Genomic DNA, 47690 nt, shown 5'->3' on the forward strand with positions numbered 1-47690 from the left:
AAGCCAAATTAAAAGGCCTGACTCCGGTTGAATATCGAAATCAGGCCTTACAAGCCGCTTAATAAAAGTGTCCAACTTTATGGGGGCACTTCATTAAACTGAAGGTTTTTTATTTTAGTTAAGCAAAGTTAATCTTTTAAACTTCTTAACGCCATTTCTTATATTGATTAATTAGATTATTAGTTGAATCATCATGAGAAGTAACAGGTTTATCATCTGCCAATTCAGGTAAAATGCGACCAGCTAATTGTTTACCAAGCTCTACACCCCATTGATCGAAACTAAAGATATTAAGAATAATACCTTGTGTAAAGATCTTATGTTCATACATAGCAACTAATGCTCCAAGAGTATAAGGTGTTATTTTTTTCACGAGAATTGAATTTGTTGGTTTATTACCCTCAAAAACTTTAAACGGTACAATTGATTTAACTTCATCAAGTGTTTTACCTGCTGCAATGAATTCTTGTTCAACTTGCTCAGCGGTTTTACCAAACGCTAAAGCTTCGGTCTGCGCAAAAAAGTTAGACAGTAATTTCGGATGGTGATCACCCACTGGATTATGGCTGATTGCTGGTGCAATAAAATCACATGGGATTAATTTAGTACCTTGATGAATTAATTGATAAAATGCGTGTTGACCATTAGTCCCTGGTTCTCCCCAAATAATTGGGCCTGTAGTATAAGACGTTTTATGTCCATTACGATCAACACTCTTACCGTTTGATTCCATATTTCCTTGTTGGAAATAAGCTGCAAAGCGATGCATATACTGATCATACGGTAAAATTGCTTCGGTTTCTGCTCCACAGAAATTATTGTACCAAATACCAATTAACGCGAGTAATGCTGGAATATTTTTCTCGATTGGCGCGCTTTGGAAGTGTTTATCCATAGCATGACCTCCAGCTAAAAACTCTTTGAAGTTGTCAAAACCAATTGATAAGACAATTGACAAGCCAATTGCAGACCAAGAAGAATAACGACCACCAACCCAATCCCAAAACTCAAACATATTGGTAGTATCAATACCAAATTTCTCGACCTCTTTAGCATTGGTTGAAAGTGCAACAAAATGCAAAGCAACGGCTTTTTCATCTTTAGCTGCATCAAGTAACCATTTACGAGCAGTCTGAGCATTTGTCATGGTTTCTTGTGTGGTAAACGTTTTAGATGCCACTAAGAATAAAGTGGTTTCAGGATTTAAACCTTTAAGCGCTTCAACAATATGAGTACCATCGACATTCGAAACAAAATGCATTGTTAAATGATTTTTATAAGGGCGTAATGCTTCGGTAATCATATGAGGACCAAGATCTGAACCGCCAATACCAATATTAACTACATCGGTTATTGCTTTACCTGTATAACCTTTCCATTCTCCGCTAATGATCTTTTTACTAAACGATTCCATCTTAGCCAATACTGTGTTGACATCATCCATCACATTCTTACCATCGACAAAAATCGGCGTATTTGAAACATTACGGAGCGCAACATGTAATACAGCGCGGTTTTCGGTACGATTTATTTTCTCACCGCTATACATGGCATTAATAGCGCCATTTAAATCACATTCATCAGCAAGTTTATAAAGAACCTCTAAAGTTTCTTGTGTCACTCTATTTTTTGACAAATCAACCAAAAACTCATCTTCAAAAGGAATACTCAGTTTTTCAACACGCTTAGGCTCGTCATTTAAGATTTGCGCAATTGTCTTTTCATGATGCTTTTCATAACTCGCTTGAAGAGATTTCCAAGAAGAAGTGGTAGTTGGATCAATTGACTTTAACATATTTAATTCCTTAATTAATATAGCACTGCTATCCATAATATAACTATGCCTAACATGATGCAAGATAAGGATTTTATCTTTTGTTTTTTACAATTACTAAGATTTTATCCTTAGCTTTTTAAATTGATTGATTTCATATTTTTTCGTTTACTGAATACATGTTTAAAATACTAATAAGCGGAAAAAAGTCAAAATAAGACGACCAAATCGGTAATTTCTTATTGCCTATAAATATACAGTCAGAAAAACTACTTATTTTCGGCAAAATAAATATCAAAAAGAATACTCTAAATTCAAATTTGCTGGATATAAGAACTGGATATTTTTATAACTTATTTTTTTAAATAAAATAAAAGCATTATCACCAAATTTGTTGCGGGTAGACGTGCCCATTTATGCTCATGAAGTTCCCATTTAAGAGCGCCTTGATAATTATTAATCAGCAAATAGTTTTAATTTATTAATTATTTCTACTGATTCGTTTTCAAACCGAAATGAAACAAATGAAGGAATATTTGAACAGTTTTTTTCTAATTGATTATTTACTCTTATCTCTGGATATTGTTACCTATAATGCCTACATTCAAGAGCTAATCTCTTCTATTATGTTGAGTAGATTTCTTTCTGGATTAAGTATTTTATATATAGACATTTTATTTACTCTTTTAAAAAACATATAATTTATCGGAAATTATAACTCATTAGGATTGATTGCTTTAATATGTTTTTCCTAGTCCTCTTTTGATATTGGTTGCAATAATAAATAAGGGGCATGGATGTATTTACTATCAGTGTAAACTTGGTAAATAACTTTTTGAGTTCCGCTATGAAATAATGTAGAGGGTTTATTCGGTAAGTTTTCTAAGTTAAATTCTTTCTAGTTCTTTTCATCAATAAAAAACAGTTCTTGTTCACGTATTTCAGTTGATGTTAATTTGTGTAGGATTTTATTTTCTAATTATATTACCAAGTTTATTTCATAAGTTAATTCCACTAAATCAAATAATAGCGCTCTATCGGTAGTGAGCGCTTCTTTTAAAGCTTGGATAACTTTGGCATTATCATGACGATAGTGACTATAGCCATAATAAAAATATAGTTTATATAGCATTCCATAGATCTGTTAACTTGATTTGGATAATTAATGCCATATTTAATTACTCCATCTTAAGCAGAACTATAATCAAAACGAGCTTTTTCAAAACTAGATTCTTGTAATTGCGTTCTGGATAAATCAATAAAGTTATATCTAGCTAAATGATTTTCGGAAACGGGTTGCTGCCAATATTGCCATTTTTTTGAGTACTGAGTCTATAATATTTCATTGATCTTATTTTTATTTCCTATACTACAAAATCAATAATAGATCGAAGAATATCTATATTTTAGAATTTTATTTATCTATTAAATGGTTTTCTTTTTTATTTTACGTTCACCAGTGAACAGCATGTTTTTTTACACATTTTTAATTATTTTCCATAATCGATATTCTCCACATCTATATACAAACAAGCTTTGTAAATTAACTTCCTTTTAATCATCAACCGTCATATTACGTGTTGTTAAATCATATGGTGTTAATTGATAGACGTAATAGTTAAGCCAATTACTAAATAGTAAATAGGCATGACTGCGCCAAGTGGCTTTAGGGGTCAGATTTGGATTATTATCAGGAAAATAATTTTCTGGAATATTGGGGTCTATACCGGCTTTAATATCACGAAAATATTCGTTGGCTAAGGTGAAAGAGTCGTATTCCGGATGCCCTGTTACAAATGCCATGCGTTTATCTGCCGTGGTCATTAGATAAGGTCCTGTAATATCGGACTCGGCTAAGATTGTTAAATCGGTGTAATTTATAATTTTATCTTTGGGGAAATCAGCATTACGTGAATGCGGTGCTAAAAAGGTATCGTCAAATCCTCGAGATAAAATCGCATTCGGCTGAATAATGTGATGTTGATAAACGCCTGATAATTTCTGGCTGCGAGTAAATTTTGGCAAATCATACAAAACGTTTAAAGCAGCCTGCACAGCCCAACAAACAAACATTGTTGAAGTTACATGTTCTTTTGCCCAAGTAATAATTTCAGCTAATTTAGGCCAATAAACCACATCAGAGAAAGGTACTTTTCCTAATGGTGCTCCCGTTATAATAAGTCCATCAAAATTCTGATGTCGAATATCATCAAAATCACAATAAAAGCTATTTAAATGTTCCATTGGTGTATTTTTTGATTCGCGCTGATCAATACGTAATAATTGAACATTCACTTGTAAAGGTGAATTCGATAAAAGCCGAAAAAATTGATTTTCAGTCTCGATTTTTTTAGGCATTAAATTGAGAAAGAGAAGCTTAAGAGGTCTAATTTCTTGGGTTTTGGCACGCGATGAAGTCATAATAAATACATTTTCATTGCGTAATACATCAACAGCGGGCAATGAGTCTGGAATACAAATAGGCATAACAACAGCTCCTAAAATAATCAGTTATTTTTGAACAGTTAAAATAGACGTCTAGATATCTGTATAGCTAAATATAGTGGGTTTTATAATATTTGTCGAGATTTTTATTGAACAATAATAGAAATAAGATTTAAAAAATCAGTATAGTAGCGAATTCAATAGGAGATAATACTTGAATGGTTGTCACAGTAAAATGGCTGTTAGAGACATGAAATCTTAGAAAGCACGAGTGTCAGTACGCCAAGTATCAGCGGTTAATGCTTCGCCAAAATAGCTATTAATTAATTTTTGGGTAATATCACTTAACGGTGAAGCTAACACTTCAGCCGTATTACCATATTCAACTAGCTCGCCATTATGCATCACTAAAATTTCATCGCTGATATGTTTCATCATCCCTATATCTTGAGTAACGTATACATAAGAAATATTTTGCTCCGCTTGCAGGGATAACATTAAATTCACAATTTGCGAACGCATTGAAATATCTAGAGCAGCTAAAGCTTCATCTAAAATTATCACTTTAGGTTTCAGAATTAATGCTCGAGCTAATGCCACTCGTTGTTTTTGTCCCGTCGCCATTACCGAAGGATAATAAGAAGCATGTTCAGGTAACAATCCAACTTGCTTTAAGACTTCACTAATTAACTTTTCACGTTCTTGAGCATTATATTTAGTATTATGTTTTAATGGGATTTCTAACAATTGACCAATACGTAATCTTGGATCAAAAGAGCTTTCGACATGTTGAAATATCATGCGAATAAGTTGGCAACGGTAACTATAATCACCATATTCAACTTTATTACCATCAATCCAGATATCGCCACTGTCAGGTTTTAACATACCAACTAACATTTTCGCTAAGGTTGACTTTCCGGAGCCATTTTGTCCAATAATGGCCAATGTTTTACCTTCACTTAGAGAAAACGACAATGGCTTAACCGCATCAATCCGTAAATGCCCTAAGAGACCTTTAGGAACTTTAAATTGTTTAGATAAGTTACGCACTTTTAATATTGGACTCATGATATATTCCTATTATTTACTACTCATCTGTATTTAACGGAAAATGGCAAGCTACCGAGTGATCCTTTATCGGTATTAACTCAGGGGCTTGAATACACTTTTTTTGAGCATAAGGACAACGCGGTCCTAACCGGCAACCTATCGGCAAATGTTCAAGAGATGGAATCACTCCCGGTAAAGTATTGAGGGGACTTTTATGGGGCATCGCTTTACCAAAATCAGGAATAGCATAAATTAAAGCTTGGGTATAAGGATGATAAGGTGATTTAATTAAATCCTCACTATCAGCAACTTCTACCGTTTGCCCACAATACAATACACTAATACGATCGGTCCATCGTGTCACCATTTGTAAATCATGACTGATAAGAAGAATGGTGGTACCAATATTTTGGTTCATACTTGCAAGAAGTCTAAATATTTGTGCTTCAGTTGTTGCTTCCATTGAATTAGTGGGTTCATCAGCAATTAATAATTTAGGTCGATTAGCCAGAGCAATAGCGATCATTACTTTCTGGCACTCTCCTTCAGTTAATTCAAATGGATAAGATTTCAATATCTCTTTATGGTCTTTAATTCCTACCCGATGCAACAATTCAATGGCACGATTTTTACGCCAGAAGAATCTTTGCCACCAATGCCCTTTAAATGTTCTTCTTGGAATGGCATTTATGAGTTGTTGACCAATTTTCATTGAGGGATCTAAACATGATTGTGGTTCTTGAAATATCATAGAAACATTATCACTAATCACTTTTCGACGTTGTTTAGGAGTCAGTTTTAATAGATCAATATCATTAAAATGAAAACGATCAGCCGAAATTTTCCAGTTGTGATTAGTCACCCCTAAAATGGCTTTAGCAATAAGGCTTTTTCCTGAACCAGACTCCCCAACTAAACCACGAATTTCACCTTCAGATAATTTTAAGCTTACACGATCGATTGCACGCAACAAACCATCAGGTGTAATAAATTCTATGGTTAAATTTCGAATATCTAACAAAGCCATAATTAATGCCCTGCTCGTCGGCCATATAATCCAAAATTGAATAAATAGACCAAAGTAATGGTAACGACCACAGCCAATCCTGGAGCAAGAAAGGCTAAATAATTAGTACCGATAATATCTTTCATTTTAAACATCATCATACCCAAATCGGGACGAGAAATATCATTGGCAAAACCTAAAAAAGTTATGGTAGTAATGGCCAAAATAATCGAACCAAATAAAGAGACAATTTCGGTCAAATATACAGGTAAAATATTAGGTAAGATATAGTGATTAAAAATTGAAAATGGTGACAACCCATCCAATCGATAAGCGGTAATGTAAGTTTTGTGCCATTCATTAATCGCTCGTTGATGAATATTATAGATAAAGCGTGGTGTATAAGATAATCCTACCACTAATAACATATTGGTAATATCATCTTCAAATACCATGCTAATGGCAATGACACCGAGTAGCGGTGGTACAACCATACAAAACTTAAAAATAAATAAAACTAACGGTCGCAAAAAAGAGATAAAAAACATTAAGTAATTAATTAGCCCACCAATAACAATGACATAAAATACGGCTTTTAATGTCATGGATATGGTCGAACGATACCCAATCAATAAATAATCAAAAATATCTTGTCCTTTAGCATTAGTACCTAAAATATGATTCAAATCACCATTCGCCCACCAAGCTGGTGGTAGTAAGGCGGGATAAATAGGGTTTAAATGAGCATGGAAAAACCATTTAGTCGATAATGCTACAAATGCAATTGCTAATATGCCGTAAAAGCTAATAATTAAATATACATTACTATGTAGCTTATTAAAACAAGATACAATAGCATTAACTAATTTAGTTACCCTAGACATAATTTACCTTATGGCGTAATGGATAAATAGCAACTGCGGAAACCTCACCTAATAATGTTAATAGACTGATAACCGTACCACATGCCAAAATAGCAATAGCAATAATCGAATAATTATGATGGCGATAAGCAATCATCACCCATTGCCCTAGACCAACACGATTAAATAAAATTTCAATTACCATTGTCGAAAACAGCAACGTTGTCGTATTGTATGTTAACTGTGGAATCGTTGCAGGAATAGAATTAGGTAACAAATGACGACGTAAAACTTTAAATGGAGATCGTTCACGAATAATCGCCATTCTAATATAGTTTTGACGTGAGGTACTTTTTACTGATTGACTCACTAATTGTATTGTCATGATACTTGGTTGAATGGCTAAAATAATAATAGGCAAAAGCAAATGATGAAGTTGATCAAATAGCGCTTGTAATTTAAATGTTTTTGATGCAATTAAAATATCAAGTAACGATGTCCCTGCTACTGACGGCGACACGTCAAAATTCATTGATATCGTCCAAGTAGGCGATAACCAATGCATAACAATAACAACAAGCATAACTATAGGGCAAGAATATAGAAATAACGAGCCTAAGCGAATTGTACTATTTAGCCAATTAATATTACTCAGACCAAGAAATATTCCTAACGGTAATCCAATTACTAAAGCAACCACTAAAGCGAGTATACAAAGCTCAAAAGTCGCTAATAAAGTATGAAAAAATGGAACGGTTTCACCTGATAATAATCTGAATTGACCTTGCAGTAATTGCTTAAAAAAAGCACTATATGCATCAACAAAACTGAGATTATTAAAGTTAAGCATTGAATGTGGAGCAAAATAGACTAAGCAGAAACAAATCTGAGTCAATACGCAGATAATAAATAAAAACGTTACTATTTTTTTGAAAATATAGATAATCATATTTATCTTTATCGCTATTATAAGTAAATAAAACACGGTAACAACTCTCTATTACCGTGTTTTAAGCTATTTAAAGAATTAATCTTCTGATATTACTGGTTTACTAGCAGCTGCATAAGCATGATCTTGTGCACTTAAACCACCAGCATTACCTTTACCATCAAAATGATAGTCTGACTCTTCACGCGACTTTATACTTTCATTCGATACTTCGTATTCTGGTGCTGACGCTTTGGTCATTACAGCCGAAGAATGACCCGTTGTTTGTTCAGTTCCATTAACTGACTTCTCACTGTCATTACTTTGTTTAACCTCTTCAAAATCAGGTTGCATATCAACGTTTACTTGATTTGCTGAGGTATCACTTAACGTCATATCGGTATTATCTTTAATGTCATTGGTCGCTACAACTTCATTATCTTTAATAATAACTGGTACTAGTAACGACGGAATCACCTGTGTTGTCATTTTTGGTTCTTCCTGCTTCAATTGACTATAATCAATAGATACTCGACCTAAGGCCAGTTCGAGTGATGCAGCAGCAAATGGCAATGGCATTGGTGACTGTTTTTGTTCAGTATTTCTTACGCGTCGCTTGTTGCGCTGACCATTCATACGCAAATGTCTAGATGTACGACGTTGACGTTTTGGTTGAATATCAGCAACATTGTTACTCATTGGTTGATCAACAATAATTGGTAATAATAAAGTTGGAATAATAACTTTTTCATCGACAACTTGATCGATCATTTCACTATTTTTAACTCGGACACTTTTAGTTAAAGTACGTTGTTGACGTCGTGGTTTAGGCTCTTTTGGCTTAATAGCTGTGGCTTCATTAACCGTTTTATCTGCCTTAGCAGTAGCATTTATCGTATTTGATGCATTTGCATTATTGTTTTGCCTTGTACGACGTCCACTGCTTCTATTTGGCGTCTCTTTCGTATTGGTTTCTGTTGCCGGCGTCACCATAGCAATAATATTATTAACAGCATTGTTGTTACGATTATTACGCTGGCGTCGATTATTAGAACGTTGATTATCACGTCGTTTTTGTGATGGTTGTTTAACTTCTGGCTCAGGTTTAGGTTTTTCAGCAGCAAATAGTTTATTTACTTTACCTAAAATAGTATTACATAAGTTAAATAATTTCTTAATTTTTGGCTCAGCTTTAACTTTTGGTGTTGCATAAGCTTCGACTTTAGGCCCTGATAATATAGCTTGTTCTACAATAACATCTGTCGTTTGCTCTTCTTCCTCTTCTTCAAGTTCACGAATCAGTTTAGGAAGATTATAACTGAGTATATCTGTCTCTTCACCGGTACGTTTACGAATAACTTTATAAAGAGGGGTTTCCATCTCTTCGTCACCAGCAATTACAATTTTGACATCAGGATGCATTTTTTCAATATTTGTGATCGCTCGACGTTTTTCATTAAGTAAATAACTGGCAATTGGTACAGGGACAATCACATCAATTTGAACGGTATTATCTTTCATTGCTTCTTCTTGAATCAAACGAAGAATAGAAAGAGACAATGAATTGTTATCACGTACAGTACCCGTACCTTGACAACGAGGACAAATATGATGGGTTGCTTCACGTAATGAAGGACTTAAACGTTGACGAGACATCTCAAGCAAACCAAAGCGCGATATTCGCGTAGTTTGAATACGGGCACGGTCAGTTTTCATCGCCTCTTTTAAGCGGTTTTCAACTTCACGTTGGTTACGAATTGGTGTCATATCAATAAAATCAATAACGATCAAACCACCTAAATCGCGTAAACGTAATTGACGAGCGATCTCCTCTGCTGCCTCAAGATTGGTGTTAAACGCTGTTTCTTCAATATCACTACCACGAATTGACTTAGCAGAGTTAATATCAATGGCAGTTAATGCTTCGGTTGTATCAATAACGATTGAACCACCAGATGGTAAGCGAACTTCACGTTGGAATGCTGACTCAATTTGCCCTTCAATCTGGAAATGATTAAATAATGGAACATCACCTTCATAAAGTTTTAAACGGTTAACATATTCAACGCGACCTAAATCAACCAATCGCTTTTTAGCCACTTCCATTACTTTAGGGTTATCAATTAAAATATCGCCCACGTCATCACGCAAATAGTCACGAAATGCACGGGTAATAATATCACTTTCTTTATGAATTAAGCTTGGAGCTGGGTAGTTTTTGGCTTCGTTTTGAATAGCTGTCCAATAGTTGACTAAGGCATCTAAATCTTGTTGTAATTCTTCCTGACTTTTGCCTACACCGGCGGTTCGAGCAATAACCCCCATTCCTCTTGGTTTTTCAATCGCATCAATAATGCGTCTTAAATCCGCTCGATCTTCACCTTCAATACGGCGTGAAACACCACCCGCTCGGGGATCATTAGGCATCAATACCAAATAGCTACCCGCTAGGCTAATATAAGTCGTTAATGCTGCACCTTTTTTACCACGGATCTCTTTTTCAATTTGGATTAGAACTTCTTGCCCTTCTTGTAGATGTTTAATACTACGACGACCCGAAATATTAGCGGGGAAATAACTTTCAGCAATCTCTTTTAATGGTAAAAATCCATCTCGTTCACCACCATAAGAGACAAAAGCGGCTTCTAAACTTGGGTTTATTTTAGTGATCTTGCCTTTATAAATATTGGCTTTTTTTTGCTCATGCCCAAGACTTTCAATATCTAAATCATACAAACGTTGTCCATCAACGAGCGCAACGCGCAACTCCTCTTGCTGAGTTGCGTTGATTAGCATTCTTTTCATTATTCTACACTCTTTATTAATCTTAATTAATTATAGGTAGAATATTATTATCAATAATAAACGTTTATTTTAACAATGATAAATAATGGTTGTTAACTAAATATTCAAATATGGTATTCATTATTTTATTTGTGTTATTTTTGTTATTATATTATGTGAAACCGATATTATTTGTACAATATCTTTTTAAAATTTAAGGCATTATCAATGTTCAAAAGTTTCACTCTCTTTATGAACCATCCCTAAACATATAACTCATCGATATTATTTCTATGGTTAACTTATAAACTAAAGTTTTTTTGACTTTGGCTACCAAATTAAATCGTTACATGATTGTTCAAAATAAACATATTATTTAATTATAATAATCCTACTTACGCTATTTTACTTTTAAAAAAAATTGTAATGTCTAACGCCATTGCTGCATTACAAGGATAAAAAAATCCTTTCTTATTTTAACGTTTCAGCAAAGGATAGCAAGCAAATTAAAATTGTTATTTTATAAATGGTTATCAAGGTATTTTGTATTTATCATAATTCTTGTTCAACTAAAAAAGAAAATCTCACTTTCTGATATGAGTACTTTATACTAAAACATCATGTTAACCTGAAACTTCTTTACAAATTTTTGTCCTGACGCTTATCTCACATAATTAAAAATAAGCAATGAATTACATGGTGCAAGGCTAATCTTAATCAGTATAATAATTATTAAGGAAAACTGTTAACAAGAGACAAAAACAATTTATGGACATACCTGAAAAAACAGCACTCATTGAATTTACCACTCGTTGGTTAAATCAATTTGATTACGCCCCACAAAGTGAAGAATTGCATGCCATCCCTTCTCCTTGTATTTTAAAAACCGAACAACTTACCGTATTTTGGCAACCGTTTGCCTTACAACCACCAAGAGATTTATCCATAGTTGAAGAAGTTGTAGGTATTACTTTACATCCCTCTTCACATATTTTTTATGGCACACAATATGCTGGCAATATGACAGCTAAATTTGCCGACATCAAATTAACTTTAATCCAAGCTTGGAATGATGATGATTTTTCTAACTTAGAACAAAATTTAATTGCCCATTTATCCCAACAAAAAAAATTAAAACGTGTTCCAACCATTTTTATAGCAGCTACAGATGAAAGTACTGAAATAATTTCTTTGAACAATTTAACTGGTGAAATTGTAAAAGAAGATTTGATTACAGGAGAGTTAACTACACTTACTCAAGATTTAACATCTTTTTTAAATAAACTAATTGTTATTAATTAAATAACAATTAGTAAGCTATAACTCAAGCGATAACTCAAGCGATAACTCAATACTGAGGTCGATCCATAAAAGTAAATATTTTCTAAATTGTAACTTATAAAATAATGTGTATATAATGCGTTAAAAGTCATTAGATTAGATAGGTGAATTATGTTTGAATATTTAACAGCAGCGCCAGCCGATCCCATTTTAGGGCTAGCAGATCTTTATAATAAAGATGAACGCACCAATAAGATTAATTTAAGTGTTGGTGTTTACAAGGATGAAACCACCAAAACACCTATTTTAGAAAGTGTAAAAAAGGCGGAACAATTTTTATTAACCGACGAAACCACTAAAAGTTATTTACCGATTGATGGTTCCAGTACATTTAATGAAGCGACACAAACGTTGCTTTTTGGTAATAAAAATGAACGCGCAAGAACAGCCCAAGCACCAGGAGGAACAGGCGCACTGCGCATAATGGCTGATTTCTTATCTCGCCGAACCAAAGTCAAACGTATTTGGATAAGTAATCCATCTTGGCCTAATCACCGTAGTGTATTTCAAACCGCTGGTCTTGAAGTACGAGACTACAACTATTATAACCCGCAGACACATAGTCTTGATTTTGATGCTATGATGAGCAGTTTAAGTCAAGTCGCAGCTGGCGAAGCAGTACTATTCCATGGTTGCTGTCATAACCCAACAGGTATCGATCCAACACCAGAACAATGGCAAGCTATTTCTGATTTAGCGTTAAAAAATGGTTGGTTGCCTCTGTTTGATTTAGCTTATCAAGGCTTTGGGCAAGGTATTGAAGAGGACGTTTATGGATTAAGATTATTTGCAAATCATCAACCTGAATTGCTTATTGCAAGCTCCTATTCAAAAAACTTTGGGTTATATAACGAGCGTGTGGGCGCATTTACATTAATTGCTGCAAATGCCGAAATAGCCGATCGTGCTTTTAGTCAAGTTAAAACCATTATTCGCGCGAATTATTCTAATCCTCCAGCTCATGGAGCTAAAATTGTCTCTTATATTCTAAATAATGAAGAGTTAAAAGAAGAGTGGATTGATGAATTAACCAACATGCGTCAACGCATTCATCGTATGCGACAATTATTTGTTAAAACGTTACAAGATAAAGGTGCAAATCAAGACTTTAGCTTTATTGCTAAACAAAATGGGATGTTCTCATTTAGTGGCTTAAGTGAAGAGCAAGTTCTAAAGTTACGCAGTGATTATGGCATCTACATTGTTAATTCAGGACGAATCAATATTGCAGGAATGACTATTGATAATATGTCCAGACTCTGTGAATCAATTGTTGAAGTATTATAAAACTCATTAACAAATTGAATAATAATTCAAAATATCGAATAAAACTAAGGGAATGATTAAATTTCCTTAGTTATTGCGAGTAACAATAAAAATCCTAATCCACTCAAATCACAATATCCCATTAAATAAAAATAATTTCATTTTTAACTGATGTTGGATAATCCTCTATTTCTTTAATTCTCTATTTTAATTTCCTATTTTTATTCCTTTTAGTTATATCAATATACAAACTGATTATTAGACGCTAATCCATTAATTATTAATAATTGAACAATGAAATATAGAAAATAATTGAGGGCTGTTGTGGCATCACATGTTTTAGATTTTTTAATTTTAGGGAATAACTTTAGCACCAGTGAAATGCGAGCCATTTGGTCAGAACAAAATCGTTTAGAAAAGCAAGTCGATGTGGAAGTCGCCTTGGCAAAAGCCGAAGGTGAATTAGGTGTGATCCCAACGGATGTAGCTGATGAAATTGTAAAAAAAGCAGATGCATCGAAATTATCTTTACAACAAATTGCTGACGAAGCCGCGAAAGCGAAACACTCGTTAATGTCGACGATTAATGCACTACAAAAACAGGTGGGCGAAGCTGGACAATTTATCCATTACGGCGCAACCACTCAAGACATTGTTGATACGGCAACGGTTTTACAATTAAAACAATCTTTCGCTATTGTTGAACGTGATACCAAACTTATTGCTATTGAACTTAAACGATTAGCAAAACAATATCAATATCTGCCTATGGTTGGGCGCACTCACGGTATGCAAGCCCTACCGACTACATTTGGTTTTAAATTAGCGGTTTGGTTAGATGAGTTTGTACGCCATTTACAACGTTTAACTGAAATAAAACAGCGTGTTTTAGTTGGAAATATTAGTGGTGCTGTTTGCACTTATGCATCAATGGGGCATTTTGGTCCTATGATTGAAGCACGTGCATTATCGAACCTTGGCCTTAATACCCCAAATATCGGTTGGCAATCAGCTCGCGACCGTTTTTCGGAATATAGCTCTGTCATCGCCTTAATTAGTGGCACACTAGGCAAAATTGGCAACGAGTTTTATAACTTAATGCGCACTGAAATTAATGAAGTCGAAGAGCCGTTTTCGGAAGGAAAAATCGGTTCAACGACTATGCCTCACAAACGTAATCCAGCAGCTTTAGAAGGTTTGGCAAGCTTAACTGCCCCCCTATTAAAAAGTGTTGCGTTAATCCACGAATCGATGAAAGTTGAACATGAACGCGATGCCATGAGTTGGCGGGCAGAATGGATTGCCTTACCCGAAATTAATTTATACATCTCTGCTCAATTACAGACCGCACTCACTATTCTTAGAGGTTTGAAAGTCAATAGTGATCGCATGTTAGCAAATTTAGTAATGCAAAATGGGCTGTTGCTATCTGAAAAAGTCATGTTTGAAATTGGTAAGCGTTTAGGCAAACAAACTGCTCATCATCTGGTGTATAACTGTGCTATGCAAGCTTTTGAACAAAACAGAGATTTTAAAGATGTACTGTTAGATGATCCATTATTGAATAAAGAGTTTTCTGTAGCAGAACTTGATAGCTGGCTTGAACCAATCAACTATCTTGGCTCAGCACCAGAAAAAGTGCAGCAAGTGATCAATTATGCTGAGCAAAGTGGAGTACTAGCATGAGCTTTCGCTTAATTACAAAGTCCGATATTCCTGCGTATCAGGCTTTATTACACAATGCTTATCAAATGACAACGAATTTGGGAATTCATTTTGCCGCTGCCACAGTAAATGATGAGCAAATTAATCATCACATACAATCCAATGCAGTTTATCTATTTGAAAAAGAAAGTAAATTTGTTTCCACCTTAAGCATTCGTTTTCCATGGGGAAATAATCCAGGACCTTATGGATTACCGCATTTAGGTTGGTTTGCAACCGATCCCAAATATAAAGGACAAGGTTATGGCAATCAGTTGTGGGATTGGGTAGAACAACAGATCCTGATTAATCAATTAAAACTACCAGCCGTCACTTTAGGTACAGCACAAAATCACCCTTGGTTGGCACAAATGTATATCAAAAAAGGTTTTAGTCCAATTGGACAAGCAGATTTAACCGAAGACCATACTACTGTTTATTTTGAAAAAATTTTTAATCAAAAAAGCTATACCGAATGGAAAAATAGGAGCCATAGACAATGAATAAAATAATAACATTATTATCTGCTGCAATATTAACCGGTTTAGCATTGGTCGGTTGTGATAACCAATCCAGTAATCAAGCAACCGAGCAAAATATTCTAAAAGTAGGTTCCACAGGGCAAAGTTATCCTAATGGTTATAAACAAAACGATAAATTAGTAGGATTTGATGTTGAGATAACTGAAGCTATCGCCAAAGAGCTCGGTTATAAAGTTGAGTGGGTGATTGCTGAATTTGGCGGTTTAATGGGGCAATTTGATTCAGGACGTTTAGATACCATTGCCAATGCAGTTGCAATTACCCCTGCACGTGAAGCCAAATATGATTTTTCCAATACTTACAGCTTTTATGGCAGTCAAATTGTTACACATAAAGACAATGAAAACATCACCCAACTTTCTGATTTTAAGGGTAAGATCATTGCTGGTGTGCTTGGTTCAAATCATATTAATAATTTAAAAAACGCTTTTCCAAATAATGATATTACAATCAAAACCTATGAAACACGAGATGGTGCTATGTATGATACTGAGTATCAACGTGTTGATGGTTATATCAATTCAAAACCTATCTTACTTGCCGAAATTAAACGCAAAAGCTTACCGTTTAAATTGGTCGGTGATCCTATTACTATTGAACAAGTAGCGTTCCCATTTAGTAAAGATGAAAAAGGCCAAGCACTGCGTGAAAAGTTCAATCAGGCTTTAGAAAAACTTCGCACCAATGGCACATTGAAAAACATTGCAATTAAATATTTTGGTGAAGATATTACCTCATGAATTTTAATGTAACTTATTTTTTTAGTGTGTTCCCGCAGATTTTACCTTATCTGCCAGTCACACTCTTTATTGCTATCGTTTCGATCCTATTTGCTATTGTTTTTGGGTTAGCTATTGCATTATTACGTAATCATAAGATTATCGTGATTGATGCTATGTTCGCGCTATTTATTTCATTATTTCGTGGTATTCCTTCCGTTGTGTTATTGTTTATTATTTACTATGGATTACCGCAAATTTTCCCGATATTGAAGCAGATGGGCGCAACGACAGCGGCGATTATTTGCTTTAGTTTAAAATATTCGGCTTATTTAGCTGAAATCTTTCGTGCTGGTTTAGCATCGGTCGATCACGGGCAAAAAGAAGCAGGCTTAACCTCAGGTCTTAGTACTTTTCAAGTTTATCGTGGCATTATTCTGCCACAAGCAGTGGTTAATGCCCTTCCCAATACAGGCAATATGTTTATTTCATTGCTTAAAGATTCATCAGTGGCTTTTTTTGTTGGCGTGCAAGAATTATTAGCAGCAGGGAAAATGTTAACGGCCAATTCGTTCCTCTATTTTGAAACTTATTTGGCTGTCGGTATTGTTTATTGGTTTACTGTTGTTATCTATTCTTGGATACAAAAGAAGCTTGAGAACAAGCTCAGTAAACCCTATCACCGTTAAGGAGAAAGGTGATGATTTCTATTTCACATTTGTCTAAACGCTTTGCTGATAATGAAGTGTTAAAGGACATTAATTTAAATATTAAACAAGGCGAAGTGGTAGCCATTATCGGTCCATCGGGTTCAGGTAAATCAACCTTGTTGCGTTGTTTAAATTTACTGGAAAAACCAAATACAGGGACAATCAAAATAGGATCGGTTACCTTAAATAGTGAACAATATCGCTGTAAAGACGAAATAAATTTACGTAAACAATCAGCAATGGTTTTTCAACACTATAATTTATTTAAAAATAAAACTGCATTAGAAAATATTACCTACCCACTAATAGTTGGACAAAAAATAGGTAAAGACAAAGCCAAACAGCAAGGGCTATCTTTACTGGAGCGCGTTGGTATGTTGCCGTACGCAAATCAATATCCAATCACCTTATCAGGTGGTCAGCAACAACGTGTCGCCATAGCTAGAGCACTGGCAGTTAGACCTAAAGTACTATTATTTGATGAACCGACATCAGCACTCGATCCCGAACGAGTCCATGAAGTGCTGCAAGTGATGTTACAGCTAGCTAAAGAGCATATTACGATGATCATTGTCACGCACGAAATGGAGTTTGCTAAATACGTTGCCGATCGTATCATCTTTATGGCAAATGGCGTCATTGTTGAAGAAGGGCCAGCAAAATCAATTATCGATAATCCACAACATGAACTGACACAACGCTTTTTACGCCAAATTACTGATGAAATAGATTTTGAAATTTAGTTAGCACAAGTAAACCCATTGAACTCATTTAGCATGTATCATTTTACAATGTTAAATAATGTCGTGCTAGAAATTGATTAACGGTTAAACCTGAGGCTAATTCTTTAATATCAGTTAATAAATTCATCGCTTTTTGTTGTTCTTTAATTGCATCCGTTAGTTTTAATAACATCTCTGTTTGGTTGTAAGGATTTTTAGGCGATCCTTTGGGTACATCAATACGTTGTCTAATTTTTTTCCCTGTATCTAACTCAATTTCTATCACAACATAACGACTGTTATAGGCGTCAGCATGGGGCGCAAGATTAATTTGATAACTACGCTGCATTTTTTGCATCAGTGCTTGAATCTGTTCTGGAATAGGATTTGGACTGAATTGCTCAAAATTAAGAGGAATACCTAATAGAGTTAACGCTAAAATATATTCGGCTGAAAACCGCCCCTGCTCGGCCAATAAAGGATTATTATAGATTAATGCGGCATCGCTGTTTGCTGGCGAAAAAAATAGGGTAATACGGCTAATATGGTGAACATTCAATTGTTGATGTTGATAAAGTAGCTTTCCTGCATCAGCAATATACGCAGCAGCAGAACAAAAACAGTAAGTTTTAAACCATAGTCCAGGCTCAACAATTTTCCAAACAACTCCCCACTTACTTAAATCGAAATTATTACCCTGTCCAAAAACAGCTAAAAATCCTAATTTATCATCTAAAAAGTCTCTCTCAGCAGTTATTCCAACGCGTAACCATTCAACCGATTGTATCGCATGCTGAGCGGCTAATCCTGCATGTAAAAACTTAATAGGGGTACCCATAACCAAACGCAGACCAGATGCCTGAGTCGCCGCCAATGTCAAAGCTTGCGACAAAAAAGGTTCATTATAAAGGTAACAAATGGCGGCTGTGGCAGCAATACCGCCTAAGGTAAGGGTTGTATGCCATCCCTTCTCATAATGTTTAGGATTAACGCTTTTGCCCAATCGCGCCATAACTTCAATACCAATAATATAAGCGGTTAAAAAACGCTTACCATCAATATGAAATTGAACTTTATCTAATTGAACACTGGCAAATAGTGCTGATAAAATAACGGCGGATGGATGTCCACGCACATCAGAATGGACATCATCATAATCTAAGCAATGTGCTTGAAAACCATTAAATAGTGCCGCTTGCCGAGCTGTCACTAATTTTTTTTGTCCCACTAACCAAGCTTTAGCGTTACCCCCTTCGTTGTCAATCCAATTGAGCAATCGATGGACATCGGCTTCATGACGAGCTTGTAAACTACTCGCAAAATAATCAATCACACCATTGACTGCACATTCAATCGTCTTAGGATCATTAATGATGGGGGTATTTGCTATTAAAAAACTCAATTGCTGACCTAAATTCATTTTCCATCTCAAAAAATATATCGTTTTATAAGAAACTGATCTTAATTACCATAACGTATAAAAAGTAATAAGTTAAAGACTATATGGTTATATTTTAATAACTTTTAGTCATAACTTTTAGACTTTGGATATCTCTTTTTTTACTTTTAATTTATATGTTAAAATATGAGCATAACATTACATCTAACACCACAAAAATTAAATCCATTATGTCAATTTGTTATATCGCTTTAGGTAGCAATTTGGATGATCCATTTGCACAAGCCAATCAGGCTATTACCGCATTAAAACAATTACCAGATACTCATATTTTAGCTGTTTCACCATTTTACCGTAGCAAACCATTAGGTCCTAAAGACCAAAATGACTATCTCAATGCGGTTATTAAACTGTCCACAAATTTGCCACCAATCGCTTTACTTGACGAACTGCAAGCAATCGAGAAATCGCAAGGGCGCGTTCGTAAAGACAACCGCTGGGGAGCAAGAACCTTAGATTTGGATATTTTATTGTATGATGATTTAATAATGGATAGTGATCGATTAACCATTCCTCATTACCATATGAAAAATAGAGAATTTGTTCTTTATCCACTGTTTGATATCGCACCGGATTTAATTTTACCTGATAACGATAAACTGCACGAGTTAGTGGTTAAATGCCCCCTCAATGGTTTAATAAAGTGGAATAATTAATTATCTTGTTTAATAACATGGAGTTGTTTTATTTTACCCCTATTTAACGCAAAAAATAATTAAAAAAAATTTGCCAAAGGCTAAATTATTGCTATAGTTTACCGCCTGCAAATAATCTGTACATAAGGGGATTGTTTTGAAAAAGGAACAAAAAGTAAATACCTCTTCGCTTAGCCTGCTTTCAATTGCAGGACTTGAGCCTTATAAAGAGGCAAAAGGTGAGGAGTATATGAATCCTAACCAATTGAAACATTTTAAACTTATCTTAGAAGCATGGCTTTCACAATTACAAGGTGAAATGGGTAAAACTGTTTCTCACATGCAAGATGAGGCTGCAAATTTTCCAGATCCAGCTGACCGAGCAACTCAAGAAGAGGAGTTCAGTCTTGAGTTACGTGCTCGCGATAGAGAACGTCGACTCATTAAGAAAATTGAAAAAACATTGAAGAAAATCGAAATAGATGATTTTGGTTTTTGTGAATCTTGTGGCGTTGAAATTGGTATTCGCCGTTTAGAAGCACGCCCAACGGCTGATTTATGCATCGATTGTAAAACATTAGCTGAACTTCGTGAAAAACAAATGGGTATATAATTCCATTTAATCAACTTGTTTACTTAATACGTCCATGCAATATATTGGTCGTTTTGCCCCCTCACCTTCGGGACCATTACATTTTGGTTCGTTGGTGACGGCTTTGGGTAGCTACTTACAGGCCAAATCCTGTTTTGGTAAGTGGCTTGTTCGTATTGAAGATATCGACCCACCTAGAGAAGTTAAAGGGGCATCATCTCTCATTCTAAAAACGCTTGAAGCTCTTCATTTATATTGGGATGATGAGATTTTATATCAATCAAACTGTAATGAGCGTTATCAAGCTGTCCTGCAATCGCTACTCAATAAACAACAAGCATATTATTGTAATTGCACAAGGCAACGAATTCACAATTTAGCAAATAAAATTTATGACGGTTTTTGCCGTAATCGACGATTGTCAGTTAAAGATAAAGATCAATTGGCTATTCGTATAAAACAAAAGCATCCAGTTTTAACTTTTACTGACAAAATCCGAGGCGAACAAACTGCCCAACTAGCAGATGCCTTAGAAGATTTTATTATTCATCGCAAAGATGGTTTATTTGCTTATAATCTAGTGGTAGTACTTGATGATCATGAGCAAGGCATTACAGAAATAGTACGGGGTGCGGATCTTTTACCCGTCACAACCAAACAAATTTCACTTTATCAGCTATTTGGTTTTAGTGTACCGACGTACTGCCATTTACCATTAGCTTTAGATAAGAATGGTAATAAGCTTTCAAAACAAAATCATGCCCGCCCTATCGATTTAAACAACCTTAAAGCGTTAACAGTTCAAGCTTTGCAATTTTTAGGGCAAAAAGTGCCAAAAGATTGGCAAGATGCAACCCAACAACAACTTTTAGATTGGGCAATACAACATTGGCAGATCACAAATGTCCCTAAACAAAATACCCAATTAACCACCGATATAGGATAAATTTGGCGTGATGCCAACCTGATGATCATGTAGCAAATGCTTTTCTGGTTTGATCATTAATGAAGCAAAAATTCTGGTTTTTAATTGTGTTTTTTGCTCGGGACTTACCAACAAATCACGTAAATCAACGGCTGCATCACCAAACAGACAATAGTGTAATTTACCAACCGATGAAACTCGCAATCGATTACAACTTTTACAAAAATCTTTGGAATACGGCATAATTAACCCAATTTTACCTTGGTAATCATTATGTACATATACTTTGGCAGGTCCTGACAATGGCATTTTGGGCTGTAACTGCCAACCTTGAGCAATGAGCTGTGATTCAATTATACTACCTGTGGTATGATATCGTTTAAACACATCATCACTATCGCCTATTTCCATCAACTCAATAAACCGTAATTCTACAGGGCGATGTTTAATCCATAACAAATAATCATCAAGATTATCATTCATATTTTTCATCAGAACGGTATTAATTTTGACCTTTTTTATACCAACTTCCAATGATTTTTCAACACATTGCATTAGCTCTTTGAGTTTATCTTGGCCGGTAATTAATTTGAATAAATGTGGAGATAGACTATCAATACTGATGTTAATCGCATTCAGTCCAGCTTGTTGCCAATGTGCAATATTTTTTAATAAACGCGATCCGTTGGTGGTAATTGCCAGCTCTTTAATACGAGAATAAGAGGAAATAATTGACAAAATATCAATAAAATCGCGTCGTAATGTGGGTTCTCCACCAGTTAAACGAATTTTATGCACACCAAGTTCAGTGAACGTAGATACAACATTATCAATTTCATTAAGCGAAAGAAACGTATGGTTTTTATTAGGTCGATAACCATTTGGTAAACAATACTGACACTGAAAATTACACAGTTCAGTAATCGATAAACGCAAATATTGAAATCGCCGTTGATAGTTATCAACTAATTGCATATATAATTTAAACACCTTATCCAAATCGGGAAGCATAGCCATTTCTGCGCTATACCGCGGCTAATTGACCATATGAGTAACATTATCACTTAGGTAAAATAGCTTCAGAGTTTGGTTAAGTCTAGCACAGTCTTAATTTATTGACTATGAGCAATTATTTAATATCATCATAATAAAAATCAATTTGTTTTTTACCTAAGATTCGACTTTGTCATTATTATCCTCGGTATGAATAACCGTTATGTAGCTAGGAATAACAGTTGCTGTTCGATAAATATAAACCCACTGTGTACCTTGTGGCTCGTCACTTAAAAATCGTTTTAGTAAAATATCATCCTCAGTATCATTATCCGATTGTTGACTTCTATAATAATCGGTAAACTCTTCATACAATTCTTCTTCATCTGTTAATGAACCACTATAGTTAGCTTTATATTGTTTATATAAAAAATTTAATTTATCAATAAAAAAATCATATTCTTTTTTGATTGCAAAATTTTTAGGATTAACATAGCCTAAAGTTGCAAAAAATCTTATCAGCTACTGGCGATCCTGATTCCAATTGTTTAAATGAAGAATAATAAAAATCCTTTCTTAGCTGACTGACCATCCACTTAAATAATCAAAAATCAGTTTTCATTGATAACATCATTACTTAATAACTAAAATTGAAATAATTTTATACTGCGTTTACCTTTAAGTTATTGTTAAATATCATATTGAAAAAATTGGATAAAAGAAGAACAATTGTATTTTTTCATTTGGTATTAATTAAGTTATTTATAAATTAAGCTATTATCAGCTTTACTTATTCTTTATTCTGTTTGAATATATAATGATTTTTTGCCGATAAAACCGTCAAATGGAGGTTGTAATGATTACCCATATTAGCCCATTAGGATCAATGGACTTACTTGCTCAAGCTGAAGTCGATATTTTAAAAAAATCAGCCAATAGTGATCTTTATCAGTTGTTTAGAAACTGTTCTTTAGCAACACTCAATGCAGGCAGTAAAACCGATAATACTAAAGATCTGTTAGATAGATTCCAATCTTTTGAAATTAATGTTATTAGTAAAGAACGTGGGGTTAAGTTAGAGCTTATTAATGCCCCCGAAAGTGCATTTGTAGATAAACGAATCATTCGCTCAATTCAAGCTAATCTATTTGCGGTTTTACGTGATATTCTTTTTTTAAATAGCCAAATAATGGCAATAAAACATTTGGTTCCTAATGACAAACTTGAAAAAGAACATTCCTATTACATCACCAATCTTGTTTTTTCTATTTTACGTAATGCTAATGCACTCCATGTTGGTGAGGAACCGAATCTCATTGTTTGTTGGGGTGGACATTCAATTAATGAAAACGAATATTATTATGCTCGTCAAGTTGGTATGCAACTTGGGTTACGTGAACTCAATATTTGTACGGGATGTGGTCCAGGTATTATGGAAGCACCAATGAAAGGTGCGGCTGTTGGTCATGCACAACAGCGTTATAAAGATAGTCGATTTATTGGTATGACCGAACCATCTATTATCGCCGCTGAGCCACCAAATGCTTTAGTCAATGAACTGATTATTATGCCGGATATTGAAAAACGTCTTGAAGCTTTTGTACGAATGGCGCACGGTATTATTATATTTCCAGGAGGACCGGGAACGGCTGAAGAGTTACTTTATATTCTTGGTATCATGTTGAACCCAGCCAATAAAAACCAAACTCTTCCACTGATTTTAACTGGTCCTAAAGAGTGTGAAAGCTATTTTGCTGCCATTGATGATTTTATACGTAATACATTAGGTGAAGAAGCAACCAAGCTTTATCAAATAGTGATCGACTCACCTGAACAAGTTGCTCGTATAATGAAAGATGGTGTAAAACACGTAAAATCTTCGCGCTTAAAAACGGGTGATGCCTATGGTTTTAACTGGCTATTGAAAATTGATGAATCCCTACAACGTCCTTTTGAACCACTGCATGAAAACATGGCTGCATTAAATCTGCATAGAAATCAACCTGTCGAATTACTCGCAGCGGATTTACGCCGAGCGTTTTCGGGCATTGTTGCTGGCAATGTAAAAGAATTTGGAATGAAACAAATTGCCGAACATGGGCGATATAAATTACAAGGTGATTCTGAAATTATGAAACAACTCGATAATTTATTAAGAAGCTTTGTAAAACAAGATCGTATGAAACTGCCGGGAGGAACCGCTTACCAACCATGTTATGAGATTTGTTATTAACAGAAAGTCAAAACACATCTTTTATAATATTCCGCCGAAAATAGAATCGGCGGAAAAATCTTTATTAAACGTAACGTTAAAAGTCACTCAAAATATCTAAAGCTTCTGACACTTTCTTCACTGCAAAAATCTGCATATTGTCAGGTTTCTTTTTCGGCATATTGGCAATCGGCACAATCGCTTTTTTAAAGCCATGTTTAGCGGCCTCAGAAATTCTCTCTTGCCCACTTGGTACTGGGCGAATTTCACCACCTAAGCCAATTTCACCAAAAATCACGACATCTTGCGGTAAAGGACGATTACGAAAACTTGATACTAATGCAGCAATCAAGGCTAAATCAGCACTAGTTTCGGTAACTTTTACACCCCCGACAACATTAACAAAGATATCTTGATCGGCCATTTGTAACCCACCATGACGATGCAAGACAGCCAATAATAACGCTAATCTATTTTGGTCAAGTCCAACGGTAACACGTCTAGGATTACCATATATAGAGTGATCAACTAAAGCTTGAATCTCAACCAACAGTGGGCGCGTGCCTTCCCAAAGTACCATAACAGAACTGCCAGGCAACATCTCATCACCGCGACTTAAGAATATCGCCGATGGATTACTGACCTCTTTTAAACCTTGTTCTGTCATGGCAAATACACCCAGTTCATTTACTGCACCAAAACGGTTTTTATGGCTACGTAGTGTTCTAAAACGAGAATCGGCATCGCCATCTAATAAAATAGAACAGTCAATACAGTGCTCAAGAACTTTTGGACCTGCTAGTGAGCCATCTTTAGTCACATGTCCAACCATAATAATGGCAATCCCTTTCGTTTTGGCAAAGCGTGTTAAATAGGCTGCCGTTTCTCGCACTTGCGCAACACTACCTGGTGAAGATTGAATATCAGCAAGGTGCATCACTTGAATAGAGTCGATGACCATAAGTTTAGGTTGTGACTGTTCAGCCAGCAGACAAATTTGTTCAATACTGGTTTCAGATAACATATTAATATTATCGGTTGGTAAACCTAAACGATGTGCACGCATAGCGACTTGTTGCAGTGATTCTTCACCTGTTACATACAAAGTGTTCATTTGGGCTGATAGTTTACTCATGGTTTGTAGCAATAAAGTACTTTTACCAGCACCAGGGTTACCACCAATTAATATGGCACTACCCGGTACAACTCCACCACCTAATACGCGATCGAATTCAGAAAATCCAGTTGAAAATCTTGGTAAGGCTTCTAAACTTATTTCTGATAGCTTTTGAATTTTAGCTTGACCTGCCCCACCCGCATAACCTGTTAATCTGTCATTACGTGATGAAGTACTTGCTAACCTAACTTCATTAATCGTGTTCCAAGCGTGACACGCACTACATTGCCCCTGCCAACGCGGATAATCTGCGCCACAATCATTGCACACATAAGCACGTTTAACGGATTTTGCCAAATTATTCTCCTAACCTTCACTTAATAAACTGGTGGATAAAATACACCATAGACCAGTCAAATCTGCATAATTAATACTAATTCTCGCCTTTTCAACAACTTTGGGTTTACCATGATAAGCCACCCCAAGACCTGCAATGCGGATCATCATTAAATCATTTGCCCCATCGCCAATTGCTACGGTTTGCTCGATTGGAATATCAAGCGAGGCCGCTAATTGCTGCAATGTTCTTGCTTTGTATTTAGCATCAACAATATCACCAATTACTTTGCCGGTTAATTTTTCATTTTTAATTTCTAATTGATTTGCATAAACATCAACTAATTTTAGTTTTTGTTTGAGATGATCTGCAAAATAGGTAAAGCCCCCAGAGGCAATGGCAACATGCCAATTTTTTTTGTATAACTCACGAACTAAATAAGTTAGGCCTGGCGTAAGTGGTAGTTTATCTTTCACTTCTTGTAAGATGTTTTGATGAGCACCTTTTAATGTTGCAACTCTTTTACGTAAACTCGTTGAAAAATCTAGCTCTCCGCGCATAGCTTGTTCAGTAACGGCAGCAACTTGCTCCCCAACCCCATGCAGTTTGGCTAATTCATCAATGCATTCAATACTGATTGCAGTTGAATCCATATCCATGACAAGTAAACCAGGAGAATGCAACGTTGGTAAATTATCAATGGGTGCAACATCAATACCTAAAGTAAGTGAAATAGATTTAGCTTTTTTAGGCATCACCCCAGCGATTCGAACAATTTGATAGGTTTTAATTTTCCAAGATGACACAATCACCATTGGCATAGCCAGTTTATTTTGGAATGTTGATAATATTGTTTTATTTAATTTCTTTCCATAAATAATCCAACCGGTTTTACCTGCATTGTAATCAAGTGGAACAACCTCACAACCATTTAAAGAAAGCGGTAATCCTTGCCAATTTTGAATATTCTCAGGTAAATCATTATAGGTGAGTGTATAAGCCATATTAGAAAATCATTATAACGTAAAACGATGACAAAATTTAACATATCTATAAAAGATTGTCCAAATTGGGATTTAGCTTATCTTGCATTTAACGTTTAAATTCAAATATCAATATACACAAAATTTGAAATGACATAGACTCCTGAATATTTTTTACAAAAAGTAATTTTATATTCAAATATCTATTCTCTAAAAAACTTTTAACATATACTGATATAATCATTTAACACTATACAGTTAATCCCCACAAACAAAGTTGTTCTAATGCAGGACCAATTCGTTCACCAAGTGACGTTAATTTATATAATACTTTTAACGGGGGCTTATCGCCAAAAACTGTGCGAGTAATTAAACCATCATCTTCAAGTTTTTTTAGTTGAATACTTAATGTCATATCGGTAATTTCAGGGATCACTATTTTTAGTTCGCTAAATCTTTTTTCTCCAGAAAGTAAATAGTAAAGTATTACACCTTTCCATTTTCCACCAACTAAATCCATCGCTAGACTGATAGGACAATAATACGTTTTATTTTTATAAATTTTTGAAAGTCTTTGTTTGTCTTGTTCCATTTAACTTACCTAACTATTTTTTTTATAACTATCTAATTTGATAGATATTGCCATAACCTCATTAAGGAATAAACTAATTATAGTAACTCAAATTTTTATAGTATAAATTTAAAAGGAATTATCATGACATTAATCGTGTTAGGTCATCCCAATATTGAACAATCTATTGCAAACAAAACCATCATAGAATCATTGCAAGAACATATTACTGATTTAGAAATTCGTAATATTCACCAACTTTATCCAGATTACAAAATAAATGTACAAGAAGAACAAGCCGCTTTACTTAGACATGATCTTATCGTACTACAATACCCTATGTATTGGTTTAATATGCCAGCAATACTTAAATTATGGTTTGATGAGGTATTAACCTACCAATTTGCTTATGGCTCGCAGGGAGATAAATTAAAAGATAAAAAGTTATTACAAAGCTTAACAGTAGGACAAGTAGAGCAAAATTATCAAGAATATAGCTCTGAATTAATAAATAATTTACTTGAATCCGTTAAAGTTTCAGCACTCTACACACAAATGAAATATCTTCCCCCAATACTTTTATATGGTGTATCACCTGTTATTGAAGGAGAAAAAGCAACGATAAAAGCAAAAGCATTACAGCACAGTAAGCAATTAGCTCAATTGATTAAAAATTACAGTAAGTAGAGCAACGATAGATAATAGGTTAATCATTTTTAATAGAGCATGACATTTTTAAATGCACTAACTACTCTTTTTTAAAACAGCATAAAAAAATCCATCACCACTTTGTGCCGTTGGTAAAAATTGCTTCATGTCACTCACGAGTTGAGCATTGCTGTTTTCTTTTAAAAAACGCTCAATTTGTAATTTGTTTTCATCGGGTAGGATTGAACAGGTGGCATAAACTAAAGTGCCATCTGTTTTTAGATATGACCAAATATTAGTTAAAATAGCGTGTTGTAACTCAGTTAATTGCGCAATATCGCTATCACGACGTAACCACTTAATATCAGGATGACGACGAATCACGCCGGTTGCCGAGCATGGTGAATCAAGTAAAATTCGGTCAAACTGTCTGCCTGAGCACCATTTTTCAGGAGTAAGCCCATCACCTACTTTAACTTCTGCTACTTGTTTTAAGCGAGCCAGATTTTCTTCAATACGTTTGGCACGACTCGCATCAATATCTACCGCTAATAAATTCGCTTTCGGAGCAATTTCTAAAATATGGGTTGTTTTACCACCTGGAGCGGCACACATATCCAAAATTTGCTCACCATTTTTTGGTGCTAGTAAATATGCAGCATACTGTGCTGATAGATCCTGTACAGTAACCGCTCCCTCAGCAAAATAAGGTAATTTCGTTACATTCACTGGTGACAATAACCGGATTGCACAAGGCAAATCAGCAAAAGCTTCTGACTCAATTTGCTGTTCAGCCAATAATTGTTGGTACTCACTGACAGAATAGTGATTAAGATTAACCCGTAACCACATTGGTGGTTTTTGATTATTTGCATTAATAATATTTTGCCATTGCTGTGGATAAGCTTGCTTAAGACGATTAAGTAACCAACTTGGGTGCAAAGTTTGACTTGTCTGTTGTTTGTTATCCTGTATAAATTTTTGCTGTAATGATGCCTGTTGGCGTAAAAATTCACGCAATACACCATTTACTAACCCTTTGAGCGCTGACTTTTTTAAATCATTTACTGCATTAACCGTTTCACCTACTGCAGCATGCTCAGGTATTCGGGTATATAAAATTTGGTAAATACCCACTAACAATAAATAGTGAAGAACTCGATTTTTGCCAGTAAGTACTTTACTCATCAAAGTATGAATATAAAAGTTAAGTTCAGGCAAAACTCGCATCACACCAAAACAGATCTCTTGTACTAATGCGCGATCTTTTTCCGCTATTTTATGGCTCGATAACGTTAAGGCCGTACTTAGCGATTGCCCATCTTCAAGTACATTAAAAATCGCTTGCGCACAAATAGCTCGAATATTTGAGTGTAACTTTTTATTCATAACTAATAATGACCTTAACTCATCTACCTAAATGATTATAAAATTAATGATCCAACCCAACCCGCAATAAATAATGGAATATTAAAGTGGGTGAATGTTGGAATAACACTATCACGGATATGATCATGCTGACCATCGCTATTTAAACCTGCTGATGTTGCTAAAATGGTATCGGAAGGTGGAGAACCCGCATCACCAATCGCTCCAGATGCACCGATCAAACAAACGGTAGCAATAGGAGAAAAACCAAGTTGCACACAAAGCGGTACATAAATAGCGGCAATAATTGGTACAGTTGAAAACGAAGAGCCAATACCTAAAGTAATAACCAGTCCAACGAGCATCATCATAAATGAAGCAATAACTTTATTGCCCGCAAACAACTCAGCACTATTGATAACTAAAGGTTCAATTTCGTGAGTCTGTTTTAAAACTTCGGCAAAGCCTTGGGCTGAAATCATCACAAAACCAATCATTGCCATCATTTTGATGCCATCGGTAAATACGCCGTCTGCTTCACCCCATTTAATAGAGCCTGATACAATAAAGCAAATAAAACCAACTAATGCGCCTAAAATCATTGATCCTGTGTAAAGTTGAATCGTGAACGATAAAACAATCGCTAATAACGAAACAATAAGTGAACGCTTATTCACATTGTTTAGTGCGTCTAAATTGGTTTCTTCACGAATGATTTTATATTCTCTTGGTTTGCGGTAACTGACAAAAATAGCCCATAATAAGCCAACAAACATGCCCAATGCAGGAATCGCCATTGCATGCATGACATTAACATGACTGACATCCATACCCGATGAAATAATATTTTTTAATAATATTTGATTTAAAAAGATATTACCGAAACCAACTGGTAAGAACATATAAGGTGTAATAAGACCAAAGGTCATAATACAAGCAATCATTCTTCTATCTAATTGCAACCGCGACATTACATATAAAAGTGGCGGAATTAAGAGAGGAATAAAAGCGATATGTATAGGAATAATGTTTTGTGACGAAATACTAACTAGTGCAATAATGATAATTAATAACCATTTAATACGCTTTTTGGCACTACTGGTTGTAAGCTGTTTTATCGCCTTGTCTGCTAATAATTCAGGCAAGCCTGATTTTGAGATCGCCACAGCAAAAGCGCCGAGCATAGCATAAGAAAGCGCAATATTGGCACCATTACTAATACCAGTATTAAAGGCATCGATCGTTTCTTTCAAAGATAAATGGCTAAATAATCCACCGACAAATGCACCAATAATTAAGCTGATTACCACATGAACACGGCAAAGAGACAAAATTAACATACAAATTACCGCGACCACAACTGCATTTATGGACGAGAACAAATCAAGCACTGTATTCATAAGAAGATTCTGGGTTAAGAAGCAAAGTTTAACATTTTAGGCTATAGATATGGAAAGTGCAATTGATAGCGTAATATATAGATTGTAAATAACGTTAACGCAAAAAATGTTAATTTTTGAACAAATTTGTAACATTTCTAAAAATATTTTAATTAAAAAGAAAATCAATAGATTGTCTGATATTTGCGCAACACCCCTTTTAATCTACTGATTTTTAATTTTTTGATATAGACCCCATTTTTATGAAAATTCCTTTTTTAACTTACTAAGTGAACAATATCACTTTAATTTAAACAATAAATATTTATACAAATATCATGACAAATCATAGTTAGGCTAATTTAAAAATTACATAGAATTTATATTTTATATGAATTAAATTTTTAATTAAGAAGAAAGATATGCCAAATATTAATACCAGTAATGAACAACTGAAAGAAGCATACCACCATAATTGAGGCATGATAACCAATTTACTTAATTTTCATCATGACGCAAACTCACCTAAAAATCTAAAAAAATCATTATCAATGATATATGCAACGTTACCATGACATAAAAAAATAAAAGATAGAAAAGAATGACTTTACCAAGCACGTAATTATCATTTATTAATGGGGTTTATAAAAATTGATCTTGTATCATTATTAAAACCATTATGTAAATAACTAGTTAAATTGAATGTTGTAATGATGAACTATCCCTGTCAAAATCACTCATTAAACGCGCTATAATGTATATAGAAAATTTTTGCGCATGACTTACACAATTTGTATAAAAATATCTATTTTATAAAACGTTGCGTATCAATAAGGTTATTTTGGAGAATTTCAATGAGAGATAATATCGACGGTCATTTTTTATTAATCGGATTAATGGCCTACCCAATCCGCCACAGTTTATCGCCACAAATGCAAAATACAATCTATTCTAAATTGAATGTACCTTATGTATATTTAGCATTCGAAGTGGATCAAGAAAAATTACCCGACGCAATAAAAGGTTTACGAGCATTAGGACTGCGTGGAAGTGCCGTTTCGATGCCAAATAAGCAATTGGTTTGCCAATATTTAGATAAATTAACCCCAGCGGTCGAAATGAGCGGCGCTTGTAACACAATTTCAAATGACAATGGCGTGCTAACAGGTTACAACACCGATGGTATAGGCTATATGCGTATGCTCAAAGAGGCTGGTGTTGATGTTATTGGTAAAAAAATGACAATTATGGGAGCGGGCGGTGCGGCAACCGCGATTGTTGTACAAGCGGCATTAGATGGTATAAAAGAGATTGCCATATTTAACCAAAAAGATGAGTGTTATCAAAAAATCGAAGCAGTAGCAAAAAAATTAAACCAAAACACTCAATGTAAAGTTTATGTAACGGATCTTGATGATAAAGAGCAATTACGTAAAGAAATTGCCGAAAGTGTCGTACTTTGTAATGCTACTGGCGTAGGTATGAAACCATTAGAAGGCCAAAGTTTAATAACCGATCCAACGATGCTAAGAGCTGATCTTGTGGTAACTGATTGTATTTATAGTCCTAGAAAAACAAAATTACTTGAAATAGCAGAGCAACAAGGTTGTAAGATACTAAATGGTATTGGCATGATGCTATGGCAAGGTGCTGCACAAATTAAAATTTGGACTGGCGAAGAAGCTCCGATTGAATATGTAAAAGAAAAAATGGGATTTAATGATTAATAGATAATTAAACTTGTTTTTTAGACTTAAATACCACCACCATAATTGGTGATAAAATTTATTTAACTAGTTTGAATTAATATGATTTTTTACTAACAGGATATAAAATGAAAACCATTAATATTAAAGGACTTGAAATAGGTTCAGGCGCACCTAAAATTATCGTTCCTGTTGTCGGTAAAACCGAAGCAGAACTACTTGACGAAATAAAGTTTTTACAATCAATCGATTTTGATGTTTTAGAGTGGCGTGTTGATCACTTTATTCAAGTTGACGATATCAATGCTGTAAAACAAACAGCAAAACAAATTCGAGAACTTTTACCTAACAAGCCGATCTTATTTACTTTCAGAACCGCAAACGAAGGTGGCGTGAAACCTTGGCCATTAACCTCATATATCGAGTTAAATAAACAAATGGTGCATAGTGGTTTAATCGATCTTATTGATGTTGAAGTGTTTATTGGTGATGATTATGTAAAAGAGATGATTCATGTTGCCCATAAGCACAATGTTTTTGTAGTAGCATCCAATCACGATTTTGACAAAACACCTCCTAAAAGCGATATCATCTACCGGTTACGAAAAATGCAAGATTTAGGTGCAGACATTCCCAAAATTGCAGTCATGCCAAAAACAACGGATGATGTTTTAACATTACTTGCTGCAACAACCGAAATGAACGAAAACTACGCTGAAAAACCTATTATTACTATGTCGATGGCAGGTCTTGGCGCAATCAGTCGCGTGTCTGGAATAACCTTTGGATCTTCAATGACATTTGGAGCAGCTAAAAATGCATCCGCGCCAGGTCAACTAGATGTGAAAGAGTTACGATATATTTTAGATGTCTTGTATCGAAGTAAAGCTTAATAAAATTATCTAATTCAATCTAATCAATAAAAAATACTGTTTAAGTAAACATCATTAAAAATAGAATAAATCGTCATATTTATAAGGTTAAGTGAGTTTGGCTTAAATAATGATTTAAGTGTGGTTACATGGGTAGTTAAATTTAATATTTTTCAATATTTTTCTGAAAATAGTACCGAATAGATTTGATTTGTAGAGTTGAGATTAATAACCACTTATAATAAGTTTATATTTCGTTAAAAATTAATTACGTTCAGTAAATCGCATAGCCTAAAGATCGTGCAAAATTGCTAACAATTAATTAGTAACGAGTATATACTTAAGTTATCTCTTTATTTAAAAAACGTTTAGTTTTATAAGATTAACAAATAGTTCTGTTTAATTAACAAGCTTATAATTAAATTTATTTAAGTATATCAATAGTGTAAAATTCTGAGGTTTATTTTTTTATGTTTTCATGGTGGACTAAAGTCTATTTTTTGCTTATCCAAATCTTAGTCAAACTTTTTGTTAAAAGTAAACCGATTCCTACCGATCCAATAGAAGAACTGAATCTGGATTCAAGTAAACCTATTTTATATGTACTTCCTTATAACTCACAAATTGATTTGATGGTCGTTAGATCTCTTTGTTTAAAATATCATTTACCTGATCCCCTGACAGGCATTGAAATCAATGGAAAGATCGTACCGTCGTATATTTATATTGATAAAGGACCGGGTATTTTTGCCTCTTATCGACAACAAACTAAAGCTATTGAGATTCTAAGAGATTATATTTCTGCACATCAGCAAAATCATGATCTGGATGTGCAAATGTTACCAGTTTCGGTAATGTTTGGGCGAAGACCAGATAAAGAAGGCAAAAAAATGCCATCACTGCAAGTGGTGGGTGCAACGTATAAGTTATATAAAATAATTGTTTCTGGGCGAGATTGTTATACTCACTTTTCTCGAACCGTTTCATTTAAAACGCTCCAACTTGACAATAACCAAGATATTTCAACATTAGCACGCAAATTATCACGTGTTGCTCGAATTCATTTTGCTAAACAAAGAACAGCATCAGTTGGGCCAAAACTGCCTGTTCGACAAGAAATGCTTAATAAATTATTACATAATCCAAACATTTCAGAAGCCATACAAGAAGAAGCAAAAAGCAAAAACATTAATCTTGATAAAGCTAAAAAAAATGCCTTATCCATTTTAAATGAAATTGCAGCTAATTTTTCTTATCGTATGCTCAGAGTAACTGACTTTATTCTGACTTGGGCATGGCATAGACTTTACCAAGGATTAAAAGTTACCAATGCGGACCCAATTCGGGAGTTAGCACAAAACGGGCACGAGATTGTTTATGCGCCTTGCCATCGTAGTCATATGGATTACTTGTTGTTATCCTATGTTCTTTATCGTCAAGGATTAGTTCCTCCACATATTGCCGCAGGTATTAACCTAAATTTCTGGCCAGCTGGTCCCATTTTTCGACGTTTAGGTGCTTTTTTTATTCGTCGTTCATTTCGAGGAAATAAACTTTATACCGCTGTTTTTCGTGAATATTTAGCTGAACTATTTATTCGTGGTTATTCTGTTGAATATTTTATTGAAGGTGGTCGCTCTCGTACAGGACGATTACTCGATCCTAAAACAGGCATGTTAACAATAACAGTACAGACCTTATTACGTGGCGATAGCAGACCAATTACGATTGTTCCTGTTTATATTGGTTATGAACATGTTTTAGAAGTTGCAACCTATGCAAATGAATTGCGAGGAGCCAAAAAAGAAAAAGAGAGTTTATGGCGGACCATTAAAGCCTTTTTTAAACTAAAAAAATTAGGTTTTGGTTATGTTAATTTTGGGCAACCTATCCCATTAAATCAATTTTTAAATCAACATATCCCTAATTGGCGTGATGAAATTGAACCAACAGGCTCTCAACGCCCACACTGGTTAACACCAACAACCAACTTACTTGCCAAGGAGATAATGGAACGCATTAATTCATCAGCAGCAATTAATGCAATGAATTTATGTAGCTCAATATTATTAGCAGCAGATCAGTGTGCATTAACGAAAGTTAGATTAATTGAACATATTGGTTATCTCATAAAATTATTAAACAAAGTGCCCTATTCTGATTTAGTTACTATCCCAGATCAAACTCCCGAAGAGCTGTTTGAACATGCAAAACAGATGGGAAAATTTATTATCACAACAGATGAAGTTGGTGAAATGGTTGGTCTTACACCCGAACAAGCGGTATTAATGACCTATTACCGTAATAATATCCAACATTTACTCATTATTCCTGCAATAGTAGCCAGAATATTGTTAAAGCATAATAGAATTTCATCACAAGAGGTCATTGAACAAGTAAAATTACTTTTCCCATTGATAAAATCCGAATTATTCCTTTACCACAATGATGAACAGCTCACTGAATATGTGAATAATATAATTGCAACTTATGCTGAACTAAATTTAATCAATTATTCACCGGATAAATTAACGTTAAACTATTTAAAAATTTTAGGATTGCAATTACTTGCTTCATCATCGAAAGATACATTACAGCGCTATATGATTGCATTCTCTTTGTTACAAAAGGATCCATCTATCAGTCGTGCTACTTTGGAAAAAGAAGGTAGATTAATTGCTGAAAGATTGTCTGTTTTACATGGTATTAATGCGCCTGAATTTTTTGACAAAGGCGTATTTTCAATATTAGTCGCATCACTACGTGAACAAGGCTACTTAGATGATAAAGATGAAGCCAATTTGCCAAAAATTGAAACTATGAACAAAATACTTAAACCTTTAATTACCGCGCGAGTCATGCAAACTATTGATGAAATCAATCCATTAATAAAAGATTAAAAATGTATTGTTTTTAGGAATATATAATTATTTTTATTTGATACACTATTAAATAAGTAGCGATAAATATGCTTAACCATTATGTATTCCTAAAGCTTTTTCACTAGGATATAACCTTTCTTTTTCTTAAATTCATCGTATTAAATATATACATCAATTTATTTTTTGACAAACATCAAATTTTAACAATTACTATTTGTTTTTCCCTTTATTTCTGTTCAATAAACGATTATTATTAATAGCAATAAGGATATTTATCGCCTCCAATACAATAAATTTAATAATGTAATGTCTGCTTTCTAAGGAGTCTATATGCTATTTAACCGTAGGCAGTTCTTTAAGATCTGTGCTGGTGGCATGGCAGGAACAACTGTAGCTACACTGGGTTTAATGCCGAATGTAGCGCTTGCACAAACGCGCCAATTTAAATTACTAAAATCAAAAGAAACCCGCAATAACTGTACGTATTGTTCTGTTGGATGTGGAATGTTGCTTTATAGCCGGGGAGATGGCGCCAAAAATGCCGAATCATCAATATTTCATGTAGAGGGTGATCCTGACCATCCTGTTAGTCGTGGCTCGCTTTGTCCAAAAGGTGCAGGAGTACTTGACTACATCAAAAGTGAACAACGCGTTAAATATCCAGAATATCGTGCACCCGGCTCGGATAAATGGCAACGTATTAGTTGGGATGAAGCGATTGATCGCATTGCCCGTTTGATGAAAGAAGATCGTGACAAAAATTTTATTGAAAAAAATGAACAAGGTACAACAGTAAACCGTTGGACAACAACAGGCTGGCTTGTTACTTCTGCCGCTAGCAATGAAACAGGTTGGCTAGCATTTAAAGTGGCACGTTCATTAGGTATGTTAAGTCTTGAAACCCAAGCAAGAGTTTGTCATGGCCCATCAGTATCAAGCTTAGCAGCAACTTATGGACGAGGAGCAATGACCAACAATTGGAATGACATTAAAAATGCCAATGTTGTTATTGTCATGGGAGGGAACGCCGCAGAAGCACATCCGGTTGGCTTTAAATGGGCGATTGAAGCGAAAATTACTAACGGCGCAGAATTAATTGCCATTGATCCACGTTTTCACCGAACTGCTTCTGTTGCTGATCATTATGTACCGATTAGAGCAGGATCGGATATTGCGTTTTTGCTCGGTATCATTAATTATCTTATTACACATAATGAAGTTAATTATGATTATTTAGTTACTCACAGTAACGCAAGTTTAATTATTCGTGATGATTTTAATTTTGATGCAAACAGTGGACTTTTTAGTGGCTACGATGCAACAACCAAACAATATGATCAAACCAGTTGGGCATATCAAAAAGATGAAAATGGTTTTGCACTTCGTGATAAAACATTAAATCATCCTCGTTGTGTTTGGAATCTACTCAAACAGCACGTAAGTCGCTATACACCTGAAATGGTTAATAAAGTAACTGGTAGTCCTATTGAAGGATTTTTACATGTTTGCCGATCCTTAGCGAGTACCAAAACAAATGACAGAGCTGCAACCTTTTTATATGCATTAGGTTGGACGCAACATAGCTACGGTACACAAATTATTCGTACGGCCGCGATGATCCAGCTAATTTTAGGTAATATTGGTATGATGGGTGGCGGCATTAATGCCCTACGTGGACATTCGAATATTCAAGGTTTAACCGATGTTGGTTTATTATCCAATCGTTTACCTGCCTATCTTGAACTCCCTAAAGATTCTCAAGTTTCACTTCAACAATATTTAGATGAAAAAACACCAAAACCACTCGGTCCTAATGAAGTTAATTTCTGGGGGAATTACCCTAAATTTTTTATCAGTTTCATGAAAACTATGTATGGTGATAAATCCACTATTGACAATAATTGGGGATTTGATTGGTTACCGAAATGGGATAAAACCTATGATGTTTTAAGATTCAGCAAAATGATGCGTGATGGTCAAGCCAATGGCTTTATTTGTCAAGGTTTTAACCCGCTTGCTGCGCTACCAGATAAAAATAGTATTCGTGAAGGATTATCTAAGCTAAAATTTCTGGTTAACATTGATCCAATGCCAACAGAAACGGCTGAATTTTGGAAAAATCATGGCGAATCAAATGATGTAGATCCAAGCAAAATTCAAACCGAAGTATTTAGACTACCTGCTAACTGTTTTGCTGAAGAAAACGGTACAATCGTTAACTCATCACGTTTATTGCAATGGCACTGGGCAGCGGCAAGACCACCTTATGATTCACTTTATGATCCAGAAATTATTGCGCGCATTTATTTAAGAATCAAAGAACTTTATGAAGAAGAAGGTGGTGCTTATCACGAACCAATTAATAATTTATCGTGGGATTATCAAGATCCTGAAGGGCCATCTGCTGAAGAGCTAGCAAAAGAGTGTAATGGCCGAGCACTGGCAGATATGACTGATGCGAATGGCAATATTATTCTTAAAAAAGGACAATTATTAAGTGGTTTTTCTCAATTAAAAGCAGACGGTACAACATCATCAGGTATTTGGATATTCTGCGGTTCTTGGACAGAGCAGGGTAACCTAATGGCACGACGCGATCCAAGCGATCCATCTGGTAAAGGTATTCATGCTGGCTGGGCTTGGGCATGGCCAATGAATCGACGCATACTTTATAATCGAGCCTCTGCTGATGAAAATGGTCAACCATGGGATCCTAAACGAGTCTTAGTAAAATGGAATGGTTCAAGTTGGGATGGCAATGACGTTGCCGATTTCACCGCAACATTATCGCCAAGTTCTGGCGCAGGAGCTTTCATTATGAATAATGATGGTTTAGGCGGACTATTTTGTTTGAATCGGTTAGTCGATGGGCCATTCCCAGAACATTATGAACCTTTTGAAACACCAATTACCAATAACCCATTACATCCTAACCAGATCAACAATCCGGTAGCTCGTGCATTTAAAGAAGACTTGGCTCGCTTAGGAGATGCCAGCCAATTCCCTTATGTCGGAACAACTTACAGCATAACAGAGCATTTCCATTTTTGGACGCAACATGCAAGGTTGGCCGCTATTTCACAACCGGAACAATTTATTGAGCTAAGTGAGAATTTAGCAAATAAAAAAGGAATAAAACTTGGTGATACCGTTAAAGTAACGTCATACCGCGGTTACATCAAAGCAAAAGCGGTTGTGACTAAGCGCCTTCCTACACTAACCGTTGATGGTAAAGAAGTTGAAACCATTGGAATTCCAATCGTATGGGGTTTTACCGGGCAAACAAAGAAAGGATTTTTAGTTAACGAATTAACTCCTCATTTAGGTGATGCTAATTCGCAAACACCGGAATACAAATCTTTCTTAGTGAATATCGAAAAAGTAACTACAGCGGCATAAGTTAGGGAGAATAAAAGATATGTCATTACAAACTCAAGATATTATCCGCCGCTCAGCAACGAATGCTTTAACTCCAGCTCCTCGAGTTCGAGATTATCAACAGGAAGTGGCAAAACTGATTGATGTGACTACCTGCATCGGCTGTAAAGCTTGCCAAGTTGCATGTAGCGAATGGAACGATCTACGTGCAGAAATCGGTCATACTGTTGGTGTTTATGATAACCCAGCAGACTTAGAGCCTAAAGCTTGGACAGTAATGCGTTATTCTGAAGTCGAAGTAAACGGTAAATTTGAATGGCTGATTCGTAAAGATGGTTGTATGCACTGTTCTGATCCAGGTTGTCTAAAAGCCTGCCCATCAGAAGGTGCAATCATTCAATATGCAAATGGTATTGTAGATTTTCAATCAGAACACTGCATTGGTTGCGGTTACTGTATTGCTGGCTGTCCATTTAATATTCCACGAGTCAGTAAAGAGGATAATCACTCGTACAAATGTACATTATGTGTTGATCGCGTTTCAGTGGGACAAGAGCCTGCCTGTGTCAAAACTTGTCCAACAGGAGCAATTCATTTTGGTACAAAGCAAGATATGATTCGTCATGCCGAACATCGCATTGAGGATCTTAAAAAACGTGGTTTTGAACAGGCTGGTCTTTACGATCCTCAAGGTGTTGGCGGTACTCATGTAATGTATGTTTTACATCATGCTGATCAACCAGAACTATATCATGGTTTACCAAAAGATCCTCACATTAGTGAAATTGTTAAATTCTGGAAAGGTGCATGGAAACCGTTATCCGCAGCTGCATTCATTGCAACATTTGGAGGCCTACTATTCCATTATATGGGAGTTGGTGCAATTGAAGTTGATGAAGAAGATATAGAGCATGAAAAAGAAGCTGATAAACAAGCTAGAAAACGCCTAGGATTACCAATTTTTGAACGTAAAAATAGCACTAATTCAGCGCAACAGGAGAATCGTCATGAATAAAAAAGACATGATATTAAGAACACCACTTATTGTTCGCTTTTGTCATTGGTGTATGGTATGTCTTTTTATTCTAACCGCACTATCTGGCCTATTTTTATTTTTTCCATCAATTAAACTGTTTGGTTTAGTACTCGGAACCCCTCAATTAGTTAGAGCATTGCATCCAATGATTGGCTGTGTTGTGTTCGTACTATTAATGTTTATGTTCTTGAAACTTGCACACCATAATATTCCAAATAAAGCGGATATTGTATGGATAAAGAACTTTAAGCATGTAATTATGGGTAAAGAAGAAGGTATTCCAATTGGTAAATACAATGTTGGTCAGAAGTTTTTATTCTGGTGTATTATGAGCTTAATATCTGTGTTATTTATCACTGGAATGATCATGTGGCGTAGGTATGTTTCTGACTATTTTCCAGTTCAAATTGTCCGTATCGCGATATTCTTCCACTCTCTTGCTGCAATAGGATTAATTTTACTCGCTATTGGCCATGCTTATATGGCTCTTTGGGTTAAGGGATCAATTAAAGGCATGATAACAGGTTATGTATCACGTGCTTGGGCTCGTAAAAACCATTCTGCATGGTATGAAGAAGAAATGGCAAAAATATATCAGAAAGAACTTAATGCTAATACCGAAGCAGAAACAGAACAAACAACAAAAGTAGAGCATAAACCAGCGTAATAACTCATTACATCAAATAAATGTTATCGTTAATTTCAATTAACCGATAACATTTAATTATGAAAAATTATGGATAAAACGATAGTAAACGGTAATCAATAATGAGTATAAAAATCATCCCACAAGAGCAACTCGAACAACAAACAACAAATTCAGTTATTCGACAAATCCCACTACTCTTTTATCCATCTCCGAAAACACTATATATTCATCGCGCGGAACGTTTAAAAGATCTGGCAACAAGTAGTCCATTTAGTGAATATTTGAAATTTTGTGCCACAATTGCTGAAGTACAAGCAAATATTGTAAAACAAAAACCAGTGAACATAGATTTACCTAATATCCTTGATGGTCAACACCCACCTTTAAGTTTATATAACTTTACTTTATCCACTTTTTGGCAGACATATTTAAGCGACCTATTAAGTTCAGTTACCGCAACCACAGAACAAATTCGATTAGTGATAGAACAACTCAGACAAAATAGTTCAGAACAACTACAAGATAAAGCAACCCATTTAATTAATGGTGAATTTAATTGTGTAGAAGGTAATGAAGCTATGTTTATTTGGTCAGCATTATCGGTTTACTATAGCCAGCTAGCAAGTCAAATCAAAGGTAAGGCTATCGCAGAGAGCACCGATAAAAACTGGTTATGCCCAGTGTGTAATAGTATGCCCGTTGCCAGTATTATTCAACTTGGAAGTAACAATGGGTTACGTTATTTACACTGTAGCTTATGTGAAAGTGAATGGTACGTACCTCGAATAAAGTGTACTTGTTGTGATAATATGCAAGACATTCAATATTTTTCACTGGATAAAGAGCTATCTGCAACAAAAACAGAATGTTGTGATGCTTGCCATAGTTATCTAAAAATTCTAGATCAAGATAAAGATCCTCGTATTGAAATTATTGCAGATGATATCGCTTCGTTGATCTTAGATATCAAAACAGAAGAGGAAGGATTTGCTAAAAGTGGCATAAATCCTTTTATATTTGCGCAATAACAGCGTTAATTGACATTGATAGTTTTAAACTAATTTTTATCAATATTATTAATTTCACAATCAATTTTATTTGCAAACGAGAGCCTTGATTAGCGATATTTATCATTTGAATAAAATACATCTTAACATTTTATATTAATAAGGTTAGAATTGAACTAATGTACTAGTTTATGAGTGTATTTTATGAGACGCTTTATTTTTTTGATAATAATGCTATTTATCCCGCAGCTTAGTTTCGCTGATAAGATTAAACATGTAGCAATTACAGCAATCGTTGAACATCCATCATTAGATCAAATCCGTGATGGCGTGAAAGATGAATTAATAGATAGTGGCTATAAGTTAAACGAAAACTTAACGGTACAATATAAAAGTGCACAAGGAAGTAGTGCCACTGCCGCTCAAATAGCTAGACAATTTGTTTCAGCAAAACCTGATGCCATTGTAGCCATTGCAACTCCTAGCGCACAAGCAACTGCTGCAGCAACCAAACAAATCCCTGTTATATTTGCAGGAATTACTGATCCCGTTGCTGCAAAATTAATTAAAAACTGGCAACCGACGGGCACAAATATTACTGGAGTTTCAGATTATCAAGAAATTATTCCTCAAATTGATTTTATGAAGAAAATTGTGCCGAATGTTAAATCTGTAGGATATATTTATAGTCCAAGTGAGATTAACTCTACCGTGGTTCTAAAAAATCTACAAATTCATTTATCCAAACAAAATATTTCACTTGTAGCTGTTCCCGCACAAAGAACTGCTGATATTTCAACAGCAGCCAATACTTTAAAAGGTAAAGTAGATTTAATCTATACAACAACAGACAATAATGTTGTTTCCGCTTATGAATCGTTAGTAAAATTTGCCAATGAAAATAAAATCCCCCTTTTAGCATCGTTTCCTGATGCAATCGAACGAGGAGCTGTTGCTGCTTACGGTATGAGTTATTATGATGTTGGCCGCCAATCAGGTAAGCTTGTTGTTCGGATATTAAATGGTGAAAAACCTGGAAGTATTGCCCCAGAACTTGGACAAACCTTACATCTTGTAATTAATACTGACGCAGCAAAAAAACAAGGAGTAAATTTATCCCCCGAAATTATTCAATCAGCTTATAAAATAATTGGGCAATAATTAATTAAAATTTTATTAAAAATAGTATAGAATAATTTTGCTTAATGGTATGAGCAGAGTGTGATATTACAAATAACATCCTATTTATAGCCAATCATCACTCACAGTGTAATAAAATATTTACACTTGCGAGTTCTTTTTTTATTCTGGAAAAATATTTAATTTTGCTTTATAGTAAGTCAAAATTTAGCTTGGTTGTAAAAAAAACAGTACAGGAGTACTCTCTATGCGTAATTATATTATAAAACTTTTTATGCTTCTCAGTTTACCGTTCGCTGCATTTTATTCTTACGCAGATACAAAAGCCGAACAAAAATTTGTAGCCATTACTGCCATTGTTGAACATCCAGCACTAGATAATGTACGCAAAGGTGTTGAAGATGAACTTAAAGATAATGGCTATATTGCTGGGGAAAATTTAAAACTTCAGTTTGCCAGTGCACAAGGTAGCAGTGCAAATGCAGCTCAAATAGCGAAACAATTTGTCGCAAATAAACCTGATGTAATTGTTGGTATCGCAACACCAAGTTCACAAACTTTAGTTGCAACAACAAAACTTATTCCTATTGTTTTTACCGCTGTTACTGATCCTGTGGCTGCTAAATTAACACCAAGTTGGGATGCATCAAAAACTAATGTGACAGGCGTATCCGATGCCTTATCTCTAGATTCTCAAATTGAGATGATGTTAAAAATTAAACCTGATGCTAAAAATATTGGTTATGTTTATAGTCCAAGTGAAATTAATTCAACGATTATATTAAAACAATTGCAAATCGAACTTGAAAAAAGAGGGATGAAAATTATCGCTGCTCCTGCACAGCGAACCTCTGATATATCAACAGCGGCAAGAAGTTTAAAAGGTAAGGTTGATATGATTTATACGACTACCGATAATAACGTTGTTTCATCTTATGAAGCTTTAGCTAAAATTGCTAATGAAAGTAAAATTCCTCTTGTTGCATCAAATCCTGAATCAGCCGAACGTGGTGCAATTGCAGCTTTAGGAATGAGTTATTATGATCTTGGCCGCCAAGCTGGTAAAATAGTTATTCGTATACTTAATGGCGAAAAACCGGGGGATATTCCACCACAAGTTGGTAATATTACTCAATTAACAATTAATAAAAAAGCTGCTGAACGCCAAGGTATTACTTTATCTGAAGATGTATTAAAATCAGCAGCCAAAATTGTTGAAAAATAATTGTAACTTTTGATAACTAAACCGCCATATTGGCGGTTAATTTTTAGTGGATGTTTTCATGTCTTTTGAATTTTTATTAAGTTCTATTGGAATTGGACTTATTTATGCACTGGTTAGTTTAGGTGTTTTTATCTCATTCCGTTTACTCGATTTTCCGGATCTTACCGCTGATGCAAGTTTTCCGCTTGGAGGGGCTATTTGTGGTCTATGTATTTACGTAGGTATTGATCCATGGATAGCGACATTGTTAGGTATGTTTGCAGGTTGTATTGCTGGAGCAATGACTGGAATATTGTATGTTAAACTCAATATACTACAACTACTTTCAAGTATCATCGTCATGATAGGTCTTTATTCTATCAATTTAAGAATATTAGGTATTGGACCTTATATTATGGACGAAACACCAAGGTTGGCTGGTTCGCCTAATCTTTCTTTGCTTGATGCCAAAACAATATTTTCACCATTTATTGCTGAGGATTACAGTAACCAATATATTGTACAACCACTTATGATATTAGGTTTTGTAATTCTATTTTGGTTATTACTTAATCTCTTTTTAAATACTAAAATGGGATTAGCTTTAAGAGCAACAGGAACCAACCAACGAATGGCTAAATCTCAAGGTATTCCAACTGGTGGTATCACGATTCTTGGTATGGCAATATCGAATGGCTTAATTGCTCTTGGCGGTTCATTATTCGTACAAACCCAAGGCGGAGCAGATATTACGATTGGCGTAGGTACTATAGTTATAGGGCTTGCATCAATTATTATTGGTGAAAGTATTTTTCCAACTAAGCGTATTTGGGCTGTTATGCTGGCGGTTATTTTTGGTTCGATTTTATATCGCTTATTCATTGCATTTGCACTCAGTAATGAATTTTTACAAGCGATTGGTGTTGGAACCGAAGATTTAAATCTTATTACAGCAATCTTGGTAGTACTTGCTTTAGTTTTACCTAAACAGTTAAAAAAACGTGCAAAGAAAAGAGGAAGTAAGCATGATTAAAGTTGGAGAATTACAATTAACTTTTAATCAAGGGACACCTATCGAAAATCATGTATTACGAGGATTAAATCTTAATATAAGCGAAGGTGAATTTGTTACAATTATAGGTAGTAATGGAGCTGGAAAAAGCTCATTACTCAATGTAATTAGTGGTGATTTACTTGCCGACTCAGGCAGTGTCATTATTAATGGAAAAAATGTAACACGATGGCCTGCATGGAAAAGGGCTGGTTTAGTTGCTCGAGTATTTCAAGACCCAATGATTGGGACTTGTGAAAACTTAACCATTGAAGAAAATCTTGCTATTGCTTATAACCGGGGTCATAGCTTTACATTATCTCCTGCTTTAAATAAAAAGTTACGCGGAATATTTAAAGAAAAACTAGCAACGCTGAATTTAGGTTTAGAAAATCGATTGTCCGATATGATGGGATTGCTTTCTGGTGGACAAAGACAAGCCGTCAGTCTACTCATGTCAACATTACAACCATCCAAGATATTATTACTTGATGAACACACAGCAGCTCTCGATCCTAAAACAGCACAATTTGTTTTAGACCTAACCGATGAAATTGTTTCTAAAAATCATTTAACTACCATGATGGTTACCCATTCTATGAAACAAGCATTAGAGTACGGCAATAGAACAGTAATGCTTCATCAAGGTCAGGTCGTACTTGATGTTTCTGGAGAACAACGTTCAAAGCTAACAGTAAACGATTTGCTCGCTATGTTTGAAAAAACTCGTGGTGAAAAAGTAACTGACGATGCCTTATTATTAGGTTAATAAATCAAGAAGCAATATTTATTAGCAGAATATTGCTTCTTATCCAAGATTAGTTAAATAATTTCATAATTTTTTTTGTAACTGTTGTCGAACATTCATTAAAGCAAATCCAAGCAAATTTTTTCCACGCCACATTAACGGATTATCAATATTAGGATCATCCATAGACAAACCTATCCCCCATATTTTATCGACGGGGCTTGCTTCTACTAATATTCTTTGTTTGGTTGATAATATAAAATCAGTTAACTTTGGATTCTGTGAAAACTTAGCAAAATTACCATTTATGACTATATTTAAACAGTGTGCATCCCAAATATCCGGTATGAAGCCTTTTACTTGACGCCCTAATGCTTTTGCTAATCCAGGTGAATTAGCAGTAAGTATTTTTGATAATATTTGCTCATCACCGAATAATCTTGCTTTCTCAGCCATCATATAATGTTCTGCTGTTGCATAGTAAATATTATCAACCTCAAAACGACTTGGATACCATTGGCTAAAACAACTCTTTGTTATGATAGAAGGTTGCTTTTCTACATGCCCCCAAAAGTATATATATTTGTATTGTTTACCACTTCTATATTGTTCGCGTAATTCCAATAAATCCATATAAATTCCTTATCATCACTAACGAATATGTTATATGTATTTTCATTGAATACCAATATAGTTTTAGTAAAAAAACAAATTTTAGTTTTCAATAGAATAGAATTGTATATCATTAATATAGTTAAAATAATGATACTTATAAGAAATATTTAAGGTTATGTATGATGTGTAAGATAAATATAACGTTGATTTTTATGTTTAGTTATATACTTGAATATAACACTTATATAAATTTCAGTCAGTTTTATTATCTCTATATGCAAAAAAGCCCAGCATTCCTGCTGGGCTCTCTCTATATTTAAAAGTCT

Annotated in this window: 40 protein-coding genes and 1 riboswitch; of the genes, 23 read left to right on the forward strand and 17 right to left on the reverse strand. The window is 34.8% G+C overall.

The genetic code is table 11. The annotated features are described in order from the left end of the window. Nucleotides 1–145: 145 nt before the first annotated feature. The 8 genes from pgi to rne form a co-directional block, all read right to left on the reverse strand. Nucleotides 146–1795: a glucose-6-phosphate isomerase gene (gene pgi, locus H3S88_RS11805; protein WP_198228995.1), complete on the reverse strand. Its 1650-nt coding sequence runs from the start codon at nt 1793–1795 to the stop codon at nt 146–148. Between the two features lie 958 nt (nt 1796–2753). After that, complete coding sequence (locus H3S88_RS11810; RefSeq protein ID WP_198228996.1) at nt 2754–2906, reverse strand: hypothetical protein; 153 nt, start codon at nt 2904–2906, stop codon at nt 2754–2756. Nucleotides 2907–3328: 422 nt separating this feature from the next. Beyond that, entirely contained in the window at nt 3329–4261 is a 933-nt protein-coding gene (metA, locus tag H3S88_RS11815) for a homoserine O-succinyltransferase (protein WP_198228997.1), read from the reverse strand. 216 nt (nt 4262–4477) lie between these two features. Next, nucleotides 4478–5293, reverse strand: a complete 816-nt coding sequence (locus H3S88_RS11820; RefSeq protein ID WP_198229022.1) for an ATP-binding cassette domain-containing protein — start codon at nt 5291–5293, stop codon at nt 4478–4480. A 16-nt stretch (nt 5294–5309) separates the two neighbouring features. After that, nucleotides 5310–6299, reverse strand: coding sequence for a putrescine export ABC transporter ATP-binding protein SapD (gene sapD / locus H3S88_RS11825; protein ID WP_086308330.1), 990 nt, complete (start codon nt 6297–6299; stop codon nt 5310–5312). A gap of 2 nt (nt 6300–6301) precedes the next feature. Next, nucleotides 6302–7162: an ABC transporter permease subunit gene (locus tag H3S88_RS11830; protein ID WP_086326759.1), complete on the reverse strand. Its 861-nt coding sequence runs from the start codon at nt 7160–7162 to the stop codon at nt 6302–6304. Beyond that, nucleotides 7155–8090, reverse strand: a complete 936-nt coding sequence (locus H3S88_RS11835) for an ABC transporter permease subunit (protein WP_086326758.1) — start codon at nt 8088–8090, stop codon at nt 7155–7157. The genes H3S88_RS11830 and H3S88_RS11835 overlap by 8 nt, the downstream gene beginning before the upstream one ends. A gap of 78 nt (nt 8091–8168) precedes the next feature. Continuing rightward, nucleotides 8169–10874, reverse strand: a complete 2706-nt coding sequence (rne, locus tag H3S88_RS11840) for a ribonuclease E (RefSeq protein WP_198228998.1) — start codon at nt 10872–10874, stop codon at nt 8169–8171. A 747-nt stretch (nt 10875–11621) separates the two neighbouring features. On the opposite strand from rne, the gene syd reads away from it, so the two are divergent. From syd to H3S88_RS11875, 7 genes are all read left to right on the forward strand, one after another. After that, complete coding sequence (gene syd, locus H3S88_RS11845) at nt 11622–12155, forward strand: SecY-interacting protein (RefSeq protein ID WP_086326756.1); 534 nt, start codon at nt 11622–11624, stop codon at nt 12153–12155. Nucleotides 12156–12305: 150 nt separating this feature from the next. Beyond that, on the forward strand, nt 12306–13481 hold the full coding sequence (locus H3S88_RS11850) for an amino acid aminotransferase (protein ID WP_198228999.1): 1176 nt from the start codon (nt 12306–12308) through the stop codon (nt 13479–13481). A gap of 303 nt (nt 13482–13784) precedes the next feature. Further along, on the forward strand, nt 13785–15146 hold the full coding sequence (gene purB / locus H3S88_RS11855; protein WP_198229000.1) for an adenylosuccinate lyase: 1362 nt from the start codon (nt 13785–13787) through the stop codon (nt 15144–15146). Beyond that, nucleotides 15143–15667 carry a GNAT family N-acetyltransferase gene (locus H3S88_RS11860; RefSeq protein ID WP_198229001.1) on the forward strand — a complete coding sequence of 175 codons (525 nt, stop codon included), beginning with the start codon at nt 15143–15145 and terminating at the stop codon, nt 15665–15667. The genes purB and H3S88_RS11860 overlap by 4 nt, the downstream gene beginning before the upstream one ends. After that, nucleotides 15664–16446 carry an amino acid ABC transporter substrate-binding protein gene (locus tag H3S88_RS11865; RefSeq protein WP_198229002.1) on the forward strand — a complete coding sequence of 261 codons (783 nt, stop codon included), beginning with the start codon at nt 15664–15666 and terminating at the stop codon, nt 16444–16446. The genes H3S88_RS11860 and H3S88_RS11865 overlap by 4 nt, the downstream gene beginning before the upstream one ends. Continuing rightward, entirely contained in the window at nt 16443–17114 is a 672-nt protein-coding gene (locus H3S88_RS11870) for an amino acid ABC transporter permease (protein ID WP_065737911.1), read from the forward strand. The genes H3S88_RS11865 and H3S88_RS11870 overlap by 4 nt, the downstream gene beginning before the upstream one ends. Nucleotides 17115–17125: 11 nt before the next feature. Continuing rightward, nucleotides 17126–17878 carry an amino acid ABC transporter ATP-binding protein gene (locus H3S88_RS11875; protein ID WP_198229003.1) on the forward strand — a complete coding sequence of 251 codons (753 nt, stop codon included), beginning with the start codon at nt 17126–17128 and terminating at the stop codon, nt 17876–17878. A gap of 43 nt (nt 17879–17921) precedes the next feature. On the opposite strand, the gene H3S88_RS11880 is transcribed toward H3S88_RS11875, so the two are convergent. After that, nucleotides 17922–19277, reverse strand: coding sequence for an MmgE/PrpD family protein (locus H3S88_RS11880; protein ID WP_198229004.1), 1356 nt, complete (start codon nt 19275–19277; stop codon nt 17922–17924). A 209-nt stretch (nt 19278–19486) separates the two neighbouring features. Here H3S88_RS11880 and folK point away from each other — a divergent pair, with 209 nt between their 5' ends. The 3 genes from folK to gluQRS all read left to right on the forward strand — a co-directional run bounded on the left by folK (nt 19487) and on the right by gluQRS (nt 21489). Next, the gene (gene folK / locus H3S88_RS11885) at nt 19487–19972 is read left to right on the forward strand and encodes a 2-amino-4-hydroxy-6-hydroxymethyldihydropteridine diphosphokinase (RefSeq protein WP_144092905.1); all 486 of its coding nucleotides are present in this window, start codon (nt 19487–19489) and stop codon (nt 19970–19972) included. A 136-nt stretch (nt 19973–20108) separates the two neighbouring features. Then, nucleotides 20109–20564: an RNA polymerase-binding protein DksA gene (gene dksA, locus H3S88_RS11890; protein ID WP_065604032.1), complete on the forward strand. Its 456-nt coding sequence runs from the start codon at nt 20109–20111 to the stop codon at nt 20562–20564. 34 nt (nt 20565–20598) lie between these two features. Beyond that, on the forward strand, nt 20599–21489 hold the full coding sequence (gene gluQRS, locus H3S88_RS11895) for a tRNA glutamyl-Q(34) synthetase GluQRS (protein ID WP_198229005.1): 891 nt from the start codon (nt 20599–20601) through the stop codon (nt 21487–21489). Here the strand turns inward: gluQRS and moaA are convergent. After that, the gene (gene moaA, locus H3S88_RS11900; RefSeq protein ID WP_370528612.1) at nt 21469–22443 is read right to left on the reverse strand and encodes a GTP 3',8-cyclase MoaA; all 975 of its coding nucleotides are present in this window, start codon (nt 22441–22443) and stop codon (nt 21469–21471) included. The genes gluQRS and moaA overlap by 21 nt on opposite strands. Beyond that, nucleotides 22440–22565: riboswitch (molybdenum cofactor riboswitch) on the reverse strand. (Overlaps the previous gene by 4 nt.) 73 nt (nt 22566–22638) lie before the next feature. Continuing rightward, nucleotides 22639–22836 carry a hypothetical protein gene (locus tag H3S88_RS11905; RefSeq protein ID WP_198229007.1) on the reverse strand — a complete coding sequence of 66 codons (198 nt, stop codon included), beginning with the start codon at nt 22834–22836 and terminating at the stop codon, nt 22639–22641. A gap of 481 nt (nt 22837–23317) precedes the next feature. Here H3S88_RS11905 and ppnN point away from each other — a divergent pair, with 481 nt between their 5' ends. After that, complete coding sequence (gene ppnN, locus H3S88_RS11910) at nt 23318–24694, forward strand: nucleotide 5'-monophosphate nucleosidase PpnN (RefSeq protein ID WP_198229008.1); 1377 nt, start codon at nt 23318–23320, stop codon at nt 24692–24694. Nucleotides 24695–24770: 76 nt separating this feature from the next. On the opposite strand, the gene radA is transcribed toward ppnN, so the two are convergent. The 3 genes from radA to H3S88_RS11925 form a co-directional block, all read right to left on the reverse strand. Continuing rightward, nucleotides 24771–26147 carry a DNA repair protein RadA gene (gene radA / locus H3S88_RS11915; RefSeq protein ID WP_198229009.1) on the reverse strand — a complete coding sequence of 459 codons (1377 nt, stop codon included), beginning with the start codon at nt 26145–26147 and terminating at the stop codon, nt 24771–24773. Nucleotides 26148–26156: 9 nt separating this feature from the next. Further along, nucleotides 26157–27131: a phosphoserine phosphatase gene (gene serB / locus H3S88_RS11920; protein WP_198229010.1), complete on the reverse strand. Its 975-nt coding sequence runs from the start codon at nt 27129–27131 to the stop codon at nt 26157–26159. A 229-nt stretch (nt 27132–27360) separates the two neighbouring features. Further along, nucleotides 27361–27702, reverse strand: a complete 342-nt coding sequence (locus H3S88_RS11925; protein WP_065737926.1) for a helix-turn-helix domain-containing protein — start codon at nt 27700–27702, stop codon at nt 27361–27363. A 123-nt stretch (nt 27703–27825) separates the two neighbouring features. On the opposite strand from H3S88_RS11925, the gene H3S88_RS11930 reads away from it, so the two are divergent. Further along, complete coding sequence (locus tag H3S88_RS11930) at nt 27826–28368, forward strand: NAD(P)H-dependent oxidoreductase (RefSeq protein WP_198229011.1); 543 nt, start codon at nt 27826–27828, stop codon at nt 28366–28368. Nucleotides 28369–28425: 57 nt separating this feature from the next. Here the strand turns inward: H3S88_RS11930 and rsmB are convergent, their stop codons facing one another. Further along, a complete protein-coding gene (gene rsmB / locus H3S88_RS11935; RefSeq protein WP_198229012.1) occupies nt 28426–29718 on the reverse strand; it encodes a 16S rRNA (cytosine(967)-C(5))-methyltransferase RsmB in 1293 nt (430 codons plus the stop codon). A 35-nt stretch (nt 29719–29753) separates the two neighbouring features. Further along, on the reverse strand, nt 29754–31097 hold the full coding sequence (locus tag H3S88_RS11940; protein WP_081300929.1) for a Na+/H+ antiporter family protein: 1344 nt from the start codon (nt 31095–31097) through the stop codon (nt 29754–29756). 833 nt (nt 31098–31930) lie between these two features. On the opposite strand from H3S88_RS11940, the gene H3S88_RS11945 reads away from it, so the two are divergent. The 11 genes from H3S88_RS11945 to H3S88_RS11995 all read left to right on the forward strand — a co-directional run bounded on the left by H3S88_RS11945 (nt 31931) and on the right by H3S88_RS11995 (nt 46770). Beyond that, nucleotides 31931–32803 (forward strand): shikimate dehydrogenase, encoded by an 873-nt coding sequence (locus H3S88_RS11945; protein WP_198229013.1) that lies wholly within the window; start codon nt 31931–31933, stop codon nt 32801–32803. A gap of 107 nt (nt 32804–32910) precedes the next feature. Continuing rightward, nucleotides 32911–33675 carry a type I 3-dehydroquinate dehydratase gene (aroD, locus tag H3S88_RS11950; protein WP_198229014.1) on the forward strand — a complete coding sequence of 255 codons (765 nt, stop codon included), beginning with the start codon at nt 32911–32913 and terminating at the stop codon, nt 33673–33675. Nucleotides 33676–34124: 449 nt separating this feature from the next. Beyond that, nucleotides 34125–36554, forward strand: coding sequence for a glycerol-3-phosphate 1-O-acyltransferase PlsB (plsB, locus tag H3S88_RS11955; protein ID WP_198229015.1), 2430 nt, complete (start codon nt 34125–34127; stop codon nt 36552–36554). A 312-nt stretch (nt 36555–36866) separates the two neighbouring features. Continuing rightward, nucleotides 36867–39935 carry a formate dehydrogenase-N subunit alpha gene (gene fdnG, locus H3S88_RS11960; protein WP_198229016.1) on the forward strand — a complete coding sequence of 1023 codons (3069 nt, stop codon included), beginning with the start codon at nt 36867–36869 and terminating at the stop codon, nt 39933–39935. 19 nt (nt 39936–39954) lie between these two features. Further along, nucleotides 39955–40929, forward strand: coding sequence for a formate dehydrogenase subunit beta (fdxH, locus tag H3S88_RS11965; protein ID WP_065604063.1), 975 nt, complete (start codon nt 39955–39957; stop codon nt 40927–40929). Further along, on the forward strand, nt 40922–41617 hold the full coding sequence (locus tag H3S88_RS11970) for a formate dehydrogenase subunit gamma (protein ID WP_065737933.1): 696 nt from the start codon (nt 40922–40924) through the stop codon (nt 41615–41617). The genes fdxH and H3S88_RS11970 overlap by 8 nt, the downstream gene beginning before the upstream one ends. Before the next feature lie 101 nt (nt 41618–41718). Next, the gene (gene fdhE / locus H3S88_RS11975; RefSeq protein WP_198229017.1) at nt 41719–42627 is read left to right on the forward strand and encodes a formate dehydrogenase accessory protein FdhE; all 909 of its coding nucleotides are present in this window, start codon (nt 41719–41721) and stop codon (nt 42625–42627) included. 183 nt (nt 42628–42810) lie between these two features. Further along, complete coding sequence (locus H3S88_RS11980; protein ID WP_198229018.1) at nt 42811–43767, forward strand: ABC transporter substrate-binding protein; 957 nt, start codon at nt 42811–42813, stop codon at nt 43765–43767. A gap of 226 nt (nt 43768–43993) precedes the next feature. Next, a complete protein-coding gene (locus H3S88_RS11985; RefSeq protein WP_232352594.1) occupies nt 43994–44971 on the forward strand; it encodes an ABC transporter substrate-binding protein in 978 nt (325 codons plus the stop codon). A 58-nt stretch (nt 44972–45029) separates the two neighbouring features. Continuing rightward, complete coding sequence (locus H3S88_RS11990) at nt 45030–45983, forward strand: ABC transporter permease (protein ID WP_198229019.1); 954 nt, start codon at nt 45030–45032, stop codon at nt 45981–45983. After that, the gene (locus tag H3S88_RS11995) at nt 45976–46770 is read left to right on the forward strand and encodes an ABC transporter ATP-binding protein (RefSeq protein ID WP_198229020.1); all 795 of its coding nucleotides are present in this window, start codon (nt 45976–45978) and stop codon (nt 46768–46770) included. Before H3S88_RS11990 ends, H3S88_RS11995 begins: the two co-directional genes overlap by 8 nt. Nucleotides 46771–46833: 63 nt before the next feature. Here H3S88_RS11995 and H3S88_RS12000 read toward each other — a convergent pair whose 3' ends face one another. Beyond that, nucleotides 46834–47382, reverse strand: a complete 549-nt coding sequence (locus tag H3S88_RS12000; RefSeq protein ID WP_198229021.1) for an NADAR family protein — start codon at nt 47380–47382, stop codon at nt 46834–46836. Nucleotides 47383–47690 lie beyond the last annotated feature (308 nt).

Source organism: Gilliamella sp. B14448G11, assembly GCF_016101765.1.
Lineage (GTDB): Bacteria > Pseudomonadota > Gammaproteobacteria > Enterobacterales > Orbaceae > Gilliamella > Gilliamella apicola_N.

What these genes read in the sequence shown, in the direction of transcription:
- H3S88_RS11945 (WP_198229013.1), top strand. Translation starts at nt 31,931, where the DNA reads ATGAGAGATAATATCGACGGTCATTTTTTATTAATCGGATTAATGGCC.
- H3S88_RS11835 (WP_086326758.1), bottom strand. Translation starts at nt 8,090, where the DNA reads ATGATTATCTATATTTTCAAAAAAATAGTAACGTTTTTATTTATTATC.
- H3S88_RS11940 (WP_081300929.1), bottom strand. Translation starts at nt 31,097, where the DNA reads ATGAATACAGTGCTTGATTTGTTCTCGTCCATAAATGCAGTTGTGGTC.
- fdnG (WP_198229016.1), top strand. Translation starts at nt 36,867, where the DNA reads ATGCTATTTAACCGTAGGCAGTTCTTTAAGATCTGTGCTGGTGGCATG.
- H3S88_RS11870 (WP_065737911.1), top strand. Translation starts at nt 16,443, where the DNA reads ATGAATTTTAATGTAACTTATTTTTTTAGTGTGTTCCCGCAGATTTTA.
- pgi (WP_198228995.1), bottom strand. Translation starts at nt 1,795, where the DNA reads ATGTTAAAGTCAATTGATCCAACTACCACTTCTTCTTGGAAATCTCTT.
- H3S88_RS11865 (WP_198229002.1), top strand. Translation starts at nt 15,664, where the DNA reads ATGAATAAAATAATAACATTATTATCTGCTGCAATATTAACCGGTTTA.
- H3S88_RS11985 (WP_232352594.1), top strand. Translation starts at nt 43,994, where the DNA reads ATGCGTAATTATATTATAAAACTTTTTATGCTTCTCAGTTTACCGTTC.
- H3S88_RS11830 (WP_086326759.1), bottom strand. Translation starts at nt 7,162, where the DNA reads ATGTCTAGGGTAACTAAATTAGTTAATGCTATTGTATCTTGTTTTAAT.
- fdhE (WP_198229017.1), top strand. Translation starts at nt 41,719, where the DNA reads ATGAGTATAAAAATCATCCCACAAGAGCAACTCGAACAACAAACAACA.
- H3S88_RS12000 (WP_198229021.1), bottom strand. Translation starts at nt 47,382, where the DNA reads ATGGATTTATTGGAATTACGCGAACAATATAGAAGTGGTAAACAATAC.
- H3S88_RS11925 (WP_065737926.1), bottom strand. Translation starts at nt 27,702, where the DNA reads ATGGAACAAGACAAACAAAGACTTTCAAAAATTTATAAAAATAAAACG.
- fdxH (WP_065604063.1), top strand. Translation starts at nt 39,955, where the DNA reads ATGTCATTACAAACTCAAGATATTATCCGCCGCTCAGCAACGAATGCT.
- folK (WP_144092905.1), top strand. Translation starts at nt 19,487, where the DNA reads ATGTCAATTTGTTATATCGCTTTAGGTAGCAATTTGGATGATCCATTT.
- H3S88_RS11810 (WP_198228996.1), bottom strand. Translation starts at nt 2,906, where the DNA reads ATGCTATATAAACTATATTTTTATTATGGCTATAGTCACTATCGTCAT.
- metA (WP_198228997.1), bottom strand. Translation starts at nt 4,261, where the DNA reads ATGCCTATTTGTATTCCAGACTCATTGCCCGCTGTTGATGTATTACGC.
- serB (WP_198229010.1), bottom strand. Translation starts at nt 27,131, where the DNA reads ATGGCTTATACACTCACCTATAATGATTTACCTGAGAATATTCAAAAT.
- H3S88_RS11990 (WP_198229019.1), top strand. Translation starts at nt 45,030, where the DNA reads ATGTCTTTTGAATTTTTATTAAGTTCTATTGGAATTGGACTTATTTAT.
- ppnN (WP_198229008.1), top strand. Translation starts at nt 23,318, where the DNA reads ATGATTACCCATATTAGCCCATTAGGATCAATGGACTTACTTGCTCAA.
- H3S88_RS11880 (WP_198229004.1), bottom strand. Translation starts at nt 19,277, where the DNA reads ATGAATTTAGGTCAGCAATTGAGTTTTTTAATAGCAAATACCCCCATC.
- H3S88_RS11970 (WP_065737933.1), top strand. Translation starts at nt 40,922, where the DNA reads ATGAATAAAAAAGACATGATATTAAGAACACCACTTATTGTTCGCTTT.
- plsB (WP_198229015.1), top strand. Translation starts at nt 34,125, where the DNA reads ATGTTTTCATGGTGGACTAAAGTCTATTTTTTGCTTATCCAAATCTTA.
- H3S88_RS11875 (WP_198229003.1), top strand. Translation starts at nt 17,126, where the DNA reads ATGATTTCTATTTCACATTTGTCTAAACGCTTTGCTGATAATGAAGTG.
- H3S88_RS11930 (WP_198229011.1), top strand. Translation starts at nt 27,826, where the DNA reads ATGACATTAATCGTGTTAGGTCATCCCAATATTGAACAATCTATTGCA.
- H3S88_RS11850 (WP_198228999.1), top strand. Translation starts at nt 12,306, where the DNA reads ATGTTTGAATATTTAACAGCAGCGCCAGCCGATCCCATTTTAGGGCTA.
- moaA (WP_370528612.1), bottom strand. Translation starts at nt 22,443, where the DNA reads ATGCAATTAGTTGATAACTATCAACGGCGATTTCAATATTTGCGTTTA.
- rne (WP_198228998.1), bottom strand. Translation starts at nt 10,874, where the DNA reads ATGAAAAGAATGCTAATCAACGCAACTCAGCAAGAGGAGTTGCGCGTT.
- H3S88_RS11980 (WP_198229018.1), top strand. Translation starts at nt 42,811, where the DNA reads ATGAGACGCTTTATTTTTTTGATAATAATGCTATTTATCCCGCAGCTT.
- rsmB (WP_198229012.1), bottom strand. Translation starts at nt 29,718, where the DNA reads ATGAATAAAAAGTTACACTCAAATATTCGAGCTATTTGTGCGCAAGCG.
- H3S88_RS11860 (WP_198229001.1), top strand. Translation starts at nt 15,143, where the DNA reads ATGAGCTTTCGCTTAATTACAAAGTCCGATATTCCTGCGTATCAGGCT.
- aroD (WP_198229014.1), top strand. Translation starts at nt 32,911, where the DNA reads ATGAAAACCATTAATATTAAAGGACTTGAAATAGGTTCAGGCGCACCT.
- H3S88_RS11995 (WP_198229020.1), top strand. Translation starts at nt 45,976, where the DNA reads ATGATTAAAGTTGGAGAATTACAATTAACTTTTAATCAAGGGACACCT.
- sapD (WP_086308330.1), bottom strand. Translation starts at nt 6,299, where the DNA reads ATGGCTTTGTTAGATATTCGAAATTTAACCATAGAATTTATTACACCT.
- syd (WP_086326756.1), top strand. Translation starts at nt 11,622, where the DNA reads ATGGACATACCTGAAAAAACAGCACTCATTGAATTTACCACTCGTTGG.
- gluQRS (WP_198229005.1), top strand. Translation starts at nt 20,599, where the DNA reads ATGCAATATATTGGTCGTTTTGCCCCCTCACCTTCGGGACCATTACAT.